A 57671-nucleotide genomic window follows, 5' to 3' on the forward strand; every position below is an offset into this window, starting at 1 on the left:
GGTAAAACTATAGGTAATATTTTGATTTCCTGTACCTGTGATAGTGGGATTAAAGGAATAAGTAGTTCCATTGCCATCATCAGTTACTCCATTTCCAGAATATGTTCCTCCACTAGGAGTTCCACCACCTAATCCTGTTTGTATTCCAGCATCTACACATAGATCAGCAGGAGCTGTAAAGGATACTATTGGTAATTCAAATACTTCTATAGTATCACTTGCACTAGAACTACAGGTGCCCGAACTGGTATATGTTATTGTATGGGTTCCTGTTCCTGCGGTAGTAGGATTAAAAGAATAAGTAGTTCCATTGCCATCATCAGTTACACCGTTCCCAGAATACGTTCCTCCACTTGGACTGCCGTCACCTAATCCTGTTTGTATTCCAGCATCGATACATAGATCTGCAGGAGCATTAAAAGTAACGACATCGTCTGGAGTAACAACCACGTTAGTATTTCCACAAGCACCTGGTACAACGCATAAACCACCTTCACCTCTTACAAAATAAGTAGTATTTGCAGCGGATGGTGTAACTACAAAAGTTGATGAGGTGGTTGTTCCTATTTCAGTTCCTCCACAAGATCCTGTATAAATATGCCATTCTGTAGCATCATTAAGATTTCCGTTGATTGTTAAAGTGGTGGATTCGCCATTACAAATTGTTGTAGGACTATGGGTTACCATTGGTACATCTGGATCGGTGCAAGGAATAGCAGTAAGATTTACATTAAATAACAGATCAGTTCCCACTTGCGCACTTCCATTTTGATAACGTTGTCCACCAATATAGTCTAAAGCATCATCGTTGTCATAAATTAGATTAATTTCACTAGAAACATCAAAGGTGTAGGATTGTCCTGCGATTAATATTATGTTTAAGGTTGAAAAATCAAATTCAGTAAACGTTATAGGATTTCCGGATGGACTGGTTGATTGGTTGCTAAGTGTTCCTAAGATTGTTCCAGAGTATCCTTCTCCACTTCTTAGGGTAACCGTGACCAGTGTGCTAAAAGTCGCTACCACTCTAATATTATCAAGAATTCCATTGCAAGTAGGAGTGAAGCTTTGTCCAGAATTACCCGTTGTGGCACCGATAAGTGTCTGGTCTTCATTTTCTATAGTACACTGGCTATGAGCGTTATGTAATATAATCAATAATAAAAAAAAGAATGTATTTTTTTTCACTTTAAAAATATTTAGGGCATACCTCTTTTAGAGTTGTCAACACCTTGTTTAAAAGTTATTAACAATATAAATTAAGAGCTTTATTCTTTAAAAGTACTTACTGTTATGACTCTGAGGTTTTTAAATGTTTACGGTGTAAATATAGATAATTATTTTTTGTTGATAACTTTGGGTTGTTTAAGCTTCTTTTAGCAGAGTGATTTTTGACATGAAAAAGTTACTTTTAATGTGTCTTAAATTACTTTTTTAAAGCCTCTAAATTTTTAGTTAGAAATAGCTAAGTTTTCTATTTTTGCGACATGCCTTATTTCCTAATTATAGCGTTGCAAGTTTTTTGTATTTATCATGTAATTAAAAATAGACGTGAGTACTATTGGTACTTTTTGATTTTGTTTCTTCCAGTAATTGGTAGCCTCATCTATTTGGTAACTCAAGTATTTAATAAAAGAGATCTTGATAAAGTGCAAAATGAAATTGTAAGTGTCATTAATCCAACAAAAAAAGTTAATGACCTTAGAAGGCAAGTAGAGTTTGCTGACACCTTTCAAAATCGAATAAATCTGGCTGATGCTCTATATGAAATAGGTGATTATAAATCTGGTATCGGAGAATATGAAATAGCTTTAAAAGGGAACTATACATCAGATCCTGGAGTAGTTAAAAAGTTATTAGAAGGGTATTATCAAACAAATGAATACCAAAAAGTTATCTTTTGTGCGGAACATATCTCAAAACGATCGGATTTTAAAGGTTCCAGAAGTCAGTTTTTATATGGTTTGGCGCTGGAAGAAGAGGGGAAATCTGAAGAAGCAGAGAAGAACCTTAAACCAATAGATCAACGCTATTCTAATTATGAAGAACGTTATACACTAGCTAAATTCTTTTTAGAAAAAGGAAAAGATGCAGAGGCAAAAGAAATCTTATCTGAAATTATTTTAGAATCTCAACATATGTCAAAACCCAATCGTAATAGATATCGAGGCGTGGTAAATGACGTTAAAAAACTATTGACATCTTTATCCTAGAGTAAATATTTGATCACCTTTTTATTTAGTTTAAGTAACTAATAATACCTATAATTCTGATTGGATTCGCATTAACCCTTTATATTCCCTTTGCATTTCGCAAAAACTTTCTATTTTTACAGAAATCAAAGTCCCCCGAGAATCTTGAAAATCAAACCTATTCAAATATCCCTATTCTTAATACTCATATTGGGTGGATTATTTGGACTAATGTTTTTAAGTCAAAAAGGAGGGATCCAAAAAGAACAGATTCAGGAAGATGGATTTTCTTATGAAGGTTTATCTTTAAAATATCCTACTTATAAGACTTTTTTAGCTTTAGAAAAAGATTCCTCGCTCACTAAAGAAGATATACTAAAAGTAACTGAGGTTGTTACTCCTGTAGCCGACGAAGGGGATTTAGAAGAAAGTACTTCTCATGATATTGTTGCTAAACAAGATAGTATTCAACGTCCTGATTTTTCTAAAATAGATACTACTCAGATTGAACGGATACGTTATCCTGCTAGCAATCCTGATTTTGCTAAAGAATTGCAAGCTAAGCTTTCTTCCCAATCTTGTCGAATTATTCATTATGGAGATTCGCAAATTGAGGGGGATAGGATTACAGGATATATTAGAAATAGATTACAAGGAATGTATGGTGGTAGCGGACCAGGATTTATTCCTGTGAAACCTGTTTATAATCAAATTGCAGCGATCGTAAAACCAAGTGAGAATTGGTTCAGGTATGCCAGATTTGATCCCACGCAAGAAAAGTTTAAGCATAGAAAGTATGGTGCTTATATGTCGGTTTCGAGATTTACGAAACATCTTAAAACGCCTCCAGATAGTATTGCATTGGATTCCATGCCAATTGTAAAAGCATCTGTTGTAATTGGTAAATCTAAGAAAGCTTATGCTAAATTTAGAAGGTTTACGAATATTGGGTTACATTATGGAAACTGTAACTATCCAATAAAAATTTCAGTATACAATAACGATAAGCTAATTCAAAAAGATAGTTTAAAAGCAGATGGTAAGTATCATAAATATAAAATCAAAACCAATACTACTCCAAGTAATTTAAAAATAGAATTGGAAGGTAAGATTAGTGCAGATTTTTATGGACTTACATTGGACGGAGGCTCAAAAGTGCAAATGGATAATGTGGCTATGCGAGGTTCTTCGGGAACCATTTTTTCTAGTACAAATGCTTCTGCATATGGACAAATGGCAAGAAACTTAAACCCCAAAATCATAATTATGCAGTATGGAGGGAATACAATGCCATATCTTAAAGATTCTACAAAAGTGGATAGCTATGCAAAATCTATGGTAAATCAGATTAATTGGTTAAGACGTAGGACAAAGAATGCTAGTTTTATATTTATTGGGCCTACAGATATGTGCCTTCCCGTTAATGGTAAAATGGAAACTTATCCATTGTTACCTTATCTGAATGAAAAACTCATACAAACTTGTTCGGAGAATAATGTTGCTTATTGGAGTATGTATGATGCAATGGGAGGAAAGGGATCCATGCCTTTTTGGGTAGAAGAGAAGTTAACTGCTAATGACTACATGCATTTTACATGGAAAGGAACTAAAATTATTTCAGAATTATTTTTTACCGCTTTATATCTAGATCTTAAAGAAGAACTGAATGATGAAACATAAAATAGTATGTTTTTATGTGTTTTTGTGTGGTTCCTTAGTCTGGGGACAAGATTACACTTTGGACACCATTCAGAATAAATATTCATTTATCAATTGGAAAGCCAATCAGATTAAGTTTATAGAAAATGCTCCTTCGTTTGCGAAGCTATTTCGAAAACTTGATACCATTGCCAAAGGAAAAGAAGAAAATGTTCATATTTTTCATATTGGAGGCTCTCATATTCAAGCAGATATTTATTCCAATAGATTAAGGACATATTTACAGCATATGAGCCCTACTGCCAAAGGACAAAGGGGTTTTATTTTTCCATATAAAATAGCGCATACCAACAATCCAAGTAACTATAATGTTGAGTACGACGGAAACTGGACTGGATACCGTTGTTCCATCAAAAAGGATAGTGTTGCTTGGGGAATGTCTGGTGTGACAGCAGTTTTCAAAGATTCTATTGCTAATATTAAAATAAAGGCGAATCACAGAGGATATGATGCGCAACAATATGATTTTAATAGGATTCGAATCTTTTATGATAACTGGAGTGAAGACTATGAAATTCGATTTAAAGAAGAAGGTTTAATAGCGGACACCAAAGTAAACAAAGAAGCTCATTTTGTAGAATACGTATTGACACAAACGTTAGAAGAATTAGAGTTTTGTGTACAAAGAATAGGAAATCCAGAAAACCCAGAGTTTTTAATGATGGGAATGGAGCTTATGAATGATAATCCTGGAGTACAGTACACTACAATTGGAGTTAATGGTGCTAGTTTTAGTTATTATGATCGCTGTAAGTTCTTTAATGATCAGTTGATGTTGTATACACCTGATTTATTTATCGTTTCGGTCGGGACCAATGATGCGTACCATCCTGATTTTGATCCAGAAGAGTATACCATGTATTACGAGAATCTTATTTTGAACGTACAAAAAGCCAATCCTGATTGTGCTATTTTGTTAACTGTACCTAATGATTCTTATTACAAAAGGAAATATCCAAATCCTAGAACAAGGGTAATGCAAAAAATTATCTATAAATTGGCCGAGAAACATAAAATGGCCGTTTGGGATTTTTATGAAATAATGGGAGGATTTAATTCTTCCAGAGATTGGTATCAACATAAACTGATGCCAAAAGACAGAATACATTTTACACAATTGGGATATAGAATTAAAGCAGATTTATTATTACAGGCTATTACGAATTCATGGGAAAAAGAATTACAGTTAGCTCCTAATTCTGTTTTGAATCAAATTATTAATGAATAGATTAATAGACATTTTTTCTTTTTCGGAGGATTTTCCTTTGATATTTACACAAGCAGATTTCTGGATTTTCTTCGCAGTGATCTATTTTCTGTATGCAATTATTTACAGTAAAAAGAATTTACGAAGTGCATATTTGTTCGCGATTAGCTTACTTTTTTATTACAAAACCAGTGGTCTGTTTATTGGTATTTTGCTTTTTAGTACTGTAAATGATTTCTTTTTAGGAAAGGCTATATATCATAGTAAATCAATTATAGTAAAAAAACTACTGGTTGCATTTAGTGTAATTATTAATCTTAGTACGCTATGTTATTTTAAGTATGCATATTTCTTTACAGAATCCTATAATACTCTTTTTAATACAGATTATGAGGTAATTAATTATTTAGCGCAATTTGCTAATTCATGGGCGAATGCAGATTATTTTACCGTAGATACTATCATTTTACCAGTAGGAATCTCTTTTTACACCTTTCAAACGATTAGTTACAGTGTAGACATATACAGAAAGCAAATAGAACCTTTGAAATCGATCATTGATTTTGGGTTTTTTGTAAGTTTCTTCCCTCAGTTAGTAGCCGGACCAATCGTTAGAGCTGCAGATTTTGTTCCTCAAATCAGAAAGGAAATTTCAATTACCAAAGAAGAATTTGGTAATGCAACTTTTATGATCCTAAAAGGATTGATTAAAAAGATGTTGTTTGCAGATTTCATCGCTATGAATTTTATGGATCGGGTGTTTGATGTGCCGGATATGTTTTCTGGATTTACAAATATCATGGCAATGATCGGATATTCTTTGCAGATTTATGGAGATTTTTCCGGTTACACAGATATTGCTATCGGATTGGCTCTACTTATGGGGTATAAATTGCCCGTTAATTTTAATTCTCCTTATAAAGCTATTCATTGTGGGGATTTTTGGAGGCGCTGGCATATATCCTTATCAAGTTGGTTAAAAGACTATTTATATATTCCTATAGGAGGAAATCGTAATGGAAGTATTTTTTCTTACGTTTTTATCATTGTATTTACCTTTTTGGGAGCTTTTGCATTTGCGGATTTTGGTGTTGCTATTATTTCCACAGCCTTCATAGGTTTTTTATTAATCATAACAGTGTTTTCTTCTAAAGTAGCATGGCATTTTAATAGGAATGTAAATATCATGATTACAATGTTGGTTGGAGGCCTTTGGCATGGTGCTTCTTGGAAATTTGTTATTTGGGGAGGTCTTAACGGTATTGGAATTGTAACCTATAAATATTGGCGTAAAATTAGCCCTTATGAGAATTCTACAGCTTGGTATGCGTTATTGTGGAGAATTGCATTAACATTCGCATTCATAACTTTTACTAGAATTTACTTTAGAGGAAATAGTATGGATCATATAGATCGTTTCTATCAGGCAGTAATGACTAATATGGATTGGGGGAATGCCCTGGCGGTATTATGGGAGTATAGATTGGTTTTTATTGTAATGCTTATAGGATATATTACCCATTGGTTGCCCTATAAAACAAAAGATTGGATATTAGACCAGTTTATAAAAAGTAATATTGTTATCAAAGGTCTTGTAGCTACAATAGTAGCAATTATATGTTATCAAACTTATGCTGCCGATTTTCAACCATTTATTTATTTTCAGTTCTAATCTTAATTTTAAGATACGATTGAAAAATGTGTCATAAAAGAACTTTATTTCCATCAGTATAAAATTATGTAAGCGTGTTTCATCATATTCATCCATATGAGCCATTTTTCCCTGAAGGTGCTACTAAATTGATAGTAGGGACATTGCCACCACCGAGATTTACAACAGGAGAATTAAATGAAAGAGATGTTGATTTCTGTTATGGAAGTAGTAATGGATTGTTATGGCCGGTACTGGATAGGATTTTTGATCTAAATTTAAAATTTGAAACGACTCATGAAGCTGCAGAACAGCGTAGAAACTTTTTGACTTCAAGAGGAATAGGGGTTTGTGATATTGTGGGTAGTTGTGTTCGTGAAAAAGTAGACGCTTCGGATTTAGGAATGAAAAATCCAAAACTGAGAGATATTGTGTCTTATTTAAAACAGTATCCCAAAATAGAGATGCTCATATTTACAGGAGGTAACAGTAAAAATGGACCAGAATATTTTTTTAGAAAACATTTGAAAGATTATAACCTTAGGTTAGAGGAAATATCTAACGAAGTTCCTAGAATTCATCAGTTTCAGTTAGATAATCGTTTTATAAAAACAGTTTCATTAACAGCTCCTTCAGGTACTGCAAATCGAGCCATTGGTAGTCTACAACTTTATAAAGATTTAAAAAGTAAAGACCCAAAATTTAATACCATTGATTTTCGAATGATGCAATATCGTGAGTTCTTTTAAGATATTGCGAATATTATTTTTGATAGCGATAATGCCCAATAATGGTATAATCAAATAAACAATCAGCTAGTACTTGTCCACCGCCAATGTTATGTACGATGAGATAACGTTTTTGGTCACTGGATTTTTTATCTACAACCAATCCGATATGCGTGAGTCCGCCACCTAAACTCCAACAAACGATATCTCCAGGTAGGTAATCCTCGGGCTTATTGGAAATGGATTTTACGGTACCAAATCTGGAAAAAAACTTCATAAGATTAGGAACTCTTCTATGATCTATGTTTTTATCAGTTTTAGATAATCCCCAGTTCTTAGGATAGCTGCTAAAATTTGATTTCATATCCTCGTGTACCTCTTTTTGCAGGTCGATTCCTAGTTTGCGATAAGCTCTTATAACTACATCGGTGCATACGCCTTTATCACTAGGTACGTCACCATTAGGATAGGAAATGGAGAAATAAGAAGGGTCGTACGTAACCTTTTGTTCTGTTAATGTTAAGGTAGCATCAGATAACTTTTTGTAAAAATCTTCTTGGCCTGTTATGATATTACATAACGTACAAGTGATTAAGAATAGAATAAGTTTATGCATGAAATATTATTTTGACTTTATTAACGTTATTAATGTTTTATTATTAAGAAAAATCTTGCATTATAAAAGATTAATTCTTTTTTTTGAGGCCAGATTAAAAATAAATGAATTGTTTCAAAATACAAACAAGTATTTATTTTCGTCCCCCTAGTCTGCATCTGAAATAATACCTCTTAGCGAAGGTGACTAAAAGTAGTTACTAGGATATTTCGTTATGAGAATTCATCATTTATTTGTTTTTATATTTCTGCTAGCAGGCTATTCCTATGGGCAACAGCTTGACATAGATTTTTCTAGAAATGGTTTGTTAGTATTTAAAGAACTTGGATCAGAATCATCTCATATCATTGATTTCGATGTCGTTGCCGAAAGCAAGATTAATGTCTTATACGAGGCAGACTCCAAAAAGCATTTGGTTCGTTTATATAAAAACGGTAAGAAGGATACTGATTTTTCAGCTAGAACAGGTAGTTTTAATAATGAGTATACAATACCTGTAGCAATTGATTCTAAAGAAGACGGAAGTGTATTGGTGCTATCTAATTTTTGGAATGGACATAGCTGGATGGTTTCCGTAAATGAATTTTATGAAGATGGTATGATGAATATTGGTTTCGGTAGTAGCGGATTCTACAAAAAGAATATTATGGATAATTTTGATGATAATTATGGTCAATATATCCATGCTTCTTCTACAGACGAAATAATCGTTGTGGCCAAGGTGCAGCATTTTAACGTTAATAGTGCTGCTAAAAAAGAAAAGATTGGGATTCTTAAGCTTTCGGGTGTTGGAGAGACACTATCAGCTGGCTTATATGACGATCATGATTTTACACTCAATTGTTCTGCAATGGATAATGATCAGTTGTTATTAGCGTATTCTGAATCTATAGATGGAGGACAAGAGCAAGCTACCTATTTGGCAAGTTTAGATAGTGATCAGATGGCTTATAATAAGTTGGATTGTATTACTATCGAAGAGAATTATCAATCCTTTGATCAGATTATACTATGTAATGAAAAGCTATACACCTCTCAAATGGAAGATGATTCTGAAGGTGTTTATCATATTCGTAAATATGATGTTGATGGTACACCTGATACCTCATTTTATGATAGTGGAAAAATGAGCTATAGTGCTGATATTTATAACACTAATTTTGTTGTAAATAAAAAAGGAGAAGTGTTTATTATTTCTACAAGTTTGGATAATGAACTTGAAATACTGATCAAAAAACTATTAGATACCGGTGAAGTAGATCCTAGCTATGGTATAAATGGTGAAACTTCGATTTATCTTAAGTATCCTATTCTCGATTTAGGGAAGATGCATTTAGATGATAAAGATGAATTGTATATCTCTGGTTCTATGCGAATCGATGGAGGTTCTTATGGTTTTATATCAAAAGTAAAATTGAATATTCAGCAATTAAAAAGAGAAAAATTAGAAAAATTCTTAGACAACTTATTCAAAAAAGAATAGCAAAGCTATTTAGATAGCTCTTCTAATCGTTCTCTTTCTGTTTTACTTAGTTTATCAATACCTTGATCATTTATTTTTTCTAATAAATCGTTGAGCTCCTTTTCCTTTTCAACTTTACTAACGTTATATCGATCATCTACATCTAATAAGCCTTCTGGTTTTTTCTGAATATCTTTTTTAAATTCTAAAAACCCTGGTTTAAACCATTTAATGAATACGAAAATCAGAATAATTGCGATTATTAGTGGTATAGATATAAAACTCATCAGTTATGATGTTGTTATAGAAGTTCTTGGATTTGTCTCAATGTATTTAGGATTAAAAATATAGAAAAATATAGTATGTTATAAGTTTTGTACCATATTATCGTATTTGCTTAATAAAATCTTCCACCGCATCAGCGCCATTTTGGGTTAGATGTTTAATAAAAGCAGATCCAATAATGGCACCTTTTGCTGTTTTAGTAGCTTGTAAAAAGGTTTCGTTATTACTAATTCCAAATCCTACGATTTGTGGATTTTTTAATTGAAGCCCTTCGATTCTTTCAAAATATTCTTGTTGTACATTTCCAAAAGTGTTTTTTGCACCTGTAGTACTTGCAGAACTTACCATATAAATAAACCCATTCGAAACACTATCTATAAAACGAATACGTTCTTCAGAAGTTTGTGGAGTAATAAGAAATACATTGATTAATCCATATTTTTCAAAGATTTCTTGGTATTGTTCATGATACTCAGCAACAGGTAAATCTGGAATGATTAAACCATCAATTCCTATTTCCTGGCATTTTGCGCAAAATGCTTCTACACCATATTGCATCATTGGATTGAAATATCCCATGATGATTAACGGAATGGAAACAGTTTCTCTAATATCTTCTAACTGTTCGAAAAGTAATTTGGTGGTCATTCCATTTTTTAAAGCAGCTGTAGAGCTTTCTTGGATGGTTGGACCGTCTGCTAAAGGATCACTAAAAGGCAATCCAATTTCAATCATATCTACACCACTTTTTTCTAAATCTTGAATGATTTTTTTTGTGTCATGTAATGATGGGTATCCTGCCGTAAAGTATATAGATAATAGCTTTTTGTCTTGTGCTAAAGCTGTGTTTATTCTGTTCATGTTTTTTAATATTGAGTTTTTAGTATAAAGTGTTGAGTAAAAATGACTTTGATATTAAATACAAGCTGTTAATTTTCTTAGATGGTTTATCTTTATTTTGTCATCCCAGCGTAGGCTGGGATCTATTCTGTATATTTAATTATACCAATCGGAAGCCAAATCATTCCAAGAAAGATTGTCTTCTTCTATAAGATTAATTTTCCATTGTCTTTTCCAAGTTTTTAATCTTTTTTCTCTGATAATAGCATCATTTACATACTGATGAGTTTCAAAGTAAACCAATGTATTCAGATTATACTTTTTTGTAAAGCCGTCAATCAATTTGTTTTTATGCTCAAAAACTCTTCTTTCAAGATTGTTAGTCATCCCTATATAAAGTGTTCCGTTTTTCTTGTTTGAAAGAATATATACAGCATATTGATGTTCTGGTTTTAGCATTTTGTTTTAGTATGGATTCCAGCCTACGCTGGAATGACAATTTCTTAATTTTCTTATATAGTTATATTATTTTATTGAGTATTAAACTATAAAATATGGAAGAAACGAAGTATTCCAGACATTAGAATTTTCACACTAACGACTAAATACTCATTGCTAATTTTACAATTTAAAATAATCGATATACGTGTTTAGATCTTTATCACCTCTTCCGGATAAACTAATCACTACAATATCGTCTGGTTTGAATTTTTTATCATTAAAAATTGCTAAGGCATGTGATGTCTCGATAGCTGGAATGATTCCTTCTAATTGTGATAATTCTAAACCAGCAGTCATTGCATCATCATCGGTTACCGAAAAGAACTCTCCACGTCCTGATTTGTATAAATGCGAATGTAATGGCCCAACTCCTGGATAATCCAATCCTGCAGAAATAGAATAAGGTTCGGTGATTTGTCCATCAGGAGTTTGCATCAATAAGGTTTTACATCCATGAATGATTCCTTCTTTACCTAACTGCGAAGTTGCAGCACTTTCACCACTGTTCACTCCTTTTCCGGCGGCTTCTACCGCAATGATCCCAACACTAGGTTCGTCTAGGAAATGATAGTAGGTTCCAGCAGCATTACTCCCTCCTCCAATGCAGGCTACTACATAATCTGGATTTTCTCTACCTTCTTTTTCTTTTAATTGCCATTTGATTTCTTCAGAAATAATAGATTGAAAACGAGTTACCATATCAGGGTAAGGATGAGGTCCAATAGCAGAACCTATAATATAGTGGGTGTCTACTGGATTATTAATCCAATCTCTAATAGCTTCGTTAGTAGCGTCTTTTAAGGTTTTGCTTCCAGATTTTGCTGGTCGTACTTCTGCACCTAACATTTTCATACGTGCTACATTCGGAGCTTGACGTTTGATATCAATTTCTCCCATATATACGATACACTCGATACCCATTAACGCACAAACGGTTGCTGTAGCCACACCGTGTTGTCCCGCTCCTGTTTCTGCAATGATTCTGTTCTTACCTAATTTTTTGGCGACAAGGATCTGACCAATAGTATTGTTTACTTTATGCGCTCCCGTGTGATTCAAATCTTCGCGTTTAAGGTACACTTTGGTATTATGTTTTTCCGAAAGTCGCTTCGCATAATACAAAGGTGATGGTCTACCCACATAATCGCGTAATAGCTGATCAAACTCTTCTTTAAAAGAAGGTTCGTTCATAATGTCTAAGTACGTAGATCGTAATTCTTCTACATTTGGATATAGCATTTCTGGGATGTATGCTCCACCAAAATCTCCGTAATATCCTTTTTCATTTACTTGATAGCTCATTTTATTTTTTGTTTTTATGTTTTGGGCGTGACCTTCGCTCTCCTCAGGTCGGGCTATCCGTTGCAATTCCTCGTTTTATTTTTCCCTGTTTATACTTCGACAAGCTCAGTATGACAATCAGAGAAAAACAAATCTCCGGGATTTACACTGCTATCCCTCACGCATTCTATTTAATTCTTCTTTAAAAATCTTTAATTCATCAATATTTTTTAATCCTGGTGCTGTTTCAAATTTACTATTTACATCAACGGCATAAATAGGTAAATCTGTTTTTAGAATTTCTTTTACTTTTTCAATCTCATCTAATCCAATACCACCACTTAAAATAAAAGGTGTTTTGGATGGATAGTTGTTTAAAACACTCCAATCAAATGTATATCCATTTCCTCCCTTTTCTTTGCCTTTGGTGTCAAAAAGGAAATACTCTACAATACCTTCATAAGGTTGTAGTATTTCAAAATCAAATTGATCTTTGATTGAGAAAACTTTCCATATTTCAATAGATTCAGTACTTTCTGTTTCAGAAAAACACTCCAACTCAGATTGTAAATCTCTACAATATTGCGAAGATTCGTTTCCGTGCAATTGAATTACCTTAAAATTGTATTTTTTTACTTTCTCAATTACAAAATCTATGGAAGCATCTACAAAAACTCCTGTTTTTTTTATTTCAGCAGGTAACTTTAGAATGTCTTCATCAAAATTTCTGGGTGATTTTTCATAGAAAATAAAGCCCAAATAGTCCGGTTGTAATTCAGCGACTGCTTGCATATTTTCCTGATATTTCATTCCGCAGACTTTTAGCTTCATGATTGCAATGCTTTTAAGAATTCTATAGCACTCTGACCTGGATTTTCTGTTTTCATAAAGTTTTCACCAATAAGAAAACCTTTGTAATCATATTGCTGTAAATCTTTGATAGCCTCGATACTACTAATACCACTTTCTGAAACTTTTACAAAGTCATCAGGAATATGTTTGCTAAGTTCTTTGCTTACATCCGTACTTACTTCAAAAGTTTTAAGATTACGATTATTAACTCCGAGCATATCTAGAGAAGGCATGATAGATTTTTCTAATTCTTCTAAATTATGCACTTCTAATAATACATCCAGTGATAATTTTTTAGCAAATTCAGAAAGTGATTTTATTTCATCTCTTGATAGGACTGCAGCGATTAATAAGATGACATCTGCGCCATAAGCTTTGGCTTCTAGTAACTGATATTCATCAATAATAAACTCTTTACGTAATAAAGGCATCGATGCGGATGCTCTTGCAAGTACTAAATCATCTAAAGATCCTCCAAAATATTTTCCATCCGTAAGTACTGACATTCCACACACACCAGCGGTTTCATATCCAATAGCCACGTCTTGTACACTAACCTTTTGATTAATGACAGCTTTTGAAGGCGATCTACGTTTATGTTCTGCAATAATTCCAGTATCACTGTTGAGTAGAGCCTTAGCAAGCGAGTTTCCTTGTCTATTAAATAATACTGAATTTTCTAGTTGTTGAACTGGTATGATACTTTTTCTAAGTTCAACTTCTTTGTATTTATCGGCAACTATTTTATCTAGTATGTTCATTGTGTTGTTGATAGTTGATCGTTTTTGGTTAATAGTTTTTTGTTGACGGTTGACAGTTAATTGTTACCGGTTAATAGTTATCGATTGATAGTTCATTTATTTTTTAAAGTTTCATAATAGTTAATAAAACCATTTAATAATTTTTTGCAACTTATGATTTGATCCAATATTTCCTGATGTGATTTTTCAGTACAATACTCTTGATCTAATGCAATATATAACTGTGTTTCTAATTCATATAATGATCCTCTTGAAATATGAAAAAAATGAATACTATCTTTTGGAGTTTTTCTTCCACAACCTTCTGCTATATTTGAAGGTATCGAAATTGCACATCTTCTCATTTGATTAGTTAGACCATAAGTCTCGTCTTTTGGGAATAGTTTGGTCATTTTATAAATAGTATTCACTAATAGTCTAGTTTCTTTCCACACTTTTAATTCTGTATATTCCATTTATAAACTATCAACTATTAACCAATAACTAACAACTTAACTCCTGTACTTTTTTTAAGGCTGTTAACCCTTTTCCTGATAGCAACGATTCTTTTGCTTTTTCGAAGCCTTCTTTAGGTTGTAATCCTTCCACAGTGGCGATTGCCATACCAGCATTGGCACAAACTACATCATTCTGTGCTTGGGTACCCTTACCACTCAGGATATTCATGAAAATAGTAGCAGATTCTTCTACGGAATCACCACCAACAATATCTTCCATTTGTAAAGCTTGTACCCCGAAATCTTCTGGAGTAAGCATTCCTTCGGTATTATTAGATATGGTTTTAGTACTTCCAGTAAGTGAAATTTCGTCATACCCGTCTAACGCATGAATAATGGTAAAGTTTTTATCTGTATTTTGATATAGATATCCATACATCCTTGCAAGTTCAAGGTTGAAAACTCCTACGATTTGATTCTTTGGAAATGCAGGATTTACCATTGGTCCTAACATATTGAAGAATGTTTTTACACCTAATTCTCTTCGTATCGGAGCTACATTTTTCATGGCAGGATGAAATAGAGGAGCATGCAACACACAAATTCCAGCTTCATCTATACTTTTCTTCAAAAAGTCTTTATCATTACTAAACTTAATTCCTAGATGTTCCATCACATTGGAGCTACCACATTTTGAAGAAACTCCATAATTACCATGTTTAGTTACTTTTATTCCAGCTCCTGCAGAAACAAAAGAGGAGAGTGTAGAAATGTTAAAAGTATCTTTTCCATCTCCTCCAGTACCACATAAATCTATAGGATTATATTCGCTAAGATCTACTGCGATACATAGTTCTAATAGTGCGTCTCTAAAACCTTCTAACTCTTCAACAGTAATGCTACGCATCATATACACAGTAAGGAAAGATGCAATTTGACTTTGATTATAAGCTCCTTGAGAGATATTCACAAGTACTTGTTTTGCCTCTTCTTTAGAGATTGTTTCGTGATTGATTAACCTATTTAGTAATGCTTTCATTGTGTGTTTTGATTTTGTACTTCTTTTTTTGTGTGTCAGATACTAATTATTAATCCAATTTTCTAACATCTTTTTTCCATCGGGAGTAAGCACTGATTCTGGATGAAATTGAACACCTCTAACGTCTAATTCTTTATGTCGGATAGACATAATTTGCCCATTCTCGTCAAACGAAGTAGCTTCTAGGCAAGAAGGTAGGTCTTTATCTGATACCACCCAAGAGTGATATCGACCAACATCAAAAGAGTCATTGAGTCCTTCAAAAATTACTTCGTCAGATACAGTAAGTTTTACTTTTGTAGCAACGCCATGATATACATCATCGAGATTAATAAGACTTCCTCCAAAAACTTCTCCAATTGCTTGTTGCCCAAGACATACTCCAAAAATACTTTTGGAATCCGCGTAGGTTTTAATGATGTCCTTTAGCAACCCAGCTTCATCTGGAATACCAGGACCTGGAGATAGTAATATTTTATCATAAGCAGCTACTTCCTCGATATGTAGTTGGTCATTTCGTTTTACTATCACCTCGCAACCTAGATCCTCTAAATAATGAACTAGGTTATACACGAATGAATCGTAGTTATCTATTACTAATACTTTTTTCATTTTTTAAGTAAGAGTTTGTAAGCTCTTTATATTTCTTCAGCAAGTTTTAATGCTTTGGTTAATGCTCCTAGTTTATTATATACTTCTTGTAGTTCGTTTTCTTCATTGGATTCGTTTACCAATCCCGCACCCGCTTGCCAATGCAGTGTATGATTTTTACTCAAAAAAGTACGAATCATAATAGCGTGATTAAAGTTTCCGGAGAAATCCATGAATCCAATAGCGCCTCCGTAAAAGTCTCTGTTCACGGTTTCATATTTTTCGATGAGTTGCATTGCCATATGTTTTGGTGCGCCACTTAAAGTCCCTGCAGGAAAGGTATCTGCAACTACTTGCATTGTTGTGGTGTCTTTGTGTTTTTTACCAGTAACTTTACTAACTAAATGGATCACATGAGAGTAAAATTGTACTTCTCTATAGGTCTCTACTGTAACCTCACTACCGTTACGGCTTAAATCATTTCGTGCTAAATCTACCAGCATTACATGTTCAGCATTTTCCTTTTCGTCAGCAGAAAGTTTTTTTGCTAGTTCAGCATCTTGCTCGTCATTACCGGTTCGTTTAAATGTTCCTGCAATAGGATGTATCTCGGCAATTTCGTCTTTTACTACTAATTGAGCTTCTGGAGAGCTTCCAAAAATTTTAAAATCACCATAGTCAAAGTAGAATAGGTACGGAGATGGGTTGATACTTCGTAATGCACGATATACATTAAATTCATCTCCCTTGAATTTTTGAGAAAAACGTTTCGACAATACTAGTTGAAAAACATCTCCTCGTTGACAATGTTTTTTAGCTAAGGCTACATGTTCCTTATATTGCTCATCATCCAGATTAGAAGTGGTTTCATCAACAGTACTAAAGTTGTAGGAAGCAAAATTTTTTACATTTAAAAGAGATTCTATTTCTGCGATATTACTTTCTGATTCATAACAATGAGCAAAGATGTAGGCTTCATTATTAAAATGATTGATAGCAATAATATTTTGATAAACGGTGTATTGCATATCTGGTATATCTAAAGCACCTTCTTTTTTGGTAATACTGATATTCTCAAAATAGCGAACGGCATCATAAGCGATATAACCAAATAATCCATTATTAATAAATTTAAAATCGCTTTTAGAGGTTTTGAATTGCTGTCCGAAATTTTCAATAACCAAAGGGATGTTTGTTTCTTCTGTAATAGCGGTTTCTATATGGGTTTTATCGGGGAAAGATTGATAGATAGTTTCGTTTTCTATTTTGATGTTAGCAATTGGATTGCAACAGATATAGGAAAAACTATTTTCATTTCCTCTATAATCACTACTTTCCAAAAGCAAACTATTAGGAAATCGATCTCTGATTTTTAGATAAACGCTTACCGGTGTTATGGTATCAGCCAGAATTTGTTTGAAATGTGTGGTTAATGTATAACTCATTTTAAATTTTGATATTTATATTTTAGAATACCCTTTGATTATGCCAATAAAAAAAGGCTTGTCGTGATTTGACAAGCCTTTGATATGTTTACTTAACTATATGACAGGAGCTATCTCACGACGTTTTCGTTATAAGACAACCACCACCAAGTATTTGTTAAGATTAAATTCATTTTTTATTTAATTGGCTCAAATATATAAATTAATTATAATTCAAAAAATAAAAAATTACATTTTTAAGTTTACTGCTAATTCGAACTCATCGTTAATAGCCTTGTCTCCTAAGTTATCAAAGAAACTACCAGATCCATATTTAATATCGTATTTAGTTCTATCTATGCTAAGTGTAGTACTTGCAGAGCTTCCCTTTACAGCAAGATCAAAGGTTATAGGATTGGTTTTTCCTTTGATAGTAAGGTCACCAGCTATTTTATAGCCATTTGCTATTTTTGTTGCTTTTTTGATAACTAATTTGGCTGTCGCGTAATTGTTTACTCCAAAAAAGTCATCAGAACTTAAATGACCTTCGAGTTTTTCTTTTCCTTTTCCAGCTTCAAGATCTGTTACTTGAATTGATGTCATGTCTACGGCAAATTCTCCTCCAGTTAACTCCTTGTTAGTGAAAGTTAGGAATCCGCTAGAAAAATTAAGTGTTCCTGTATGTTGACCCGTGATCTTTTTTCCTGTCCATTCTATAGTGCTTTCAGCAACATTGATCTTTTTTTGTTGCGCAATTGAAGATGCTGTAATGAATACAATAGATGCGAAAATTACTAATTTAAGCTTGGTTTTCATGATTTTGAAATATTAGTGATTATTAAATTGTGATTACTTGTTTAACTTCTTAGTTTGTTTAATAATCGATTAAAGGTAATTAATTCTTGCTCTGTAAGATTAGAGGTAATCTTTTGTTCTAATCCTTCTACTGCAATACTAGTTTGATCTAAAAAACCAATACCAAGAGGTGTAATAGTGATCTCTACCTTTCTTCTGTTTGATGGGCAGATAGTTCTATTTACGTAACCTTTAGATATTAATTTGTCAACCAGTCTGGTTGTGTTACTCATTTTACTTACCATGCGTTCTTGAATTGTCGATAGATTAGATGGCTTTCCTTTTTGTCCTTTTAGGATTCGTAAAACATTAAATTGTTGGATAGAGATATCAAAAGGTTTTAAAACTGCATGAATCTGATCATTAATAATACTATTTGTGTAAAATAAATTGATCACTGCTTTTTTTGATAGTGGTAAAGATGCATTAGTTTTTATGATATCTTCAATATTCATTTGTGTATACAATTGTTGTTTATACAAATGTATAGATTTTACCTTTTAAGAAAATTAAAAGAGATACTAATTCTTTGTTAAAATTATTATGGATACAATGGTAAATACTATTATTGTCAAATTAACCTAAGTTCTAGAATCCTAAAATTATCTATATGAATTATTTAAACCTTGTTAATTTCCTTTTAGGTAATAACACGTTTTAATATTTTAGTATAATGCGAAAATTGGTCTTATATATAGGATTAGCGATATTGTTATCGAATTGTAAAGGAGAACAACAGATAGCTATTGAAGCTTCTAATGTTTTTTCTGACAAAGGGGTAGAGATACCTGTGTACGATTTTGAAAACTTCGAACATCTTCTGAATATTGATGATGGGAAAACACGTGTCATTAATTTTTGGGCAACGTGGTGTAAACCTTGTGTAGCAGAGCTTCCTTATTTCGAGCTTATTAATAGTAGATATCCAAATAAAGAGGTAGAAGTAATACTAGTAAGTTTAGACTTACCGAATCATGTAGAGTCTAAGCTGATTCCTTTCGTTAAAAAACAACGCATACAAAGTAAAATAGTATTATTGGATGATCCAGATGCTAATAACTGGATTCCTAAAGTAAATGAAAATTGGTCAGGTTCTATCCCTGCAACCATAATATATAAAGGAAATACTTCAAATTTTTATGAACGCTCTTTTACGTATGACGAATTAGAGAGAGAACTTAAAAAAATATTATGATAATATTTTTGGGCTTGGATATCAGAAAAACTTAATAACGCAAACAAAATGAAAACTTTAAAAATTTTAGTGGTAGTAGTCCTAGTAATTGCAGTAAGTGCATTTGCTATTGATAAAGTTAATGTAAATGAAGCTGATAAAGGCTATGCAATAGGTGATACTGCTACGGATTTTAAATTGAAAAATATTGATGATAAGATGGTTTCTTTAGAGGATTATAAAGATGCCAAAGGGTTTATCGTTATTTTTACGTGTAACCATTGTCCTTATTCTGTTGCATACGAAGATAGAATTATCGAATTGGATAAGAAATTCAAGACAAAAGGATATCCCGTTATCGCTATCAATCCTAATAATCCTAAAGCTTATCCAACGGATAGTTTTGACGAAATGAAGGTTCGCGCAAAAGAGAAAGGATTTACATTCCCTTACTTATTTGACGATGGTCAAAAGATCTATCCACAATATGGAGCAACTAAAACACCTCACGTTTATATCTTAGAAAAAACAGGAACTGGCAATTTAGTGCGTTATATTGGTGCGATTGATAATAATTATAAAGATGCTGCTGCTGCAGATAAAAAGTATGTAGAAGATGCAGTAAATGCCTTATTAAAAGGAGAAAAAATTGCCATAGAGACTACCAAAGCAATTGGTTGTAGCATTAAAGCTTAATTAAAGAAAAGCGGATATAATTGCGATTAATATTCTCGTAGAATTCATCCTTGTGACTTATATTTGTAAGGAATTACTAATCTTTACGTACAATTAAATAAACGAAACTATACAATGGCCGAAGATATAACTCAAGATCAATGGGAAGATCTAATTGCTAAAGACGATAATGCAGTAATTTTGGATGTTAGAACTGAAGAAGAAGTAGAAGATGGTTTTATTCCAAATATGCTGAATATAGACATAAGAAAAGGGCAAGGTTTTCTGGATGAGATCGAAAAATTAGACAAATCAAAAAATTATTATGTCTACTGTAGATCTGGAGGTCGTAGCGCTCAGGCCTGTACGCTGATGAATCAAATGGGATTCGAAACCACATATAACTTACTTGGCGGATTTATGAATTGGGATGGTGAAGTTGCTGAATAAAAATCACTCATACGTATGAAAATTAAAACAATAGCCATCGTGATGATCTTTTCTGTGTTATTTATCAACTGTAAAGATCAGAATAAAGATACGGCAATAGTAGAGCTTATTACCGTAGAGGAAATGGATTCCTTGTTAGAAATGGAGAAAGTACAGCTGGTGGATGTAAGAACTCCTCAAGAATATGCTGATGGACATATCGAAGGTGCTATTAATATTGATTTTACGGATGAGAATTTTGAAACTTTATTATCCGAAGTTGATAAAACTAAACCTGTGGCTGTCTATTGTGGTCGTGGAGGTAGAAGCGGTAAATGTTCTGCTTATATGAAAAAGGCAGGATTTACCAAGATCTATGACCTCGATGGTGGTATTACCGAATGGAAATATAAAGGAAAACCTGTTACAAAATAACAAATAAAAAAGGTTGCTAATTTTAGCAACCTTTTTTATTTAAGATCAAATTATTGAACAGCCTTTGCGACGTCTATTTTTCCGTATCCGTATCGATTGCTTCTATCAGGATAATATTCTCCTGCTTTTTGCATTTTTTCCAGAACTTCCTGCCTACTTAGATCTGGATTTTTTGCCCAAACTAAAGCTGCGATTCCTGCGGTAGTAGCCGTAGCGATAGAAGATCCTCCAACTACATTTCTTACATCAGAGCTAAATCCTAAAACAGGCATAGTTCTATTAGAATCTGCATCTCTTTGCATAGCTACTGTAAAATCTATCTTTTTTCCATCATGACAAATCGAACATCTTTTTCCGTTTTCTTTTATTCCCGTTACAGCAACGGTCTCTTTCATACTCGCTGGAAAAATAACAGCATACCAGTTAGTAAAAGTTGTTGATGTTCCTCCTGCAGCCACAATCATTTTATCCTTTGAATAAGCATATTTTACAGCATCTTTTATGTTTCTTACGGTCCAAACCCAGCCAATGGACATGGAAATAATTTTAACATCTGGCATATCTGCTAGTTCTTTTAGTGCTTTGCTAACCGCTTTTCTTTCTTTTCTACTTTCCAGAAGTACATCACCGGTTCCTCGGTATACAACAAGATCACAGTTATAAGCCACTCCTACAGGCATAGCGTCATCGTTTCGCGGAGATGCAATAGCAGCCGACATTGCTGTTCCATGTCCACAATCATCAAAGACAGAATCATCAAATGTTCCGAATTGTTTAACTGTTCGCCCGTTAGAAAATCCATCATTAAAATCACTACCCAAGAATTTTTGTGATTGCGAAATTCCTGAATCGATTACTCCTACCGTAATTCCGCGTCCAGTACTATATTCCCAAGCTTCAGGAATGTTATGAATGTCGAATGTCCATGGCACCCATGAATTAGGAGCGATAACACGATAGTCTTCTGGGTTAACTATTCTTCCTTCAAAAGCACATCCAAAGTTTTTTTCTTCAGGATCTGGTAAGAAATAGTTGTATTCACTCGGTTCTACATAACGAATATGGGATGCTTTTTTAATATTTTCAAGAGTCTCTTTTTTTGTAATTAGGACTTCAATATAGTTCAAGATTTCATCATCATGTTTTAGGGATTTGGAAGTTTCTTGCTCCTCTGTCTCATCTATGATTTCTAAAATTTTTGATTTTATATTAATGAGTCTGGTAGAACGGTTGTTAGAAAAGCTTTCACCCTCATTTCCGTAACCAATATTTAAATACCCTCCACTGTGTACTAAGGCACTCCACAAAATGTCAGTTGGGGTTTTGGTCCAATCGAGATCCCCATTTTTCTTGAGTTGATCAGAAATATAATTATTTATTTCTTCTATAGAATGTAATTTTTGATTAGAGTTATTTTCTGGAATTTCTGTAATGTCGTCTTTTGAACATGATAAGAATACAATAACCACAGAGATTATTAAAGTTATTTTTTTCATTAGTATGAAGTTTATGAGTTTGCATTTGTGTGGTTATCTGTGGTGGTGGAGTTGGTTTTTAATTTTGTTAGGTCACCTCCTTTCTTTTTTTATAAAGCCTAACCAATGGTTGCGATATGGTTAGGCTTGGTAGTCTGTAAATGAATTGTTATTGTTTTATAAAATTGATGGTGTTTGAAATCCTGGAATTAGATATTTTTATAAAATAGTGTCCAGCAGATATATCAGAGATTTCGGTATCAATATTTAGATTCACAACTCCAGTATTTGAACTTTTATAAGTAATAGTTTTTATTTTTTTGCCAGTTAAATCATAGATTTTGATTACTGATTTTTCATTTTTTACAGAAGGAAATTGTAGTGTTGTACCATTTCCATCAGTAGGATTTGGATATAAAGTTATTTTATTGTTATCTAGTTTTGTGTCATCTAAAAGGTTCGGATTCTGTCGAGAAAGAGAGCTGATGGTTACGTCTAGATTTCCTGGTAATGACCAATTGCCTGCGCCATCGCGAACCAAACTTTTTATTTTTCCGTTTCTTCTTCTAATATCTTTTGTTACTGAAGATCCTGCTGTAATGGTTTGTGTATTATCAACTCTAAATTTGTACACCTTTAGATCATCAAACTCCATACTAGTTTTGTTGGTTCTAAGAGATATAGAACTCCCATTTTTAATAGGTGATGTGTCTGTCCAACGTAATAATGATTTATTATTTTTAAAGACTTCTATAACTCCAAATGCTGGACTGTAGGTGATCTTATAGTTTGCCCAATTATTATCTAAAGTTACATCTCCAATGGCTCTAAAGTTTAGTTGATTGTTGATAGTTTCATAAATTCTTACTCTATTATCCTCACCACTAAACCATATTAGGTAGGAGTTTCCTCTTTGGGTTTGTGTAACATCATCAGCCATAATGTGAATTCCAAATTTTCTTGGACCACTGGTAGAAATAGTTTTAGCAGAGAATTCGTATAAATATGGTAAGCCTGAGTTTTGTGATAAGAAGGTGTTTAATTTCGTATTGTCTGAAGTGGTGTTGGATTGGCGTAGATGTCCATCATTAATATCCCAATTTCCAGCTCCTATTGTATATCCAGAGTACAACACATTAAAATTATCATTAAAAAATCCATTACCGCGATTAGCATACCAGTTATCGCCATATTTTTCGAGAGCTTGATAAAATTTTCTGGTTACTGCTATATTATCGTTATCGTTAAAATTTGCTGTAAAATCACCGGATTGTGTGTTACCTCCAGAAGCACTAATCGAAGTAGTTGGCGCTTCGGTATCCGTCTCGTCACCATTATCACCTCCGCTATCTCCGGAGCAATTTCCTAAACTATTTAGAAGAGCAGTCACATATGCATCAGCAAATCGATCTCTCCATGTATCATTCAATAATTTGTTTTTATCCGAAGAATCTACAAAACCAATCTCATTTAGAATTCCTATCGCGTTGTTTTTGTTTAGCACCCCTAAAGTATAACCTAAATAGGGACGATCTTCTGAAGATCTTCGGTCAAACCATTGTCCTTTGGAGACCATTTGATCTTGAACTTCTCTAGAAAAACGACTATTACTAGCGTTTGGTGTGTTACTTGATTTTGACCAAAAGGTTTCAGTTCCGGTTCCCCCACCACCATTACAGTGAATACTGATAAAACGATCAGCGTTCCAACTGTTTGCCATAACTCTTCGTTGTGATACGGAAACCCACCCGTTTCTAGTGGATCTGGTCATTCGAACTGTCCAATTGCCACAGCTGTTCTGTAATTTAGTGCGTAATTTCAGTCCGACTGCTAACGCGGTGGCATGTTCGGTTTCCGTTCTTCCATCTGGATCAGCGCCTGTTGAAGTATATCCATGACCAGGATCTATAACGACTACCTGAGACTGTGTTTCGGGAGAAAAAAGGATAATAATTATGAATAGAAATATAGTCTTTAAAATATATGATTTGTTTTTCATGAGCTTAGTTTTTAATAATAAGGTCTGCAATAAAAATTCTTCCAGTTTTTTCATCAGAAAAAGCAATTCTTTTTCCATCTGGTGATACATCTCCCCATGTGGCAACAATATCATCAGTAGCAATGGTTAAATTTGTTTTGATAGAAGAGTCTTTTGAAATGTGATATAAATCAGAAGCTGAAATCACATGTCCATCATTACTTTTATCTTCAAATGTGATAATTCCGCTGCTGTCACTAAGCCAAGATGTTGCTATACCAACTCCTAAGAGTTTTCTTTTCTCGTTACCATAAATTGAATATATATAGATATTTGGACCTTCATGTACAGCTACAAATTTTTGATTTGGAGAAACTACAGGATGATAGAACTGACCATTTTCTTTCGTTATTACCCATGGTTTTCCATTCAATCCTTCTTTGGCTTCCAGTTTTAATGTTTCGGAGTTGATATATACCATTAAGTTTTTGCCTGATCTTGCTTGCATGGATGGATTGGTATTATCTGGATGCACATCATTCAGAATTGTTTCTTTGTTCGTTTCTAAGTGCAAGCTTTTTATTTTTAAGTTTTTTGAGAAGCTTCCTTCTTGTTTTTCTCTGAATACAACACTTCGTCCATCAGGAGACCAATTGGCAAGATATCCAATGCCTTTCCCTTTTTTTATCCTGTTCAGACTATTGTTGTTGGTTAGGTCAATGATGTAAAGAGAGGTGTAATACTGATTGGTTATTAGTAGTTTTTGTCCGTCTGGAGACCAGATTGGAGTACTGTATCTTCCTTCCGGAGATATCGCAGTAATATTACTTAACTGTGATTGAGCGTTGATAGTAAATCCTACCTGTAATAGATAGAAAATTACCATCATTATCATATGATTTGTTTTCATTTTAAAAATTTTGTTTTTTATAAAATTGACAGGATTTGAAATTCAAGTATTCTTATGGTTAGATTAAAATACTTTTGCCAGTTTTTGGAGTTTGATTCAATATTTTATTAAGAGATCTTTTCTCTTTTAAACTTGGTTTTTTGAGACCATATTCAAGAGTTATTTACATAAATTGTTTGTTAATTTTCATAATGATGATAGTGTTTAAGTTTGTGTTCTAGAGATAGTTTTGTAAGAAAAAGGACTCAGACTCGTTGTTAACCAGATGAGTAGAGCCCTTTTTACACACTTACAAAAAACTTACCTTTTGATTACCGAGATTGTTTTAGATGACCTATCGTCCTTTACTCGTATGAAGTAATGTCCATTTGTTAATGGGATAAAGTAACTACTTAGGTCAATTTCTTGGTTTTCAGTTTCTTCAATGTTTTTTCTAACAGATGTTATAACTCGCCCAGTAATATCTATAATGGAAATAGAAATAGGAGAATTGTATGATGATAGATTGGTCAACTTAATATCATTACCATTGGTAGGATTTGGATATACCTGAATGTTGCTTTCTAAATACGTATCATCTTTAATGAGAGAATTTTGTTTAGTCAGTGAACTAATGGTTACATCTAAATTACCAGGTTGAGACCAATTTCCAGCAGCATCTCTAACTAAGCTTTTGATTTTACCATTTTGTCGTCTAATATCTTTTGTGATTCCAGAACCAGCAGTAATCAATGTACTTGCATCGGCTCTAAATTTATACACCTTTAAGTCATCAAATTCCATGATGGTCTTATTTGTTCTTAGAGAAATGGTACTACCGTTTTTAATTGGAGAAGTATCTGTCCATTTAAGTATGGATTTGTTATTTTTAAATACTTCGATGACTCCAAATGCTGGACTATAGGTTATCTTATAATTTGCCCATTTGTTGTCTAATGCAACATCATCAATCGCTCTGAAATTAAGTTGATCATTTACGGTTTCATAAATTCTAACTTTATTATCTTCTCCACTAAACCATATCAAATAAGAATTTCCTCGTTGGCTTTGGTCTGGATTGTCTGCCATGATATGAATACCGAATTTTCTTGGTCCGGAAGTTGATATGGTTTTTGCAGAGAATTCATATAAGTAGGGGAGTCCAGAGTTCTGTGATAAAAATGTATTTAATTTTGTGTTGTCAGAAGCGGTATTAGATTGACGTAAATGTCCATTATTAATACTCCAGTTCCCTTCTCCGTAGGTATAGCCAGAGTATAATACATTAAAATTGTCATTAAAAAATCCATTACCACGATTAGCGTACCAATTAGTGCCATATTGTTCTAATGCCTGATAAAATCTTCTTGTAACAGCAACATTATCAGAATCATTATAATTAGCTGTAAAATCTCCTGATTGTGTATTACCTCCAGAAGCACTAATTGAAGTAGTTGGAGCTTGAGTATCCGCTTGTGATCCGAAAGAATTTTGAGATCTATAAATAAAGTTTTGTCTGGGTTGCCCTGCATCTACAAAAGATCCAGGAGTAGAAGCATTTCCTCCAGCGGCTCTCCATTCAAAATGGATATGATCACCAGTAGATCCGCCGGTGGTTCCTTCTAAAGCAATTACTTGTCCTTTTTGTACGGATTGTCCTTGGCTTACCAGCAGTGTTTTGTTATGGGCATAGTAGGTTCGTGTTCCATCGCTATGCCTTATAATTACCAATCTTCCATAACCACTTGATAAACTACCACTGATTCCAGAGAAAGAAACTACTCCAGCTGCAGAAGCTCTTACATTATCATCGCTAGATAAAGACGTTGCGAAATCTATGGCATGATATCCATGATGTCCACCAGGTGTAAAAAAACCACACTCTCCTACAGGGCTATGAGAACCTGTCGGTCCAGGAGTTCCATGTCTGGATACACAATTCTCCTCTCCAAAATCCCAAGGTAAATAATAAGATAATGCAGATTTGTTATTATTTTGTTGCTTGCCTGTTTTTACCTTGCTTTTCCAGCCTACTATATCAATATGCTTTCCTTTGCTTTTAAGGATAACTTCATTCTTTTTTGTTTGGATGTTATACTCATAAACAATGTCAGATACACCATGCAGATAATCCGGTTTGGACGATGTCGTAGATCCAGAGAATATGAATGTATTTCTATTGGATGCAAGCAATGGAGTTCTAGTGTATGCAAAAGGGATATGGATCTCTTGAGATTCATTAGTTTTTATATCATAAATAAAAATACCTTCATGTTCTTCTGCAGCATCCAAATACATTGCTTCCACAAATATTTTGTTTGGATCATTAGTCCATGCAATCGGTTTGAAAGCCTTTTCCTGTCTATTTTTATTCACTTTGCTCAATAGAGTGGTTTGAATATTGGTTTTTAGATTAACTTTATGTAATCGAAATGCACCTCCAATTTGTTCCCGTTCCATATATATCCATAGGTTTGGATTAAATGGACTTTGTAATCCTTGAAAAAAATCATAATCAGGAGTTATCTGAAATTTAGAGTTGATAGCATCCTGTCGGTAGATTATATGATCAATCTGAGCAGTTGTTGATAATTGATTATTACTGAGTCTTAGAGTGCTAATTTTCTCATTTTGTTTCTTACTATAAATCTGGTTGTCTTGTTTTAGAATAAGTTCTTGAGCATGTGATAGTGATATCAGCCACAGTAAAACCAAGAAGGTTTTTAGTGTAGTGTTTTTCATTGTATTTAGAGTAGTTAGTTTTCGAATGGAAAATTAGAAACTCTTCTATTTAAAAAAATGGGTACAAGTGCTCATTTTTATGATTGAAACATAATCCTAATAAAAAATTAATGATATATATCCTTTAGCCTCATAGTATATTTAAAAAGCGCATTACTACCGGTTATTTGTAACTTTTTACAAATATTCTGGCGATGATTTTTAATGGTCTTTTCACTTTTAAATAAGTCTAAAGCAATTTCCTTGTTGGTTTTACCAAGTGCTACTTGATTGAGTATTTTGACTTCAGTTTTTGATAATTGCTGATAAGACTTATCTGATACACTCGGAATCGGATTTCCTTCTTCTTTCCACCAGGATTCTCTAAATAATTTGCTTACATATGGTTTATTTTGAATAGCTCTACCAGCACATTTAGTAATGTTTTGTACTGTTTCTGCTTTGTATAGAATCCATTTAATTTCCAAGGTTTTAAGTTCTTTAATTAACCAGTCTTCTAAGGTAAAAGCCATAATAATAATTCTAGTCTTCCTAGAGTGTAATCGGGTATATTTGGCCAGTTCGATTCCAGATTTATTAGAGTTTAAAGTAGCATCTATGACAATAAAATCGGGTTGATTATTAACAATAACTTTTCTGGTGTTTTCTAAGTCTGATATATCTTCATATAGCTTAAATTTCATGTCTTTTGGGGCTTCTAACATGGCTTTGATGCCTAATCTTTTGAGTGGGTCATCATATGCCACAACAACGCTAAATTCTTGCATAGCTTTGATGGGTTTAGGGTGTGACATCAACAATAGACATGGTTCGGTTTCATCTATTGTCGAAAAAAATAATAAATACTACTAGTGAGCTACTACAAAAGCTAATTGGGCGAATGTTTTTGCTGGTACGTAAAAGACATATTTTTTATTAAAAGAAAATTTTGGGTGTGGTTGGCACTTTTCATTTGGGTTACGTTTGTGTGTGACTTTATAAAGTTAAATCTTATTTTGTTTTGAAATTCACTTTGATATCACTTTTCGATATAACGTTATCTTTTTTAGCTAAATACCTTTTGGGAATAAAAAGTAAAAATTACAAATCCTATCCTAAATCATAGAAGCTGAAAAAGTGATTATCCTAGTGTTTTAGTAGGTTTTATGCGAAAGTTTGTTTTGGTCATTTATTTGAAAATAAGTAGGTTTTAACTTACCCATTTTACAAAACTTGTTTGATGTAGAAAAAAGGTTTTGGGTTCATTTTGATTATTTTGTACTAGTAAATTTTAATTTTAAATTCCTAAAATCAAACTTTTTTAATAAAAATAGTTTGATTTTTTAAGTTTCACACATGAGATTACTAAGAATTATACAATTCATAATGCTAGCCAAAGTAATTTTTAACTGCATCGTTACAATATATCCTAAAGTTGTCTTAAGATAAGTGCTTTTTATCATTTATTTAACCTAATAATTATTTGAAAATGAGTAAATTAAAAATAAAAAAGATGAAAAAAATACTACTTGTTTTAATTGTGATGTTCGGTATAAATACGATGTATTCCAAGCCTCCTGTGGATATAACAATACCTATAGATTTTTCTAATGATAAAACTCCTGCTATAATGCTCAAAGCTACAGCGGCAGATCAATATATATCTATCGTTTCGGATATAAAAGAACCAATGGTTATTAAGATTATGGATGCATCTGGTTTTATAAGGATCGAAAAAAAGCTTCATCTGGATAGAGATATTGATATTTCTTTATTGTTAGAAGGTCTTTATGTCATGAAAGTTTCTGTTGGAAATCGAATAGAACTCAAAAGATTTTATAAAGGCAAAGATGGTGTAGATATTAGATGAAGTTACAGTTTAGTCAACGATAAAAGGAATTTAAAAAATAAAAACTCCCAAAACAGTAATGATTTGGGAGTTTTTTGTGGAGTCGGAGGGATTCGAACCCTCGTCCAAACAAGTAATACAACAGCTTTCTACACGCTTAGTCCTTGTTTAGTTTTCGTCGATAAGAAAGACCAAAGACCGCCAACCTATCGCTTATTCTTACTTAAATTTCGAAATTATATCAAGACACTATAATTTCTAGGTTTACTTTTACGATACCTCAAAACCAATCGCCGTAAACCAAGGCTCTTGAGAGGTATCCTGCTTGTTCGCCTAGCGAACCGAGGCACTATCTTACTATAATTCAGATTATGCAGCTAGGGCGTAGTTATTCTCGCCGTTTAAAAAAGATGAAACATGATATTTACGAGCTATATTCCAGCGCTCGACGTGCTTACCACTCTATTAATCTCGCTGTCAAAACCAGTCGACCCCGATAATTTATATAATGCATTCATTTAAAGTTAAATTGATCCAATAAACTTCATTTGAATACCAAAATGGTTGGCAAAGATAATCATATTTGTCATATCTTAGCCGCGCTTTTACATAAACAAATTACATACCAAAGCTATATGACTACATTTGGAATCATCAGAGAACGAAAAAACCCGCCAGATCGTCGCGTAGTCTTCTCTCCGCAAGGTCTTAATGACACAATGGGCAAGTTTCCAGAAGCTTCTTTTAAAGTAGAAAGTTCTGATATTAGAATCTTTTCTGATGAAGCGTATAGATCAGCTGGTTTTGATGTTACAGAGGATATCAGTGATTGCGAAGTATTGTTAGGTGTAAAAGAAGTTCCCATTGATGCGTTGATCCCTAATAGAAAGTATTTCTTCTTTTCTCATACCATAAAAAAGCAACCCTATAATCGTAAATTATTAAAAGCAATTCTGGATAAGAACATAGAACTGTATGATCATGAGGTAGTAGTGAATCAAGGAGGATGGAGATTAATTGGTTTTGGTAGATATGCTGGAATTGTTGGTGCTTATAATGGGTTTAGGGCTTTTGGGTTGAAAAATGAAAGTTTTACTCTTCCCAAAGCTGAAACATTACGAGATCAAAAAGCACTTGAAGAAGAACTGTCTAAGATCAAGTTACCAAATATTAAAATTGTATTGACCGGAAAAGGAAAAGTTGGAGGTGGAGCGAAAGAAATTTTGGATGCGATGAACATCAAAGAAGTTTCTGCAGAAGAATATATAGCAAATGATTTTGAAGAACCAGTTTATACACAAATAGATGTCTTGGATTACAATAAAAGAAAAGACGGAACAGTAATCAGTAAGCAAGATTTTTATGATCATCCACAGGAGTACGTAAGTGATTTTATGAAGTTTGCCAAGGTTAGTGATATATACATGGCGGGTCATTTCTTTGGAGATGGAGCTCCTTTTATCTATACTAGAGAAGATGCAAAATCAAAAGATTTTAATATAAAAGTAGTAGCAGATATTTCTTGTGATATTGATGGACCAGTAGCAACTACTATAAGATCCTCTACAATCGCAGATCCAATTTATGGATATCATGCGCAAAGAGAAGAAGAAATCGATTTTAAAGATCCTGAAGCTATTGTGGTAATGGCAGTAGATAATTTACCTTGTGAGTTACCAAAAGATGCTAGTGAAGGATTTGGAAACATGTTTTTAGCACATGTAATCCCAGCCTTTTTTAATGATGATAAGGATGGTGTTTTAGAACGAGCGCGTATGACGCAGGATGGTAAATTAACACCTAGATACCAATATTTGCAAGAATACGTAGACGGTAAAGAATAAATAAATCTTAAATAAAAAACAATGACAACTCAAGAACTTGTAGGTCAAATCTGGAAAAAGAAATCGTTTCTATGTATTGGTCTTGATGTGGACCTTAATAAAATACCTTCATATCTGTTGGAGACAGAAGATCCAATTTTTGAGTTTAATAAGAAGATTATAGACGCCACACATCATTTGGCAGTAGCATATAAGCCAAATACCGCTTTTTATGAGGCTTATGGGTTAAAAGGTTGGAAATCTTTAGAAAAAACGATTCAATATCTTAATACGAATCATCCCGAGATTTTTACGATTGCAGATGCAAAACGAGGAGATATTGGAAATACAAGTGCTATGTATGCCAAAGCGTTTTTTGAAGACTTGGCTTTTGACTCTGTTACCGTTGCTCCGTATATGGGAAAGGATTCAATAGAACCGTTTTTGTCGTTTAAAGGAAAGCATACCATTATGCTGGCATTAACGTCTAATCAAGGAGCATTTGATTTTCAGACAAAAACCATAGGAGGAATTGAATTGTATAAAAAAGTACTGGAAACTTCTAAAGAATGGCAAAATTCTAAGAACTTGATGTATGTGGTTGGAGCAACCAAAGCCGAGTTTATCGGAGAAATAAGAAAAATTGTTCCTGATAGTTTTTTATTAGTACCTGGTGTAGGGGCACAAGGAGGAAATTTGCAAGATGTGTGTAAATATGGAATTAATGATCAGATTGGATTATTAATTAATTCATCGAGAGGTATTATTTACGCTTCTAAAGAGTCAGATTTTGATGTAGTTGCGGCAGAAAAAGCAAAAGAACTACAACAGCAAATGGAAGAAATACTAAAGGCTCAATCTTAAAAAAGGAAATTAAACCTAAATTCAATTTCCTTTTCTAATTACATTTTAAAATCGATTAACGTCTATTGGCTTTAAACACTTGTTTTGCATAACCGATAAGTCCGTATGCAATGAAAAATACAAAAAATGCTAAGCAACAATAGATGATAATGTTGAGTATTATTGAATTCATAGCCCCAAATATTTAAATTAAAACTCTTTCTTACAATTTACTTATTTTTTGTAGGAATTCCTAATTTAAAAACCTGTTAGTTAAATGTTTGTGATTTTTTTAAGACAGTGTTTTATGGGAAATGGCTAAGTAGATAACCATGATTTATAAAGATCAATTACATAGGAATATCGAACTGTTAAATACACCCAAAAGAATAATTTCTTTGGTTCCTTCGCAAACCGAACTATTGGTAGCATTAGGATTAGAGGACTGTATAGTAGGTGTTACAAAGTTCTGTGTACATCCAATACATATTAGAAAAGACAAATCTGTAGTAGGAGGTACGAAAAATATTCATTTGGATAAAATTGAAGAATTAAATCCTGACATTATTCTTTGTAATAAAGAAGAAAACACTAAGGAGATTGTTGAATCGTTAGAAACAAAACATCCAGTTCATGTATCCGATATTAGTACTATGGATGAAGCAATAGAACTCATTTATCAATACGGGGATATCTTTAATACTCAAGAAGAAGCTAAGCATTTAGTTTCTAAGATTCTTGAAGAGCAAAAGGATTTTTTAGAATTTATCAAGTACAAAAAGCAGAAAAAAGTTGCTTATTTTATTTGGAGAAAACCTTGGATGGTAGCTGGAAAAGGAACATTTATTCATCATTTACTGGAGTTGAATGGATTTGTTAATGTCTATGGGAACGAAGAAAGATATCCTGAAATATCAGAAGAGGAATTAACATCTATAGAAAATATTGATTTGATTTTGTTATCATCAGAACCTTTTCCTTTTTCTGAAAATCATAAACAAGAAGTAGAAAAAATGATACCAGGTGCCAAAGTTGTATTGGTAGATGGAGAATATTTTTCGTGGTATGGATCAAGACTTGCGTTAGCTTTTAAGTATTTTAAAAGCCTGCATTGATCAATAATTCTTGAACAATCTATTAAATACTGTTAATACTCTGCAAATAGTGACTAATAAGTACTTATCTTTACATCTTCAGTTAGTATATGCTAAATTATTCTATATATCGCCATAATACCAATCCTAAATGGGTAACTTTTGTTCATGGAGCAGGTGGAAGTTCTTCTATATGGTATAAACAAGTTAGAGAATTTAGAAAGCACTATAATGTACTTCTTTTGGATCTAAGAGGTCATGGTAATTCCAAACCTGCAATTAAAGATGCTTTTAATTCTAAATACACATTTGATTCTATAACAGATGATATTGTAGAGGTGATCGATAAAGAGGAAATTAAATCATCACATTTTATTGGAATTTCTTTAGGGACTATATTAATTAGAAATCTTGCCGAAAAACATCCTGATCGTGTAGAAAGTATGATTATGGGTGGAGCAATTATGAAACTCAACTTGAGGTCACAGGTATTAATGAAGCTTGGGATTGTATTTAAATCGGTAGTGCCTTATATGTTTTTATATAAGTTTTTTGCTTTTATCATAATGCCTAAAAAGAATCATAAAGAATCAAGAGTTCTTTTCGTAAATGAGGCTAAAAAGCTATATCAGAAAGAATTTGTTCGTTGGTTTAGATTAACTTCAGAAATCAATCCTTTACTAAGATTCTTTAGATCTAAAGACATTAAAATACCTACCTTATATGTAATGGGAGAAGAAGACTATTTATTTCTGCCATCGATAAAGAAAGTTGTTTCTATGCACCAATTTTCGAATCTTTTTGTGGTAAAAGATTCTGGGCACGTAGTAAATGTAGAACAACCAGAGGTTTTTAATGAAGAATCCTTAGCCTTCTTACATCAATTTAGTAAATAGGAGACAAGTAATTAGGATTGCTGATGATCTAATTTTTTGATTTCCATCAAAAGCTTATTTGCTTCCTCATTTAAATTATCACTCTTTTCTTTATCTTTTAAGGCAATGATATAAGAGCTTTTCATTAAACGACAATAGCGTTTTTGTAGTTTTTCGAGATCAGATTTATCCTTAGACCAATAAAACATTTTTCTTTCTTTTACTTTTTATGCAAAAGTATTAGCTCTCAGTAAAAATGATTCTTAAGACTAAGTTAAGTTTATTTAATGCTATACTAAAAAAAGGATCGGGCAAACTAAATTGCACGATCCTTTATTGGCTAATTCAAATTAATTATACTAATACCCTTCATTTTGCTCTAAATCAGGATTGATATTTCGTTCTCTTTGAGGTATAGGTAATACTAATCTATTGTCATCAAAAGGTAGCTCTCCAACTGAAATCTCCAACCTTTTAAAATCATGTAATTTGTGACCCTCAAAAGATAATTCGCGTAATCTTTCTAAAATAATATCGACATATTCGATATCTGTGAAAGGAAATGCATTAGATCTATTTCTTACAACATTCACATCGTTTAGCGGACTATCACCAATAGCTGTATTAAGAATAAAATTAGACTCGGCTCTGATTAAATATATCTCCGGTAATCTGATAAATGGTATATTTGAATTTCCAAATATCCATTTAAAAGAAGCTATTCCTGATCCTGTTTCCGAATCTATGTAAAAATAGTTTGCTCTAGCGTCATTAGCATCGTCAAATATTCCAAAAAATGCATCTTCTATGGAGATGTCTGGATTTCCTGGTCTTCCTCCAAATCTATCAGTGGCCCAAAATGTATTCATACTGTTTGTGCCATCAGAATCGGTTACTTGCCAGGCAAAAATGTCTTCAGTAGAATTATCATCATTATTGTACGCATCATCAAGAGTTTCTGTAAGGGTATATATTCCAGATTGAATTACTTCATTGGATAGATCTCTAGCTTGCTCATAATTGCCAATTTGTAAATATATTCTGGCTAATAATGATTTGGCTGCGTTAGCAGAAGCAAAGACACCGTTGGTTTGCGGTAACAATGCAATAGCATCCTCTAGATCGTTTATAATAAAATCATATACTTGTCCTATAGTATTTCTAGTTGGGTACGTAATATCGTCTAGCTGTATAACAGGTGTTCTAACAATGGGAACTCCAAGTTCACCATCATTTATACGATTGTTGTTGTGCTTAGAGAAGAAACGTAGTAAATCAAAATAGGTAACCGCTCTTAAGAATTTAGCTTGACCTTCAACAGAATTTTTTCTATCCAGATTTTCGAATATATCTAAATTGTCTAAAACAATATTTACTTGATTACTGATATCGTATCCATTTAACCATAAAGCTGCAACAAAAGTATTATTGGTATTTATGGTTTTATTATTAAACTCACTAGGATCAGAAAAAGTACCGTTCCATCCTAACTCTTGATCATTAGCAAGTAGTTCTGCTATGGTATATAATTGACCTCCATAACTTGCACCTTGTCCTGCTTGTGCATATGCTCCAATTAATATGTTTGTTACCTTTTCTGGAGTATCAAAAGCGTTTTCTGTAGTTAGCGACTGTTCAGGGTCTGTATCTAATCTGTTTTCACAACTGATTTGGGTTAGTATAACAGTCATGGTTAATAATGTTTTTATATATGTTTTCATTTCTTTCTTAACTTTTTGGTTATGATATATAGGTTTTAATAGCGGTATTAAAATTCTATATTTAAACCTAATGTGTATGTTTTTGCTGGTGGAGCAGAGTAGAAGGAGATACCAGTTCTTACTCCAGAATTTCCATTAAAATCTGCAGTCGACTCTGGATCATATCCATCATAGTCAGTAATAGTAAATAAATTTAAACCACTAAAATAGAATCTTACTTTTTCTAAATAGAACCTTTTAGAAAAGGTAGGATTGATCGTATATCCAAGTGTAATATTTCTAAGTCGAATGAAGTCAGCCTCCTGAAGATAACGAGTAGAATCAGCTTGCCCATTGTCTTGATTTAATCTTGCTTGTGGAACATCGGTAATGTCACCTGGGTTTTGCCATCTGTTTAACTGATCGACAGTTTGGTTATCGAAAAATTTACCATTACCAGAAGAGAATTTACCTGCTTGATCAAAAATTGAAGCTCCGAATTCTCCTTGGAATGTAAATTGAAAATCAAATCCATTCACTTTTAGATTATTGGTAAATCCAACTTGATATTCAGGAAAAGGGTTTCCAGTAACTATCCTATTTGCGTTTGACAGATTATTCGTAGTTGATTTATCTAACGAACCATCAGCATTTAATGTATTTGTGTAAAATAATGCATCTCCATTAGCAGGATCTACACCAGCGTACTCATACAGATAGAATGAAGATAAAGTTTCTCCTTTTCTAATAATATTTACTCCATCTATAATGTCTCCACTAGGAAGATCAGTAACTTCATTTGTATTTTTAGTAAAGAGTGTACCTATACTCCATATTACAGATGGTTTTGAAATAATTCTTGCATTCAAGCTTACTTCAAACCCTTCATTTACGATCTCACCAATATTTCTTACAACTGAAGTGAAACCTGAAGTACCTGGTAATGGCTGATTAAATAATAAATCATTTGTGGTTTTGTTATAATAATCGAACTCTCCTGAAATGACATTATTAAACAGGCCAAAATCAGCTCCTAAGTCATACTGAGTAGTTTTTTCCCATCGTAATTCATTATCTCCTATTTGAATTGGAGATACACCAAGTCTTTCATCATAGGTAGTAACTCCATAGAGATCTTTACTTGCGAAATCTCCGATTTCTGCATTTCCAGTTATACCCCAACTTCCTCTTAATTTAAAATTACTTAGCAAATAAGAATTGCTTAAAAATCGTTCGTTACTAACTATCCAAGCAGCAGAAGCAGCAGGGAACCATCCGAACTGAGAATCTTGGCCAAATCTTGAAGAACCGTCTCTACGAATACTTAAGTTTATAAGATATTTTTCTGCAATAGAAAAACGGGATCTTGCAAAATAAGATAGAAAGTTATATTTGGTTTTATTAGATCCTCCGTTTGTTATTAACACTGCATTATCTAAGGTTTGTAAATCATCTGATGGGAAACCTTGTCCTATCGTGAATTGACTTTTACGATTGGTTTCCTCGAAACTACCTCCAAGTGTAGCAGAAAAATCCACTGCCTCACCAAGATTACGTTTATAGGTTAGATAATTGGTTAAAATATATCTTTCGGTAATAGCATTACTAACAGTACCAACACCTCCTGCTGAAGCAAATTCTGTCAAACTTCCAGAGAATCTTTCTGCATTCTGATTATTAGAATCGTAACCAACTTCAGATTTAAATCTCAAATAATCATTAATGTAGAAATCACCGTATATATTTGCCGTAGTTCTCCAAATGTCGGTAACAAATCTTCCTGTTTGTTCCTGTCCTAAGAAATTTTGAAATAAAGTTGAGTTTCCATCTACGTTCGCTGTACCATCTTCTAATAAAGCGGGTGTAAGAGGAGATTGCGCTATAGATTGAAGAGGTGAAATAAAAGCATTGTCATTGGAAAGACGATCAATCGTTACCTTAGAGATATTTATATTCGCTCCAATTTTTGATTTTTTAGTAACGTCTGAATCTACTTTAGCTCTTAAAGTATAGCGGTCTAATTCATTCCCAAGTATAATACCTTCTGTTTTGTTGTATGAAGTAGAAACATAGTAAGTTAGATTTTTACTTCCGCCAGAAGCGGATAAATCTATATCTTGAGTGATACCCTCTACTAATGCAAGATTTTGCCAATCGGTATCCACTTGATTATTTCTCCAATCTCTCCCTAGAGATAGTTGATCAAATCGACTTTCAATTTCGCTTAATGAAAGTCCGCTATTTAATGCGGCTTCGGTGTAGAAATCAACATATTGTTCGGCGTTTAAATACTCTCTTTTGTTGGTAGCAAAGTTCCATCCAGAAGCAGTGTTCAATGTAACTTTTGTCTTTTCTGCTTTGCCTTTTTTAGTAGTGATAATGATCACACCATTAGTTCCTCTAGCCCCATATATGGCCGCTGCAGATGCATCCTTAAGGAAGTCTATGGAATCAATGTCATTAGGATTAAGTCCTATTAATGGGTTGATAGGAGAGTTGTTTATAGACTCATCATCATTAATTAATGGTACTCCGTCTAAAACATATAATGGTTCTTGAGATGCGCCCACTGTAGAGACACCTCTTACCCTTACTTTTATCCCAGATTCAACTCTTCCTGAAAGTTGAGTTATTTGAACACCAGTAACTTTACTGGTCATCAAAGATTGAATACTTGGAGTGTTAATATCACCTATTCCTTCAGCTTGTATGCTTGCAACACTCGTGGTAATTTGTTTTTTGGAGGAACTTCCGTATCCTATTACTACTACTTGGTCTAATCCTTCAACATTATCTTTAAGCGCAACATTGATTACTAAAGATGAGGAGATTATAACTTCTTGTGTTTCGAAACCTACGTAAGAAAAGATAAGTGTATCACCGATATTAGCTTCGATGGAATAATTACCATCAAAATCGGTTTGTACTCCATTATCAGTGTTCTTAACTAAAATATTTGTTCCTGGAAGTGGAATTCCTGCAGGGTCTGTAACCATTCCGGTTACTGTTTTCTCTTGGGCCTGAATAAGTCCAGAGCATACGAAAATAGCTATAGCTATGCTAAGCTTGATTAAGTTTTTCATTGAGGGCTTTTTTAAAATCGGACGCGAAATTAAATGAATCTCTCGATAAAAAAAGTCCTACAATATAATTACCTCCTTGAAACAGATGGTTCGGTTTTGAGAATAATTGAACCCCTTCTCTTGAAGGGGTTCCGTATTCTTATAAAAAAATCTTATTGATTGTTATTAAATCTATAAATTAAATAAAAAGCTGAATTTTTGTGAAAAATTTGAAAAATCGTTGAAAACCATACAAGATTAGATGAAGTGTAAAAAGTGTAGGGTTATTCCTTCTGAGCTTTTATTTACCGTCCTGAAGCGCAAAAACTTTTCTAAGTAAATCTGTAGTTCTTGAACTTAATTTGGTTCTTATTTCACCTTCTTCCACTGCAATCATGGTATAAACACCATTTAATGCCTCACCTGTAACGTAATCTGTAAGATCAGGGTTCACTTTGTTCGTAAAAGGAATACTGTTATACTTATTAATAATATTAGACCAAACTCTATCTGCTCCTACTTTGGAAAGTGAATTTTTTATAACAGGGTTAAATTTTGAGTATAAAGCAGTTTTTGTAGTTCCCTTAAGATATTGTGTCGCAGCATCCTGATTACCAAGTAAAATTTGTTTAGCATCATTAAATGTAATTTGCTTTACTGCATTTACAAAAATAGGAGTCGCTTCTTTTACCGCATCTTCAGCAGCTCTATTTAATACTTTTAAACCTTCATCAGCTAAATTATCTAATCCAATATCTCGCAATGATTTATCTACTTTTTTAAGTTCATCAGGTAATACAATTTTTACCAATTCATTTCTAAAAAAACCATCTTTTTGCGTAAGTTTTGTTACTTGTTTGTCGATCCCTTTATCTAATGCTTGCCGTAGACCATTTCCAATATCAACATTACTAAGACCGATACCACCAGTAGTTTCTTGCGGAAGGCTTTCTATAACTTGCTGCAGTTCTGCACAACTGGTGAGTTGAAATATAACGAGTATTAGCAAAAATCTTTTCATCTTTATTGTGTTTAAGTATTTGTAATCTAGGAAGAGTTTCTTTCGTGGACAATTTACATGTCACCAATCATTTCTTAATTTATTGTTAGATTTGAGTAGATATTCTTCTCTATGAATTCAAAGTTAATTTTTTTCGCTCTATCTCTTTTCATTATTTCTTGTAAAAATAAAGAAGATTCGACAAAAGGAACATCTTCGCGATATAATGACACACTACAATATATCACCGTATTAGGAATCGCACAGGATGGAGGATATCCTCATATTAATAATACCAATGAATTTGAGGCTGTGGCTTCTGGTAGAATTAAAAAGGAGTTAGTGGTTTCTTTAGGATTAGTAGATGAAAAAGCAAAGAAAAAGTTTTTGATAGAGGCAACTCCTAATTTGCCAGAACAATTGGCAATGTTAGATGCACATTTTCTGGATCAAGATCCTATTATAAATGGTGTATTTCTCACGCATGCGCATATCGGACATTATACAGGTCTTATGTATTTCGGTAGAGAAGCAATGGGAGCAAAAGATATTAATGTTTTTGCTATGCCTAAAATGAAATCTTTTTTAGAATCAAATGGACCTTGGTCTCAACTGTTAGCATTAGATAATATAAGGATACAGACTTTGAATGATAAAGAACCTTTGAGGATAACAAATGAGATTAATGTTACTCCATTTACAGTACCTCATAGAGATGAATTTTCTGAAACGGTAGGGTATAAAATATCTGGCCCAACCAAAACGGCATTATTTATTCCAGATATTAATAAATGGTCTCTTTGGGAAAATAATATTGTGGATGAGGTAAAAAAGGTAGACTATGCGTTTTTGGATGCTACTTTTTTTAAGGATGGAGAAATTCCTAGACCTATGTCCGAAGTTCCTCATCCGTTTATTCAAGAAACCATAGAGTTGTTCAATAATGAAAGTAAAGAAATGAAATCAAAAATTATATTCATCCATTTTAATCACTCTAACCCTTTAATAAATCCAGAAAATAAGGATAGAAAAAAGTTAGAAGAAGAAGGGTATAATTTTGCTAATACAGGAGATGTATTCGGTTTATGAGAAAATGACTGTTTTGTTATTATAGACCAACACTTTTCTTTCTATATGATGTTTGATGGCCCGCGATAGCACTATTTTTTCCAGATCTCTACCTTTTAGAATAAAATCCTGAACGTTATGGATGTGTGATACACGAACTACTTCCTGCTCGATAATAGGGCCTTCATCCAGATCTGAAGTTACATAATGGCTAGTAGCACCAATAATTTTTACACCACGTTCATAAGCAGAATGATATGGTTTGGCTCCGGGAAAAGCTGGTAAAAAAGAATGGTGGATATTAATAATCCTATTTGTAAATTGATTTACAAAGTTTTCTGAAAGTATTTGCATATATCTCGCTAAGACAATGAAATCTACTTTATGTTCTTGAAGTAGTGCTAATTGTTCCGCTTCAGCTTCGGCTTTGTTTGTTTTAGTAACAGGAATATGTTTAAATGGAATTTTGAAACTATCGGCAATTGGTTTTAGATCAAGATGATTACTGATGATGATAGGTATTTTTGCTTTAAGCTCTCCAGAAGCATGCCTACTCAAAATATCATACAAGCAGTGATCATATTTAGAGACAAAAAGAGCCATTTTAGGCTTTTTTTCTGCGTTGTACATTTCCCAATGCATATTATAATTATCCGCAACCACCTTATTAAAGGATTCTTTGAATAATGCTAACTTTTCTTCATCTTGATCAAATTCACATTCTAACCTCATGAAAAACTCACCTAACTCTCTATCTACATGTTGCTCTATGTAGACAGTGTTTCCTTTTTTTGCTAAGATAAAATTGGTGACTGTGGCAATGATTCCTTTTTTGTCTAAACAGTGAATAAGAAGGGTGGTCTTTTTCATTTGATCTTAATGTGGTGGGTTGGTTTAAGTTTAATTAAGATATAAACATACTATTTAGTATATAAAATTTGTAATAATCTCCTACAAATTTGAAATAAGTAAAACCTTTTTAGATATTTTAAAATATATCTCTGTTTTTTCTGAAGTATTGGTAATAAAAAAGGCTGATTCTATAAATCAGCCTTTTTAAGCTATTAAGATATAGAAGTTTATTTTATGTCTTCTACTACATTGTTAATCAAAGTTCTTAAATGATCTTTATGAGCTTTTGATAACTTATTTCCAGATCCATTAGAAATCATTGATCTAATTCTCTTTAAGTTATATAAAGCCATAGACTTAGAGGCATATGTATACTTTGGACCTTTTGCGGTGTTGGATGCAATAATATTAATAAGCCTTTTTGTGTATTCTAACTGAAGGTTTTGTCTAAATGTATTAATGGATCCTGCAGCATCAGCTTGGAAAATAGCGTTATTTAAGTCCGTCATATACTCAGATAAGATATACTTATTACCGTATAATTCTGAATCTGTGATACGTTGTAAGGTATTTGGGTGTAGAATATGATCTAAAACTCTTTTCTGAAGACCTAGTGTAAGATCATGAATTTTAGGATCTTCTGGGCCACCGAAAAAGTTATATCCTCTTCGCTGCATTGCAATATAATTGTAAAGATCATTAGGAACACTGTAAGCATCAGGAGCAAATACATATTTTTTAAGTGCATTCATGGCTCTTTTCTGATCTTCATAACTAACAGGAGTAAATGGCTTAGCATTTGGATCTTGACCAACCATACTTCTATCAACATATACACCTCCGATAAATCTCGAAATAACATTTCCAGCACTAGCATATTGGCCTTTAAGGATGTAATATGCCTGGCGTAATTCCTGATAGGAAGCTCCTTTTCTGCTAAACTTCAGTTTAATTTTATTCATCATTTCATTCACTAATTCTATTCGGTTGATAGAATAAGTAATTTGATCGTTAGACATATCTCCAATCATTACTCTCGGATCAATAGCCTTACCTGGAGAACGCATATCATCGGCATCATTACCAAAAATTAGTTCTGGTTTATTAGATTGGTTCGCAATTTTTTCTAATTCATTCTGAGATGTTACTGGAGTATATCCAAATTGAATCGCCCAATCATCATATGGTCCTACAGTTGTTGAGAAATAAGCTCCTTGTTTTGTAGGATCATTAGTAACATTTATTGCAGTATAGTCCATTACTGATCCTGTAAGACATTTTCCTTTTATGAATTCTGGATTACTAAGTTCTTCTGGAGAAAATAGTTGACTAGCTTTCATGTTATGATTGAGACCCAAAGTATGTCCTACTTCATGCATGATAAGCTCTTTCATTGCTTCCTTCTTCATACCTTCCATTTCATTTTCGCTAGCACCAAAAGCGGTTAGTGCAGCCTGACCAAATAATGAATTTTCCTGCATTACATGTCCGTAAGAACAATACATATGTTTATTCTTTGCCATGGTCGGATAATTTTCTTCTTCTGTATAACTGTTAGCAGATAAGTTAAAAAGACGATCATACATAACGCGATTCGTATGATATACATATTCTAGCATAATATCTGCTCCTAATATTTCACCAGTTCTTGGATTTACGAAACTAGGTCCGTAACCTCCAAAAGGAGGTCTTGGCGAAGAAGTCCATCTAAGTACATTGTATCTAATGTCTCCAGCGTCCCAATCTGCATCGTCTGGTTGTACTTTAACGACCATAGCATTTTTAAAACCAGCCTTTTCAAAAGAATGATTCCATTCTAAAACAGCTTCTTTAATCGTTTCTCTAAACTCTACTGGAGTTGTGTTTTCTATCCACCAAGTAATCGGTGTTACAGGTTCTGAAAGTGCAAGGTTAGGGTCTTTTTTTACAAGATTCCAACGATGTATAAGATCTCTGTACGGCGTAGCACTTGCAGAGGTCATATCAGTTACTTGTGTAAAGAAATACCCTATTCTTGGATCATCAAATCGTGGTTGATAATCATTTTCTGGCATCGCTATTAAGCTATGTTCTACCTTAATGGTTACATTTCTACCGTCAGTCACTGCAGCAGACCCTCCATTAAGTACATTCGGTTTAGAATATACATAATGAGTGTTGATATTTAAATTCTCTGGGTAGTTTTTAATCGTTTTGATTTTGGTTTTTTCCTTACTAAGAGAACCTACTTTAAATGAGAAAGGAGATTGTCCCGGAAAATTAGGCATTTTAATCTGCTCAAAAGTTTCTTTAAGGAAAAGGTTGTCCGATTTTATAAGATAAAAACCTTTTTCATCATCCTGCGCTTCAATTTTTAAACTAGCCATAATTCCTTCACTAATATTAGCGTTGGAGGCTTTTGATAAAGCACTGCTCTCATCAAAATAGAAAGACGCATTTTGAGTTACAAATTCAATCTTATTAAAATGTTTTTCAATTTTAAAAACCTTATTATTCATGTAGGATCCTCTAAAAGCACCTGCTTCTAAAACTCCATCAGAAATCTGACTGAAATAAATGAATTCTTTTCCAATCTGATCTTTTTTGATCAGCATTTGGGTACTCCCGTCTATGGTATCTCTATACACGGTAAATAAACCTTCGATTTTTTTACTCTTTTTGGTAAGATCTTCAATTGATTTTTCTTTAGAATCCTTTTTAGGAGTATCAACTTGTTCAGTATCTCCTTTTTTTGATTTTTTCTTTTTCTTACGTTGTGCATCTGCATTTTGGATCCCCAACCCTAATGCAAAAGCGAGCGATAAGATGATTAATTTGTTTTTTGATGATGAAATTTTCATTTTAAAAAAGTATTTGTTCAATAATCGGGGAAGATATCACTTTCTCTATATAGTTTGAAATTCTTTAACAATAGTGTTAACATTTTATTAATGAGTTTTACCATCAATTAAAATAAGTTTTTGTCGTAATCCATAAAAATAAATAGATGTAACTTTGAATGAAAATTAATGAAACGACAAATAGGGTTAAATAAATTATATAATTCTAAAAAAATATTCGTTTTCAATGCGTATTTCGTAAATTAGCAGCGCTAAAAATCCTTTTTATTATCAATGGAACAAATTGCACCTTATAAACCAAAGAATAAAGTTAGAATTGTAACTGCAGCATCTCTTTTTGATGGTCATGATGCCGCTATAAATATTATGCGTAGAATTATTCAATCCACAGGAGTTGAAGTAATTCATTTAGGTCATGATAGAAGTGTAGAGGAAGTAGTGAACTGCGCAATACAGGAAGATGCTAATGCAATTGCGATGACTTCCTATCAGGGAGGTCATAATGAATACTTTAAATATATGTATGATTTGCTAAAAGAAAAAGGAGCATCTCATATCAAAATATTTGGAGGAGGAGGAGGAGTGATCCTACCAGAAGAAATTAAGGATTTGATGGAGTACGGTATCACACGTATTTATTCTCCGGATGATGGTCGTGAGTTAGGATTGCAAGGTATGATTAATGATTTGGTACAGCAATCTGATTTTCCTATTGGAGATAGTCTTAATGGAGAAGCAGATCATCTTGTAGATAAAGAGATTGGAGCTATTGCTCGAGTAATTTCTTCTGCAGAAAATTTTCCTGAAATCGCTAAAAAGACTTTAGATCAAATACACGAGAAAAATAAAACATCCAAAACCCCAGTTCTTGGTATTACTGGAACTGGTGGAGCAGGAAAATCTTCTCTGGTGGATGAGCTAGTTCGTCGTTTTTTAATTGATTTCCCGAATAAAACCATTGGACTTATTTCTGTAGATCCTTCAAAAAGAAAAACCGGCGGAGCTTTATTAGGAGATCGAATTCGTATGAACGCAATTAACTCTCCAAGAGTATATATGCGTTCATTAGCCACACGACAATCCAATCTTGCATTATCAAAATATGTAGCAGAAGCTATTGAAGTTTTAAAAGCTGCTGAGTTTGATTTGATCATATTAGAAACCTCAGGGATTGGACAATCTGATACCGAAATTCTAGAGCATAGTGATACTTCTTTATACGTAATGACGCCAGAGTTTGGAGCTGCTACACAGTTAGAAAAAATCGACATGCTTGATTTTGCAGATCTTGTAGCTATTAACAAGTTTGATAAAAGAGGTTCTTTAGATGCATTAAGAGATGTAAAAAAACAATATATGCGTAATCATCAGTTGTGGGATGTTCCACAAGATGATTTACCAGTATACGGAACTATTGCATCTCAGTTCAATGATCCTGGAATGAATACCTTATACAAGGCAATAATGGATAAGGTAGTGGAGAAAACTGGTGCAGATCTACAATCGGATTTTCATATTTCTAAGGAAATGTCTGAAAAGATTTTTGTTATTCCGCCAAGTAGAACACGTTACCTGTCTGAGATTTCAGAAAATAATAGAGCCTATGACAAAACGGTTAGCACTCAGGTAGAAGTAGCGCAAAAGTTATATGGTATTTATAAGACGATTTGTAGCGTTGTAAATCTAGATTTTATAGACCTGTCCAAGAATGGAATTGATGATGAGATATTAAGAAAGGCAAAAAACGAGGATAATGAAGATTTCTTAAAATTATTATTGGCAGAGTTTGATAGAGTAAAACTAAATCTTGATCCTCATAATTGGGAAACTATCATTGGTTGGGCAGCTAAAGTTCAAAAATATAAAGATCCTATTTATACTTTTAAAGTTAGAGATAAGGAAATAAAGATCGAAACACATACAGAATCCCTATCGCATAGTCAGATTCCAAAGGTGGCTTTGCCAAAGTATCAAGCTTGGGGAGATATTCTAAAATGGTGTTTGCAAGAAAACGTTCCAGGAGAATTTCCTTTTGCTTCTGGTTTATATCCATTTAAACGTACTGGAGAAGATCCAACACGTATGTTTGCAGGAGAAGGAGGACCAGAACGAACCAATAGACGTTTTCATTATGTGAGTTTGGGAATGCCAGCAAAACGTTTGTCAACTGCTTTTGACTCTGTAACGCTTTACGGAAACGATCCTGATCATAGACCTGATATTTATGGTAAGATTGGTAATGCCGGAGTTTCTATCTGTTGCTTGGATGATGCTAAGAAACTATATTCTGGTTTTGATCTTACGCATGCGATGACATCTGTAAGTATGACGATTAATGGACCAGCTCCAATGTTGTTAGGATTCTTTATGAATGCCGCAATTGATCAGAATTGTGAAAAATATATCAAAGAAAATAGTCTTGAAGCTGATGTAGAAGCAAAGATTAAGAAAATATACAAGGACAAAGGCGTAGAAAGACCTGCTTACCAAGGTGATCTTCCGGAAGGAAATGATGGATTAGGACTAATGTTATTAGGTGTTACTGGAGATCAGGTGTTACCTGCAGATGTCTATCAAGAAATTAAAGCAACTACCTTAAATACGGTTCGTGGTACCGTACAGGCGGATATTTTGAAAGAAGATCAAGCACAAAATACGTGTATTTTTTCTACAGAATTTGCTTTGCGACTAATGGGAGATGTACAGGAATATTTTATCGACAAACAAGTACGTAACTTCTATTCTGTTTCTATATCTGGATATCACATTGCAGAAGCAGGAGCCAATCCAATTACACAATTAGCTTTAACATTAGCGAATGGATTTACGTATGTGGAATACTATCTAAGTAGAGGAATGGATATCAATAAATTTGGACCAAATTTATCTTTCTTTTTCTCTAATGGAATTGATCCAGAGTATGCGGTTATTGGTAGAGTAGCACGTAAGATTTGGGCAAAAGCACTGAAGTATAAATATGGAGCTAATTCTAGAGCACAGATGCTTAAATATCATATCCAAACTTCTGGACGCTCATTGCATGCTCAGGAAATTGATTTTAATGATATTCGTACTACATTACAGGCGTTATACGCTATTTATGATAATTGTAATTCGTTGCATACCAATGCGTATGATGAGGCTATCACAACGCCTACAGAAGAATCTGTACGAAGAGCCATGGCTATACAGCTTATCATCAATAAAGAATTAGGGCTAGCTAAGAATGAAAATCCGATTCAAGGATCTTTTATTATCGAAGAACTAACAGATTTGGTAGAAGAAGCTGTGCTTACAGAATTCGATAGAATTACCGAAAGAGGTGGTGTTTTAGGAGCCATGGAAACTATGTATCAGCGCAGTAAGATACAAGAAGAAAGCTTGTATTATGAAACCTTAAAACATACAGGAGAATTCCCAATTATCGGTGTGAATACCTTTTTAAGTTCTAAAGGTTCTCCAACGGTAACTCCTGGAGAAGTAATCAGAGCTACAGAAGAGGAAAAACAGTATCAAATTACAATGCTTAATGAATTACATAAAGGGAATACAGATGATACTGCAGAATTATTGAGAGATTTACAACATAAAGCCGTGAATAATCAAAATATATTTGAAGCTCTTATGGAGGTTTGTAAGAAATGTTCTTTAGGTCAAATTACTTCTGCCTTATTCGAAGTGGGAGGACAGTATCGAAGAAATATGTAAGCAGACTCTTGCTTTTGCTTTCGCAAAAGCTTAGAGGTCGCTTACCCCAAACTTGTTTTGGGATCTATACATATTAAGTGAAAATAAGTTAAAATCCCGTTTTATAACGGGATTTTTCTTTTCTTATAGTTTTTTATCTTTAGAGAAACACAACTCATCATGAAAAAATTACTTCTGATATTTTTTATTTGTAGTAGCACTTTTGGGCAACAAAAATCGTTAAAAGCACTAGTTGGCGGAACATTAATAGATGGTTTTGGAGCCACTCCAATTAAAAATAGTGTCATTCTTATCGAAGGAGATAAGATTAAAGAAATAGGTACGATAGCAACTTTAAAAGTGCCAAAAGGAGCAGAAGTCATTTCTACTGAAGGAATGTCTGTTTTACCCGGATTGTGGGATATGCATGTACATACAATGATTAATGGTCATGCGGATTATACCTATTGGGACAAAACGTATCCACCATTATTAGAAGATGTAATTATGCCAGCATCTGCTGAGCAATTATTAATGGCAGGCGTAACAAGCGCCAGAGATTTGGGAGGCCCACTAAAAGAAAGTTTATCCGTTAGGGATCGCATAAATAAAGGAGAGATTCCAGGAGCAACACTTTATGTCTCTGGACCATTTATACAAAAAAAGCCGTATCCAGGAACGGAAGCATTTCGATGGGGAATTAATGGAGTTGAGGATGCCAAAAAGAAAATTAAAAAACTAGCAGATGCTGGTGTGGATTGTATTAAGTTAATTGATCAGGATCAAATGACAAGCGCAGAAGTAAAAGCAGTCATAGATACAGCTCATAAGTATAAATTGAAAGTAGTAGCGCATGGACATCGTCCTGATGAAATAAAAACCGGACTTAAAATGGGTGCAGATTGTTTCGAACATACAGGTTTGTCATCAGCGCCTAGATATCCGGATGATGTTATGAATGCTATAAGAGAGCGTACAGCACAAATGAATTTGGGACCGCTCTTTTGGTGTCCTACAGTAGAAGGATTATACAATTATGAATATGTACGAGATTACGGAGAACACTTAGATAATGATTCATGGCACAGAGGGTTACACGATACTATAATTGCAGATATAAAAAGTAGCTTTAAGCATAAAGATCGCCTACCTTATTTTCAATTAACACCATTAAGAAAGCCTACCCTAGAAACCAAAATTAAACAATTAATGGATGCGGGTGTGGTATTAATGATTGGAACTGATAGTGGAATTCCTATGAAATTTCATAGTCAATCTACTTGGAATGAATTAGATGTGTGGGTAAATGAATTTGGAATTGATCCCATGTATGCTATTAAAGCAGCTACCTATTGGCCATCTGTTTGGATGGGAGTTTCGGACAAGGTAGGAACTATTACCGAAGGGAAATATGCTGATATTATTGCTGTAAAAGGAGATGTGTTAAGACATGTAAGTTTGCTTCAGGATGTAGATGTGATTATAAAACATGGAAAAAGATATAAGTAATGTTTAGATGGATCATATTAATGCCGTTGCTATTGGTAAACGCAAATTGCTTTGCACAAAACTATGAAACCGGAAAAGTTATAGATTCTGTTTTGGTTTCAGGAAAAACACCAGAAACGTTTACGCTGTATTTGCCGAATTCATTTGATGCAACCAAAGAATCTCCGATTGTTTTTATTTTTGATCCAGGAGCAGAAGGAAAAAGAGGTATTCAACCTTTTATTGAAGCTGCAGAAAACTATGGATATATCTTGGTTTGTTCTAATCATACCAGAAACGGCCCGTATGATAGAAATTTTGATATTACCAATCGTTTGTTTGATTTCGTGTTTGCCAATTTTAAGATCAAACAAAATGAAATATACTTATCAGGATTTTCCGGAGGTTCTCGTTTGGCTTCTGCCATTGCTGTATTAACCAATCAAATAGCTGGTGTAGTGGGATGTGGTGCAGGGTTTTCATTAGAGTCTTCACATTTACCTAGTACTCAAAATTTTTCGTATGCTGGTGTTTGTGGAGATCGAGATATGAACTATCAGGAAATGATACGAGCAAAAGGATATTTATTGCAGTTAAATTTCTCTAACACATTAATTACCTACGATGGGAATCATAGTTGGACACCTTCAAATCAAATTCTAAGGGCTTTTGATTGGTTAGAAATTCAGGCGCATCTAAAAGGAATAAAGAAAAAAGAAGCTCCTGAAATTTATAAAAGCTATCAAAAGATATACAGAGAGGCTCAGGAATTCGAAAAAAAAGGAGATTTATTATATGCTATTGAAAATTATGAACGAGCGCTGATTACCTTTAACTCATTTTATAATTTAGATAGCGTTTCGAATAAACTAAAGGCAATTCATAAAAGTAAAGTGTATAAAAATAAACTTAAATCAGTATCCAAAGCATTTGATAAGGAAACTACCTTAACGAAAAAGTTTACGACACGTCTTTTTGAGGATTATAAAAATCCAAATAACATAGAATTCTCTTGGTGGGAAAAAGAATTAGGGAAACTAAAAAAGTTAGACGAGGATGATGATCCAGAAATGAAAAAAATGTTAGAGAGATTGAGATTTCAGATTTTTGCAGTTGCGTATTCTATGAATAATCCAAATTTATACCAATCTAATACGAAGCAAAAGGAGTTAGCGGATAAAATCAGAGGATTGATTTATCCAAAAAAGTGAGGATTAGAAATTATAAAGTCATCATCCAATGATGCTGTAACTTTTTGAATTTCTTTACTTCTTTTCTTAAAAGTCGAACAAAGTCTTTTCCATTACTATGAGAACGTTCCAGTCGTTCACAGTTTTTGTATAGTTTGTTCGTTAGGTTTTCTAAAAGGTTAGCATGTTTTAGACGATCATCCTGAAAAACTTGATTTTCAACATCTATAATTCTAGGAACCAAAGAATCAGAATCTTTTACGATATCACCAGTAAAGTAAATAAATGGATTTTCATTACCGTTTTTTTCTAAGGGAGCTAAATCATAAGCCAAATATTTAGAAACACTTTTAGATAGTATAAGTATTTCCAAAGCTTTTTGGTATAGAACTATATTTTTGGGGCGTCTCTCCATTCTACTATCAAAATTAAGTGTATTTACAAGGATATTGCTTTTTAGTTTAAAGCATAATGGTTATTTTGCTTTAAAAATTAAAGTTTTTCTTTTAGAAAAGTTAAAATCATAATGGACGATACAAATTGGAAAATTCTACAGCTATTACAAGAGAATGCTAGATTGTCAAATGCAGAGATCGGAAGAAATGTAGGACTAAGCTCTCCTGCAGTTGCAGAGCGAATAAAAAAAATGGAAGACTTAGGAATTATAGAAGGATATACTACCAAAGTTTCCTATGCTAAAACTGGTTATCAATTAAAAGCAATTATAACAATCAGAGCCTTTATGGGACGCCTTAAACCTTTTTTGTCAAAGATATCAGAATTCAAAGAAGTCCTTAATTGTTATAGAATAACTGGTAATGAAAATATCATTATGGAAGTAGTGTTGGAAGATCAGGTTCATCTTCAAGGGTTTATTGATAGATTGATTACATATGGTGAAGCCAAAACACATATTATTCTATCAAATGTGGTTGAAAACAATCCTATTCTGAACAGAAAGGACGATAAATAGATTAAATCTTATCTTTAAGACGTTATGTATGTCACTTTAGAATATTATGTTACAGCCATTGTATGTTTGATTACAGCTTTTGTAATTCAAAGGATTTATCAAAAAGAAAAGTTCAAAAATCAATCTTCTATTTCCATCATTGGTATTAAATGGTTCGGTTTGGCAATATTCCTTTGGGGTTTTGGAGCCCTGATTAATATATCATTAATAGAAGTATCTCATATAAGTCCAACACATAAACTTGTCATTTATGTAGGAGTTCTAATTTCTTTGGCAAATTCATTAAGTATTCTACTTTCATTACCATCCATAGAGCATCACAAGAAACGCAATATAGTGGTTCGATTAGTTCAGCGTTTTTCCGAAAAAGAATTTGTCACTTTGTTTAGTGGAATATTAATAATGATTGCCTTTGTATTTATAGTAACCTCTTACAGTAATACAGAGATTAGTAATAATTTTATTTGGCTTATTGATATTCCTATTTCTTTAATTGTTGCTTTTGCATTGTTAAATGAGCTTAATAAAGCTTTCGCAAATCGTAATATGAAGTTTATGGTAGTACCGTGCTTTTTACTTTTTGTTTTGATCGTTATAGCGGTTACGCAAAGAATCATTCCTCAGGATAAAGCATTAGAACTTCTAGACCAGAAATTTTGGAGTTTGCTAGGAGTTATAACAGGATTGTCATTTAAGTTTCTATTTATATTGTTATTTTCTATTTTGTTATACAGTTGGAAGTTTCTTTCCGAAAAAGAATTAAAGCAAAATGAAGTAGAGTTACTTAATAAAGAAAAAGAGATTTTACTAAAAGAACAGCAGAAGTTGGTATTGGCTAATGAAAGTCATTTAGATACTATTGCAAGATTACAAGAACGTATAAAGGAGAGTGAACTTAAAATAAATTCTTTAAAGGAATCAACAAAAATTACGTTGTCCGATCGACAAAAAGAGGTTTTAGGAAACTTGGGTGTATGTGGCGAAAGTAAATCTTATACCGAAATTGCCGAAGCTATGAATATTAGTTTGGATGGTTTTCAAACCCATATTTATCAGATTAAAAAAGTGCTTAAAATTAGTGGGGCAGATGGGAAAGAACAACTTATTGCTTTTGCCAAAGCAAACCAACTTTTACGATATGCCAGTATAGATAATGATACTAGTGATTAAGTATGTGCTTAAGTACTTATAATAGCTAATTTGATCAATGCGTAATCTTTTCTCATAGATAGTTTTATTCAATCTTCGTCCGAAATCAAAAAATCGGTCAGATGAAAAAAATTATAATGGGATGTCTTTGTTTTCTAGGATACGTAAAGGGAGCAGCGCAAGAAATACAGTCTTTTGATCAAAAGATTAATTCAGGATTTAAAAATATGACAGATTGGTTTGTGGATGCAATTTTTGCTGAAATTCCAATCACATCACAGGTAGGTATTCCTTGGGTTTTAGTTGTGCTTTTACTGGGTGCCTCATATTTTACCATTTACTTTAAGGGAATCAACTTTAGAAGTTTTTGGACTTCTATTCAAATCATAAGAGGAAAATATGATGCACTTGAAGATTCAGAAACATTACAAGTCTCGGAATCTGTTCAAACCACAAATGGAGATCAACCAGATACAGCAAGGGTAGAAGGAGAAATTGGAGAGGTAAGTCATTTTCAGGCATTAACAGCTGCTTTATCAGCTACCGTAGGATTAGGTAATATTGCAGGTGTAGCTATTGCATTATCAATCGGTGGAGCAGGAGCTACTTTTTGGATGATATTAGTAGGTTTTTTAGGAATGGCATCCAAGTTTGTAGAATGTACGTTGGGAGTTGCCTATAGAGAAGTAACAGAAGACGGAACAGTTTATGGAGGTCCAATGTATTATCTAAGTAAAGGTCTTAGAGAAAAAGGATTTTCTAAATTAGGAAAGGTTTTAGCAGCAATTTTTGCAATTATGTGCGTTGGTGGTTCTTTTGGTGGAGGAAATATGTTTCAAGCCAACCAAGCTTTTAAGTTGTTCGAACATGTAACTGGAGGAGAAAACAGTTTATTTTATGGAAAAGGATGGCTTTTCGGTTTAATCATGGCAATTTTAGTAGCCATTGTAATTATAGGAGGAATTAAGAAAATTGCGAGAGTAACAGACAAGATTGTACCTGCAATGGTTGTAGTCTATGTACTCGCCGTTATTACAATAATAGTAATCAATTATCAGATAGTTCCAGAAGCTTTCATATCTATTATTGATGGTGCTTTTAGTGCAAAAGGAATAGCTGGTGGAATGGTTGGAGTTATGATACAAGGATTTAGACGAGCTGCTTTTTCTAATGAAGCAGGTATTGGATCCGCATCCATTGCTCATGCAGCGGTGAAAACAAAATATGCAGCAAGCGAAGGATTGGTGGCCTTACTAGAACCATTTATCGATACAGTTGTGATTTGTACAATGACCGCATTGGTTTTAATTATAACTGGTCAAATTAATGTTGGAGCCGAAATATCTGATGAGCAAGGTGTTCTACTAACTGCAAATGCGTTGGAAAGTGGTATTTCATGGTTTCCTTATTTGCTAAGTTTTGCAGTCATACTCTTCGCTTTTTCATCAATGATTTCTTGGTCATATTATGGTTATCAAGCTTGGTCCTATTTATTTGGAAGAAAAAAATATGTGGCTTATATCTACAAAACTATATTTTGTATTTGTGTAATTATTGGTTCTGCGGCTAGTCTAACCGCTGTAACCGATTTTTCGGATGCCATGATTTTTTCGATGTTAGTACCTAATATAATAGGATTATTTATGCTAACTCCAAAAGTAGCAACTGAATTAAAGAAGTATAAAAATGCAATTGCTAATAGTAATTAATTAGGTCAATATTTTCTAAATTTTGGCACAAGGTTTGATGTATTATAAGTGTGTAAAATTTATCAAAATCTTGTGTGAGGACATTGGTTCTTAGAACCAAAGAGAGTACGGGAAAAGGATAGGAAAAACGCTCGAGCAAAACTCTGAGCGTTTTTTTATTTAATTTTTCTATTTTAGATATTTCAAAAACCTAACTATGGAAAAACTACAGGAATATTTTGAAATAGCAATTGATAAAGTTGTTTTTTTTGCTCCCAAAATTATTGCGGCTGCTTTAGTGTTTTGGATCGGTTTTAAACTTATTAAAAAACTACTTAAGTTATTAGACAAAACACTGGAGAAGACAGGAATTTCGGATACTATGCGTCCTTTTTTGTTGTCTATTATCTCGGTAATCTTAAAAATAGCTGTTGTTTTTGCTATTGTCACCATTTTAGGAGTAGATCTGTCAGGATTATTAGCGATTCTGGCTGCAGTTGGATTTGCAATCGGAATGTCTTTACAGGGTAGTTTAGGAAATTTTGCTTCCGGAATATTAATTATGTTCTTAAAACCTTATGAGGCGGGAGATTGGATACAGGTAGGAGACTCATTTGGAAAAGTGCAAGAAATAGGTATTTTTAGCACTATTGTAGTAACACCAGGAGATAAAGTTTTAATTATTCCAAATGCTAAAATAACAGACGATGTAGTTGCTAACTATTCTAAAAGGGGAGTTGTACGATTAGAGATTACTGTGACCATGCCTTATAACGAAGATTTTTCTAAGGTAAAAAGAGTAATAGAAAATGCACTTGATCCGATTGATAAAATTTTGGATACCCCTAAAACCGAAATAGGAATAGAAAACTTTGATTCTCATAATATTCTAATTGCTGTACGGCCTTATGTAAAGCCCGATGATTTCTGGGAGGTAACCTTTATTACGCATCAAGAAATTAAGAAGGCTTTTAGTGAACATGATATCCAAGTTGCTTACTCAGAAGGAGTGGAGTTAGGAAAGATTGGAGCATAAAGTGTTATTCTTTTGATAAAGAAAAATATACATCAGGGAATGGCATTTTTTTTGTGGCCAATGTAATAGCATAAATTTTCTAACATGAAATGTATTTCTACCAAAATTTGGTCACTTTTTATATTTATTTGTATTGTAACATCTGCGTCCAGTCAGAATACCTTAAGACTTAAAAAGGGTGCGGTCACCGACTCATTATTAGTGCCTGAAACAGAAGGAGTATATAGTATATATGTACCAAAATCTTTTGATCTTAAAAAATCATGGCCTATCCTATTTGGTTTTGATAGTACCGAAAATATGAGTAATCTAACGCATTTGTTTAAAAATGCAGCGGAAGAATTTGGATATGTAGTAGTAGTATCCAACTATGGTAACAAAGAAAGTGTAAGAGATAAATCGACTTATATGCCCTTACTTATAGAACATATTATTTCACTTTTTCCGATTAAAAATAAAAGAATGTATGTTTTTGGAGTAGGAAAAGATGCTCCTCTTAATACTTCGATACCTTTGTTTTATAAGCAGTTTAATGGTGTATTGGCTATTAATGACAGTTATGACTATGATCAAAAATTGCATAGGAATAAAAATTTCTCATATTTCGGAATAGTTAGTGATGAAAATTTTAGGTATCAGGATTTCTTGTATGCTGATCAGTATCTAAAGAGACGTGGACTTACTACTGTCTTATATGAGTACAGAGGAGATAGTAATTTACCTTCCGAAAATATAATTAATAAAGTTTTTCCCTTTTTTACATTAGACGCTATGGCCAAAGGAAATATTCCTAATGATTCATTGTGGATATCTTCTAATTATAAAAAAGATAAAGAGAACGTGCAGCTACTTAAGAAGAAAGGTAAATATTTGGATGCATATGATGAGTTAATCAAAATGAGAAAGTTATATAGCTCATTTTTGGATGTGGACGAATTGAAAAGAGAACAAAAAGAGCTTAAAAAAATAAGAGCATTTAAGAATGAAAGAAGGAAAAGAAATGAATATCGAAATAGAGAATTGCTTTTAAAACAGTCGTTCATAATATCTTTAAATGAAGATGCTGCCTCAAACCAATATGATAACCTTGGTTGGTGGCAATACAAAATGGAGGAATTAGAAAAACTTTCTAGTAATAATGAACCGTATGCCAAGGCAATGAAAGAACGAATACTAAATTTTTTGATTCATGTAATAGCTAATTACAAAAATGAATTGTCAGACACTAAAAAGGAGA

At 33.1% G+C, this 57671-nt stretch carries 50 protein-coding genes and 1 other RNA gene (1 of these 51 only partly in view); 24 read left to right on the plus strand and 27 right to left on the minus strand.

What is annotated here, in order from left to right:
- Window positions 1-1188, minus strand: a 1188-nt coding sequence (locus tag ACWNT5_RS08340; protein WP_456517081.1) for an Ig-like domain-containing protein, incomplete at its 3' end; no start/stop codon positions are given.
- 383 nt (window positions 1189-1571) lie between these two features.
- Between ACWNT5_RS08340 and ACWNT5_RS08345 the strand changes: the two genes are divergently transcribed.
- From ACWNT5_RS08345 to ACWNT5_RS08365, 5 genes are all read left to right on the plus strand, one after another.
- Window positions 1572-2213 (plus strand): hypothetical protein, encoded by a 642-nt coding sequence (locus ACWNT5_RS08345; RefSeq protein WP_456517082.1) that lies wholly within the window; start codon window positions 1572-1574, stop codon window positions 2211-2213.
- Between the two features lie 144 nt (window positions 2214-2357).
- Window positions 2358-3872, plus strand: a complete 1515-nt coding sequence (locus tag ACWNT5_RS08350) for a lipase (RefSeq protein WP_456517083.1) — start codon at window positions 2358-2360, stop codon at window positions 3870-3872.
- Window positions 3859-5139: a GDSL-type esterase/lipase family protein gene (locus ACWNT5_RS08355; protein WP_456517084.1), complete on the plus strand. Its 1281-nt coding sequence runs from the start codon at window positions 3859-3861 to the stop codon at window positions 5137-5139. Before ACWNT5_RS08350 ends, ACWNT5_RS08355 begins: the two co-directional genes overlap by 14 nt.
- Window positions 5132-6790, plus strand: coding sequence for an MBOAT family O-acyltransferase (locus ACWNT5_RS08360; RefSeq protein ID WP_456517085.1), 1659 nt, complete (start codon window positions 5132-5134; stop codon window positions 6788-6790). Before ACWNT5_RS08355 ends, ACWNT5_RS08360 begins: the two co-directional genes overlap by 8 nt.
- Before the next feature lie 74 nt (window positions 6791-6864).
- Window positions 6865-7518, plus strand: coding sequence for a uracil-DNA glycosylase family protein (locus tag ACWNT5_RS08365; protein ID WP_456517086.1), 654 nt, complete (start codon window positions 6865-6867; stop codon window positions 7516-7518).
- A gap of 13 nt (window positions 7519-7531) precedes the next feature.
- On the opposite strand, the gene ACWNT5_RS08370 is transcribed toward ACWNT5_RS08365, so the two are convergent.
- Window positions 7532-8113 (minus strand): DUF1287 domain-containing protein, encoded by a 582-nt coding sequence (locus tag ACWNT5_RS08370; protein WP_299606401.1) that lies wholly within the window; start codon window positions 8111-8113, stop codon window positions 7532-7534.
- 214 nt (window positions 8114-8327) lie between these two features.
- Here ACWNT5_RS08370 and ACWNT5_RS08375 point away from each other — a divergent pair, with 214 nt between their 5' ends.
- Window positions 8328-9596 carry a hypothetical protein gene (locus ACWNT5_RS08375; protein ID WP_299898730.1) on the plus strand — a complete coding sequence of 423 codons (1269 nt, stop codon included), beginning with the start codon at window positions 8328-8330 and terminating at the stop codon, window positions 9594-9596.
- Between the two features lie 5 nt (window positions 9597-9601).
- Here ACWNT5_RS08375 and ACWNT5_RS08380 read toward each other — a convergent pair whose 3' ends face one another.
- The 12 genes from ACWNT5_RS08380 to ACWNT5_RS08435 all read right to left on the minus strand — a co-directional run bounded on the left by ACWNT5_RS08380 (window position 9602) and on the right by ACWNT5_RS08435 (window position 18923).
- The gene (locus tag ACWNT5_RS08380) at window positions 9602-9862 is read right to left on the minus strand and encodes a DUF6576 domain-containing protein (RefSeq protein WP_299898732.1); all 261 of its coding nucleotides are present in this window, start codon (window positions 9860-9862) and stop codon (window positions 9602-9604) included.
- A 97-nt stretch (window positions 9863-9959) separates the two neighbouring features.
- Window positions 9960-10721 (minus strand): tryptophan synthase subunit alpha, encoded by a 762-nt coding sequence (gene trpA, locus ACWNT5_RS08385; RefSeq protein WP_299606409.1) that lies wholly within the window; start codon window positions 10719-10721, stop codon window positions 9960-9962.
- Window positions 10722-10856: 135 nt separating this feature from the next.
- The gene (locus ACWNT5_RS08390) at window positions 10857-11159 is read right to left on the minus strand and encodes a GIY-YIG nuclease family protein (protein ID WP_299898734.1); all 303 of its coding nucleotides are present in this window, start codon (window positions 11157-11159) and stop codon (window positions 10857-10859) included.
- Between the two features lie 162 nt (window positions 11160-11321).
- Window positions 11322-12503: a tryptophan synthase subunit beta gene (gene trpB, locus ACWNT5_RS08395; protein WP_219010584.1), complete on the minus strand. Its 1182-nt coding sequence runs from the start codon at window positions 12501-12503 to the stop codon at window positions 11322-11324.
- 150 nt (window positions 12504-12653) lie between these two features.
- On the minus strand, window positions 12654-13313 hold the full coding sequence (locus ACWNT5_RS08400; RefSeq protein WP_456517087.1) for a phosphoribosylanthranilate isomerase: 660 nt from the start codon (window positions 13311-13313) through the stop codon (window positions 12654-12656).
- On the minus strand, window positions 13310-14095 hold the full coding sequence (gene trpC, locus ACWNT5_RS08405) for an indole-3-glycerol phosphate synthase TrpC (protein WP_456517088.1): 786 nt from the start codon (window positions 14093-14095) through the stop codon (window positions 13310-13312). Before trpC ends, ACWNT5_RS08400 begins: the two co-directional genes overlap by 4 nt.
- A 92-nt stretch (window positions 14096-14187) precedes the next feature.
- Window positions 14188-14550 carry a four helix bundle protein gene (locus ACWNT5_RS08410; protein ID WP_456517089.1) on the minus strand — a complete coding sequence of 121 codons (363 nt, stop codon included), beginning with the start codon at window positions 14548-14550 and terminating at the stop codon, window positions 14188-14190.
- A 28-nt stretch (window positions 14551-14578) separates the two neighbouring features.
- Entirely contained in the window at window positions 14579-15571 is a 993-nt protein-coding gene (gene trpD, locus ACWNT5_RS08415) for an anthranilate phosphoribosyltransferase (protein WP_456517090.1), read from the minus strand.
- Between the two features lie 42 nt (window positions 15572-15613).
- On the minus strand, window positions 15614-16183 hold the full coding sequence (locus ACWNT5_RS08420) for an anthranilate synthase component II (RefSeq protein ID WP_299898738.1): 570 nt from the start codon (window positions 16181-16183) through the stop codon (window positions 15614-15616).
- A gap of 26 nt (window positions 16184-16209) precedes the next feature.
- Window positions 16210-17607: an anthranilate synthase component I family protein gene (locus ACWNT5_RS08425; RefSeq protein ID WP_299606438.1), complete on the minus strand. Its 1398-nt coding sequence runs from the start codon at window positions 17605-17607 to the stop codon at window positions 16210-16212.
- A gap of 228 nt (window positions 17608-17835) precedes the next feature.
- Window positions 17836-18402, minus strand: coding sequence for a YceI family protein (locus ACWNT5_RS08430; protein WP_299606440.1), 567 nt, complete (start codon window positions 18400-18402; stop codon window positions 17836-17838).
- 41 nt (window positions 18403-18443) lie between these two features.
- Window positions 18444-18923: a MarR family winged helix-turn-helix transcriptional regulator gene (locus ACWNT5_RS08435; RefSeq protein WP_456517091.1), complete on the minus strand. Its 480-nt coding sequence runs from the start codon at window positions 18921-18923 to the stop codon at window positions 18444-18446.
- 191 nt (window positions 18924-19114) lie between these two features.
- On the opposite strand from ACWNT5_RS08435, the gene ACWNT5_RS08440 reads away from it, so the two are divergent.
- From ACWNT5_RS08440 to ACWNT5_RS08455, 4 genes are all read left to right on the plus strand, one after another.
- Window positions 19115-19636: a TlpA family protein disulfide reductase gene (locus tag ACWNT5_RS08440; protein WP_299606443.1), complete on the plus strand. Its 522-nt coding sequence runs from the start codon at window positions 19115-19117 to the stop codon at window positions 19634-19636.
- 48 nt (window positions 19637-19684) lie between these two features.
- Window positions 19685-20311 (plus strand): thioredoxin family protein, encoded by a 627-nt coding sequence (locus tag ACWNT5_RS08445; protein ID WP_456517092.1) that lies wholly within the window; start codon window positions 19685-19687, stop codon window positions 20309-20311.
- Window positions 20312-20425: 114 nt separating this feature from the next.
- Window positions 20426-20740, plus strand: coding sequence for a rhodanese-like domain-containing protein (locus ACWNT5_RS08450; protein WP_299606447.1), 315 nt, complete (start codon window positions 20426-20428; stop codon window positions 20738-20740).
- 15 nt (window positions 20741-20755) lie between these two features.
- The gene (locus ACWNT5_RS08455) at window positions 20756-21154 is read left to right on the plus strand and encodes a rhodanese-like domain-containing protein (protein ID WP_456517093.1); all 399 of its coding nucleotides are present in this window, start codon (window positions 20756-20758) and stop codon (window positions 21152-21154) included.
- 50 nt (window positions 21155-21204) lie between these two features.
- Here ACWNT5_RS08455 and ACWNT5_RS08460 read toward each other — a convergent pair whose 3' ends face one another.
- The 5 genes from ACWNT5_RS08460 to ACWNT5_RS08480 all read right to left on the minus strand — a co-directional run bounded on the left by ACWNT5_RS08460 (window position 21205) and on the right by ACWNT5_RS08480 (window position 29005).
- Window positions 21205-22650 (minus strand): S8 family peptidase, encoded by a 1446-nt coding sequence (locus tag ACWNT5_RS08460; RefSeq protein ID WP_456517094.1) that lies wholly within the window; start codon window positions 22648-22650, stop codon window positions 21205-21207.
- Window positions 22651-22798: 148 nt separating this feature from the next.
- Window positions 22799-24628: an N-acetylmuramoyl-L-alanine amidase gene (locus tag ACWNT5_RS08465; RefSeq protein ID WP_299606456.1), complete on the minus strand. Its 1830-nt coding sequence runs from the start codon at window positions 24626-24628 to the stop codon at window positions 22799-22801.
- Between the two features lie 4 nt (window positions 24629-24632).
- Window positions 24633-25517 (minus strand): TolB family protein, encoded by an 885-nt coding sequence (locus ACWNT5_RS08470; protein WP_456517095.1) that lies wholly within the window; start codon window positions 25515-25517, stop codon window positions 24633-24635.
- 300 nt (window positions 25518-25817) lie between these two features.
- The gene (locus ACWNT5_RS08475; protein ID WP_456517096.1) at window positions 25818-28238 is read right to left on the minus strand and encodes a peptidoglycan DD-metalloendopeptidase family protein; all 2421 of its coding nucleotides are present in this window, start codon (window positions 28236-28238) and stop codon (window positions 25818-25820) included.
- Between the two features lie 107 nt (window positions 28239-28345).
- Complete coding sequence (locus ACWNT5_RS08480) at window positions 28346-29005, minus strand: response regulator transcription factor (protein WP_299606464.1); 660 nt, start codon at window positions 29003-29005, stop codon at window positions 28346-28348.
- 725 nt (window positions 29006-29730) lie between these two features.
- Here ACWNT5_RS08480 and ACWNT5_RS08485 point away from each other — a divergent pair.
- Window positions 29731-30087, plus strand: a complete 357-nt coding sequence (locus ACWNT5_RS08485; protein WP_456517097.1) for a T9SS type A sorting domain-containing protein — start codon at window positions 29731-29733, stop codon at window positions 30085-30087.
- A gap of 74 nt (window positions 30088-30161) precedes the next feature.
- Here ACWNT5_RS08485 and ssrA read toward each other — a convergent pair.
- Window positions 30162-30561, minus strand: a transfer-messenger RNA (tmRNA) gene (gene ssrA / locus ACWNT5_RS08490).
- 140 nt (window positions 30562-30701) lie between these two features.
- On the opposite strand from ssrA, the gene ACWNT5_RS08495 reads away from it, so the two are divergent.
- The 4 genes from ACWNT5_RS08495 (at window position 30702) to ACWNT5_RS08510 (ending at window position 34722) form a co-directional block, all read left to right on the plus strand.
- Window positions 30702-31910: an NAD(P)-dependent oxidoreductase gene (locus ACWNT5_RS08495; RefSeq protein ID WP_456517098.1), complete on the plus strand. Its 1209-nt coding sequence runs from the start codon at window positions 30702-30704 to the stop codon at window positions 31908-31910.
- 21 nt (window positions 31911-31931) lie between these two features.
- On the plus strand, window positions 31932-32753 hold the full coding sequence (gene pyrF / locus ACWNT5_RS08500) for an orotidine-5'-phosphate decarboxylase (protein ID WP_299606471.1): 822 nt from the start codon (window positions 31932-31934) through the stop codon (window positions 32751-32753).
- A gap of 311 nt (window positions 32754-33064) precedes the next feature.
- Entirely contained in the window at window positions 33065-33847 is a 783-nt protein-coding gene (locus tag ACWNT5_RS08505) for an ABC transporter substrate-binding protein (RefSeq protein WP_299606474.1), read from the plus strand.
- An 89-nt stretch (window positions 33848-33936) separates the two neighbouring features.
- Window positions 33937-34722, plus strand: coding sequence for an alpha/beta fold hydrolase (locus ACWNT5_RS08510; protein ID WP_299606477.1), 786 nt, complete (start codon window positions 33937-33939; stop codon window positions 34720-34722).
- An 11-nt stretch (window positions 34723-34733) separates the two neighbouring features.
- On the opposite strand, the gene ACWNT5_RS08515 is transcribed toward ACWNT5_RS08510, so the two are convergent.
- The 4 genes from ACWNT5_RS08515 to ACWNT5_RS08530 form a co-directional block, all read right to left on the minus strand.
- Window positions 34734-34910 carry a Lacal_2735 family protein gene (locus tag ACWNT5_RS08515; RefSeq protein ID WP_299606479.1) on the minus strand — a complete coding sequence of 59 codons (177 nt, stop codon included), beginning with the start codon at window positions 34908-34910 and terminating at the stop codon, window positions 34734-34736.
- A gap of 150 nt (window positions 34911-35060) precedes the next feature.
- Complete coding sequence (locus ACWNT5_RS08520) at window positions 35061-36422, minus strand: RagB/SusD family nutrient uptake outer membrane protein (protein ID WP_456517099.1); 1362 nt, start codon at window positions 36420-36422, stop codon at window positions 35061-35063.
- Window positions 36423-36469: 47 nt separating this feature from the next.
- On the minus strand, window positions 36470-39484 hold the full coding sequence (locus ACWNT5_RS08525; protein WP_456517100.1) for a SusC/RagA family TonB-linked outer membrane protein: 3015 nt from the start codon (window positions 39482-39484) through the stop codon (window positions 36470-36472).
- Between the two features lie 280 nt (window positions 39485-39764).
- Entirely contained in the window at window positions 39765-40484 is a 720-nt protein-coding gene (locus tag ACWNT5_RS08530) for a DUF4197 domain-containing protein (protein ID WP_299606488.1), read from the minus strand.
- Window positions 40485-40595: 111 nt separating this feature from the next.
- On the opposite strand from ACWNT5_RS08530, the gene ACWNT5_RS08535 reads away from it, so the two are divergent.
- On the plus strand, window positions 40596-41552 hold the full coding sequence (locus ACWNT5_RS08535; RefSeq protein ID WP_456517101.1) for an MBL fold metallo-hydrolase: 957 nt from the start codon (window positions 40596-40598) through the stop codon (window positions 41550-41552).
- Here ACWNT5_RS08535 and purU read toward each other — a convergent pair.
- Both purU and ACWNT5_RS08545 read right to left on the minus strand, forming a co-directional pair.
- Window positions 41547-42401, minus strand: a complete 855-nt coding sequence (purU, locus tag ACWNT5_RS08540) for a formyltetrahydrofolate deformylase (RefSeq protein WP_299606493.1) — start codon at window positions 42399-42401, stop codon at window positions 41547-41549. The two genes, ACWNT5_RS08535 and purU, sit on opposite strands and share 6 nt — an antisense overlap.
- A gap of 209 nt (window positions 42402-42610) precedes the next feature.
- Window positions 42611-45223 (minus strand): zinc-dependent metalloprotease, encoded by a 2613-nt coding sequence (locus tag ACWNT5_RS08545; RefSeq protein ID WP_299898779.1) that lies wholly within the window; start codon window positions 45221-45223, stop codon window positions 42611-42613.
- A gap of 273 nt (window positions 45224-45496) precedes the next feature.
- Here ACWNT5_RS08545 and ACWNT5_RS08550 point away from each other — a divergent pair, with 273 nt between their 5' ends.
- The 3 genes from ACWNT5_RS08550 to ACWNT5_RS08560 all read left to right on the plus strand — a co-directional run bounded on the left by ACWNT5_RS08550 (window position 45497) and on the right by ACWNT5_RS08560 (window position 51609).
- Window positions 45497-48931: a methylmalonyl-CoA mutase family protein gene (locus ACWNT5_RS08550; RefSeq protein WP_299898781.1), complete on the plus strand. Its 3435-nt coding sequence runs from the start codon at window positions 45497-45499 to the stop codon at window positions 48929-48931.
- A 159-nt stretch (window positions 48932-49090) separates the two neighbouring features.
- Window positions 49091-50419, plus strand: a complete 1329-nt coding sequence (locus tag ACWNT5_RS08555; RefSeq protein WP_299898784.1) for an amidohydrolase family protein — start codon at window positions 49091-49093, stop codon at window positions 50417-50419.
- Complete coding sequence (locus tag ACWNT5_RS08560; protein ID WP_456517102.1) at window positions 50419-51609, plus strand: hypothetical protein; 1191 nt, start codon at window positions 50419-50421, stop codon at window positions 51607-51609. The genes ACWNT5_RS08555 and ACWNT5_RS08560 overlap by 1 nt, the downstream gene beginning before the upstream one ends.
- Window positions 51610-51619: 10 nt before the next feature.
- Here the strand turns inward: ACWNT5_RS08560 and ACWNT5_RS08565 are convergent, their stop codons facing one another.
- On the minus strand, window positions 51620-51961 hold the full coding sequence (locus tag ACWNT5_RS08565; RefSeq protein ID WP_299606507.1) for a hypothetical protein: 342 nt from the start codon (window positions 51959-51961) through the stop codon (window positions 51620-51622).
- A gap of 153 nt (window positions 51962-52114) precedes the next feature.
- On the opposite strand from ACWNT5_RS08565, the gene ACWNT5_RS08570 reads away from it, so the two are divergent.
- The 5 genes from ACWNT5_RS08570 to ACWNT5_RS08590 form a co-directional block, all read left to right on the plus strand.
- The gene (locus ACWNT5_RS08570) at window positions 52115-52561 is read left to right on the plus strand and encodes an Lrp/AsnC family transcriptional regulator (protein WP_425545874.1); all 447 of its coding nucleotides are present in this window, start codon (window positions 52115-52117) and stop codon (window positions 52559-52561) included.
- 24 nt (window positions 52562-52585) lie between these two features.
- The gene (locus ACWNT5_RS08575) at window positions 52586-53731 is read left to right on the plus strand and encodes a hypothetical protein (protein WP_456517103.1); all 1146 of its coding nucleotides are present in this window, start codon (window positions 52586-52588) and stop codon (window positions 53729-53731) included.
- A 101-nt stretch (window positions 53732-53832) separates the two neighbouring features.
- On the plus strand, window positions 53833-55419 hold the full coding sequence (locus tag ACWNT5_RS08580; RefSeq protein ID WP_456517104.1) for an alanine/glycine:cation symporter family protein: 1587 nt from the start codon (window positions 53833-53835) through the stop codon (window positions 55417-55419).
- A gap of 196 nt (window positions 55420-55615) precedes the next feature.
- Window positions 55616-56434, plus strand: coding sequence for a mechanosensitive ion channel family protein (locus tag ACWNT5_RS08585; protein ID WP_456517105.1), 819 nt, complete (start codon window positions 55616-55618; stop codon window positions 56432-56434).
- Window positions 56435-56518: 84 nt separating this feature from the next.
- A protein-coding gene (locus ACWNT5_RS08590; RefSeq protein WP_456517106.1) for a hypothetical protein crosses the window boundary here: on the plus strand, window positions 56519-57671 show its 5' portion. 263 nt of this gene lie beyond the right edge of the window; the window shows 1153 of its 1416 coding nt (coding positions 1-1153); its start codon is at window positions 56519-56521; its stop codon lies beyond the right edge, outside the window.

It is taken from the genome of Aquimarina sp. 433 (assembly GCF_054054605.1).

Coding starts and splice junctions, on each gene's coding strand:
- ACWNT5_RS08355 (WP_456517084.1), top strand. CDS start 3,859: ATGATGAAACATAAAATAGTATGTTTTTATGTGTTTTTGTGTGGTTCC.
- ACWNT5_RS08360 (WP_456517085.1), top strand. CDS start 5,132: ATGAATAGATTAATAGACATTTTTTCTTTTTCGGAGGATTTTCCTTTG.
- ACWNT5_RS08370 (WP_299606401.1), bottom strand. CDS start 8,113: ATGCATAAACTTATTCTATTCTTAATCACTTGTACGTTATGTAATATC.
- ACWNT5_RS08375 (WP_299898730.1), top strand. CDS start 8,328: ATGAGAATTCATCATTTATTTGTTTTTATATTTCTGCTAGCAGGCTAT.
- ACWNT5_RS08380 (WP_299898732.1), bottom strand. CDS start 9,862: ATGAGTTTTATATCTATACCACTAATAATCGCAATTATTCTGATTTTC.
- trpA (WP_299606409.1), bottom strand. CDS start 10,721: ATGAACAGAATAAACACAGCTTTAGCACAAGACAAAAAGCTATTATCT.
- ACWNT5_RS08390 (WP_299898734.1), bottom strand. CDS start 11,159: ATGCTAAAACCAGAACATCAATATGCTGTATATATTCTTTCAAACAAG.
- trpB (WP_219010584.1), bottom strand. CDS start 12,503: ATGAGCTATCAAGTAAATGAAAAAGGATATTACGGAGATTTTGGTGGA.
- ACWNT5_RS08400 (WP_456517087.1), bottom strand. CDS start 13,313: ATGAAGCTAAAAGTCTGCGGAATGAAATATCAGGAAAATATGCAAGCA.
- trpC (WP_456517088.1), bottom strand. CDS start 14,095: ATGAACATACTAGATAAAATAGTTGCCGATAAATACAAAGAAGTTGAA.
- ACWNT5_RS08410 (WP_456517089.1), bottom strand. CDS start 14,550: ATGGAATATACAGAATTAAAAGTGTGGAAAGAAACTAGACTATTAGTG.
- trpD (WP_456517090.1), bottom strand. CDS start 15,571: ATGAAAGCATTACTAAATAGGTTAATCAATCACGAAACAATCTCTAAA.
- ACWNT5_RS08420 (WP_299898738.1), bottom strand. CDS start 16,183: ATGAAAAAAGTATTAGTAATAGATAACTACGATTCATTCGTGTATAAC.
- ACWNT5_RS08425 (WP_299606438.1), bottom strand. CDS start 17,607: ATGAGTTATACATTAACCACACATTTCAAACAAATTCTGGCTGATACC.
- ACWNT5_RS08430 (WP_299606440.1), bottom strand. CDS start 18,402: ATGAAAACCAAGCTTAAATTAGTAATTTTCGCATCTATTGTATTCATT.
- ACWNT5_RS08440 (WP_299606443.1), top strand. CDS start 19,115: ATGCGAAAATTGGTCTTATATATAGGATTAGCGATATTGTTATCGAAT.
- ACWNT5_RS08445 (WP_456517092.1), top strand. CDS start 19,685: ATGAAAACTTTAAAAATTTTAGTGGTAGTAGTCCTAGTAATTGCAGTA.
- ACWNT5_RS08450 (WP_299606447.1), top strand. CDS start 20,426: ATGGCCGAAGATATAACTCAAGATCAATGGGAAGATCTAATTGCTAAA.
- ACWNT5_RS08455 (WP_456517093.1), top strand. CDS start 20,756: ATGAAAATTAAAACAATAGCCATCGTGATGATCTTTTCTGTGTTATTT.
- ACWNT5_RS08460 (WP_456517094.1), bottom strand. CDS start 22,650: ATGAAAAAAATAACTTTAATAATCTCTGTGGTTATTGTATTCTTATCA.
- ACWNT5_RS08465 (WP_299606456.1), bottom strand. CDS start 24,628: ATGAAAAACAAATCATATATTTTAAAGACTATATTTCTATTCATAATT.
- ACWNT5_RS08470 (WP_456517095.1), bottom strand. CDS start 25,517: ATGAAAACAAATCATATGATAATGATGGTAATTTTCTATCTATTACAG.
- ACWNT5_RS08475 (WP_456517096.1), bottom strand. CDS start 28,238: ATGAAAAACACTACACTAAAAACCTTCTTGGTTTTACTGTGGCTGATA.
- ACWNT5_RS08480 (WP_299606464.1), bottom strand. CDS start 29,005: ATGCAAGAATTTAGCGTTGTTGTGGCATATGATGACCCACTCAAAAGA.
- ACWNT5_RS08485 (WP_456517097.1), top strand. CDS start 29,731: ATGAAAAAAATACTACTTGTTTTAATTGTGATGTTCGGTATAAATACG.
- ACWNT5_RS08495 (WP_456517098.1), top strand. CDS start 30,702: ATGACTACATTTGGAATCATCAGAGAACGAAAAAACCCGCCAGATCGT.
- pyrF (WP_299606471.1), top strand. CDS start 31,932: ATGACAACTCAAGAACTTGTAGGTCAAATCTGGAAAAAGAAATCGTTT.
- ACWNT5_RS08505 (WP_299606474.1), top strand. CDS start 33,065: ATGATTTATAAAGATCAATTACATAGGAATATCGAACTGTTAAATACA.
- ACWNT5_RS08510 (WP_299606477.1), top strand. CDS start 33,937: ATGCTAAATTATTCTATATATCGCCATAATACCAATCCTAAATGGGTA.
- ACWNT5_RS08515 (WP_299606479.1), bottom strand. CDS start 34,910: ATGTTTTATTGGTCTAAGGATAAATCTGATCTCGAAAAACTACAAAAA.
- ACWNT5_RS08520 (WP_456517099.1), bottom strand. CDS start 36,422: ATGAAAACATATATAAAAACATTATTAACCATGACTGTTATACTAACC.
- ACWNT5_RS08525 (WP_456517100.1), bottom strand. CDS start 39,484: ATGAAAAACTTAATCAAGCTTAGCATAGCTATAGCTATTTTCGTATGC.
- ACWNT5_RS08530 (WP_299606488.1), bottom strand. CDS start 40,484: ATGAAAAGATTTTTGCTAATACTCGTTATATTTCAACTCACCAGTTGT.
- ACWNT5_RS08535 (WP_456517101.1), top strand. CDS start 40,596: ATGAATTCAAAGTTAATTTTTTTCGCTCTATCTCTTTTCATTATTTCT.
- purU (WP_299606493.1), bottom strand. CDS start 42,401: ATGAAAAAGACCACCCTTCTTATTCACTGTTTAGACAAAAAAGGAATC.
- ACWNT5_RS08545 (WP_299898779.1), bottom strand. CDS start 45,223: ATGAAAATTTCATCATCAAAAAACAAATTAATCATCTTATCGCTCGCT.
- ACWNT5_RS08550 (WP_299898781.1), top strand. CDS start 45,497: ATGGAACAAATTGCACCTTATAAACCAAAGAATAAAGTTAGAATTGTA.
- ACWNT5_RS08555 (WP_299898784.1), top strand. CDS start 49,091: ATGAAAAAATTACTTCTGATATTTTTTATTTGTAGTAGCACTTTTGGG.
- ACWNT5_RS08560 (WP_456517102.1), top strand. CDS start 50,419: ATGTTTAGATGGATCATATTAATGCCGTTGCTATTGGTAAACGCAAAT.
- ACWNT5_RS08570 (WP_425545874.1), top strand. CDS start 52,115: ATGGACGATACAAATTGGAAAATTCTACAGCTATTACAAGAGAATGCT.
- ACWNT5_RS08575 (WP_456517103.1), top strand. CDS start 52,586: ATGTATGTCACTTTAGAATATTATGTTACAGCCATTGTATGTTTGATT.
- ACWNT5_RS08580 (WP_456517104.1), top strand. CDS start 53,833: ATGAAAAAAATTATAATGGGATGTCTTTGTTTTCTAGGATACGTAAAG.
- ACWNT5_RS08585 (WP_456517105.1), top strand. CDS start 55,616: ATGGAAAAACTACAGGAATATTTTGAAATAGCAATTGATAAAGTTGTT.